This is a genomic window from Kitasatospora sp. NPDC018058 (genome assembly GCF_044327205.1).
Taxonomy (GTDB): Bacteria; Actinomycetota; Actinomycetes; order Streptomycetales; family Streptomycetaceae; genus Kitasatospora.
On record NZ_JBIRFA010000011.1, the window covers coordinates 1 to 56102 of the forward strand.

At 72.5% G+C, this 56102-nt stretch carries 54 protein-coding genes and 1 pseudogene (1 of these 55 running past the window's edge); 29 read left to right on the top strand and 26 right to left on the bottom strand.

What is annotated here, in order from left to right; genetic code table 11:
- Positions 1–719 (bottom strand): acyl-CoA dehydrogenase family protein (locus tag ACH4E7_RS17220; RefSeq protein ID WP_396249889.1); only part of this gene is annotated, 719 nt, incomplete at its 3' end.
- Between the two features lie 197 nt (positions 720–916).
- Between ACH4E7_RS17220 and ACH4E7_RS17225 the strand changes: the two genes are divergently transcribed.
- From ACH4E7_RS17225 to ACH4E7_RS17235, 3 genes are all read left to right on the top strand, one after another.
- Positions 917–2254 (top strand): UDP-glucose dehydrogenase family protein, encoded by a 1338-nt coding sequence (locus ACH4E7_RS17225; RefSeq protein ID WP_396249890.1) that lies wholly within the window; start codon positions 917–919, stop codon positions 2252–2254.
- Between the two features lie 153 nt (positions 2255–2407).
- A complete protein-coding gene (locus tag ACH4E7_RS17230; RefSeq protein ID WP_396249891.1) occupies positions 2408–2863 on the top strand; it encodes a hypothetical protein in 456 nt (151 codons plus the stop codon).
- Between the two features lie 50 nt (positions 2864–2913).
- The gene (locus tag ACH4E7_RS17235) at positions 2914–3327 is read left to right on the top strand and encodes a CoA-binding protein (protein ID WP_396249892.1); all 414 of its coding nucleotides are present in this window, start codon (positions 2914–2916) and stop codon (positions 3325–3327) included.
- Positions 3328–3337: 10 nt separating this feature from the next.
- On the opposite strand, the gene ACH4E7_RS17240 is transcribed toward ACH4E7_RS17235, so the two are convergent.
- The 3 genes from ACH4E7_RS17240 to ACH4E7_RS17250 are packed head-to-tail and all read right to left on the bottom strand — an operon-like array spanning position 3338 to position 6237.
- Positions 3338–4543, bottom strand: coding sequence for a dipeptidase (locus ACH4E7_RS17240; protein WP_396249893.1), 1206 nt, complete (start codon positions 4541–4543; stop codon positions 3338–3340).
- A 33-nt stretch (positions 4544–4576) separates the two neighbouring features.
- Positions 4577–5101: a 5-(carboxyamino)imidazole ribonucleotide mutase gene (gene purE / locus ACH4E7_RS17245; protein WP_396249894.1), complete on the bottom strand. Its 525-nt coding sequence runs from the start codon at positions 5099–5101 to the stop codon at positions 4577–4579.
- A complete protein-coding gene (locus ACH4E7_RS17250; RefSeq protein WP_396249895.1) occupies positions 5098–6237 on the bottom strand; it encodes a 5-(carboxyamino)imidazole ribonucleotide synthase in 1140 nt (379 codons plus the stop codon). The genes purE and ACH4E7_RS17250 overlap by 4 nt, the downstream gene beginning before the upstream one ends.
- A gap of 292 nt (positions 6238–6529) precedes the next feature.
- On the opposite strand from ACH4E7_RS17250, the gene ACH4E7_RS17255 reads away from it, so the two are divergent.
- Positions 6530–7045, top strand: coding sequence for a GtrA family protein (locus tag ACH4E7_RS17255; RefSeq protein WP_396249896.1), 516 nt, complete (start codon positions 6530–6532; stop codon positions 7043–7045).
- A 140-nt stretch (positions 7046–7185) separates the two neighbouring features.
- On the opposite strand, the gene ACH4E7_RS17260 is transcribed toward ACH4E7_RS17255, so the two are convergent.
- Both ACH4E7_RS17260 and ACH4E7_RS17265 read right to left on the bottom strand, forming a co-directional pair.
- Positions 7186–8436: an ATP-binding protein gene (locus tag ACH4E7_RS17260; RefSeq protein ID WP_396249897.1), complete on the bottom strand. Its 1251-nt coding sequence runs from the start codon at positions 8434–8436 to the stop codon at positions 7186–7188.
- 63 nt (positions 8437–8499) lie between these two features.
- A complete protein-coding gene (locus tag ACH4E7_RS17265) occupies positions 8500–9174 on the bottom strand; it encodes a response regulator transcription factor (RefSeq protein ID WP_030290974.1) in 675 nt (224 codons plus the stop codon).
- Positions 9175–9504: 330 nt separating this feature from the next.
- Here ACH4E7_RS17265 and ACH4E7_RS17270 point away from each other — a divergent pair, with 330 nt between their 5' ends.
- Positions 9505–11013 carry a peptide MFS transporter gene (locus ACH4E7_RS17270; RefSeq protein ID WP_396249898.1) on the top strand — a complete coding sequence of 503 codons (1509 nt, stop codon included), beginning with the start codon at positions 9505–9507 and terminating at the stop codon, positions 11011–11013.
- Positions 11014–11134: 121 nt separating this feature from the next.
- Entirely contained in the window at positions 11135–13162 is a 2028-nt protein-coding gene (locus tag ACH4E7_RS17275) for a prolyl oligopeptidase family serine peptidase (RefSeq protein ID WP_396249899.1), read from the top strand.
- A gap of 316 nt (positions 13163–13478) precedes the next feature.
- Here ACH4E7_RS17275 and ACH4E7_RS17280 read toward each other — a convergent pair whose 3' ends face one another.
- Positions 13479–13856 (bottom strand): nuclear transport factor 2 family protein, encoded by a 378-nt coding sequence (locus ACH4E7_RS17280; protein ID WP_396249900.1) that lies wholly within the window; start codon positions 13854–13856, stop codon positions 13479–13481.
- Between the two features lie 99 nt (positions 13857–13955).
- On the opposite strand from ACH4E7_RS17280, the gene ACH4E7_RS17285 reads away from it, so the two are divergent.
- The gene (locus ACH4E7_RS17285; protein ID WP_396249901.1) at positions 13956–14156 is read left to right on the top strand and encodes a DUF397 domain-containing protein; all 201 of its coding nucleotides are present in this window, start codon (positions 13956–13958) and stop codon (positions 14154–14156) included.
- A gap of 58 nt (positions 14157–14214) precedes the next feature.
- Here ACH4E7_RS17285 and hutI read toward each other — a convergent pair whose 3' ends face one another.
- From hutI to hutU, 4 genes are read right to left on the bottom strand one after another with little or no spacing between them, the layout of a single operon-like run.
- Positions 14215–15390 carry an imidazolonepropionase gene (gene hutI / locus ACH4E7_RS17290; RefSeq protein WP_396249902.1) on the bottom strand — a complete coding sequence of 392 codons (1176 nt, stop codon included), beginning with the start codon at positions 15388–15390 and terminating at the stop codon, positions 14215–14217.
- 34 nt (positions 15391–15424) lie between these two features.
- Complete coding sequence (locus ACH4E7_RS17295; protein ID WP_396249903.1) at positions 15425–16792, bottom strand: formimidoylglutamate deiminase; 1368 nt, start codon at positions 16790–16792, stop codon at positions 15425–15427.
- Positions 16783–17964, bottom strand: a complete 1182-nt coding sequence (locus ACH4E7_RS17300) for an allantoate amidohydrolase (RefSeq protein WP_396250057.1) — start codon at positions 17962–17964, stop codon at positions 16783–16785. Before ACH4E7_RS17300 ends, ACH4E7_RS17295 begins: the two co-directional genes overlap by 10 nt.
- 17 nt (positions 17965–17981) lie before the next feature.
- Positions 17982–19652, bottom strand: coding sequence for a urocanate hydratase (gene hutU / locus ACH4E7_RS17305; RefSeq protein WP_396249904.1), 1671 nt, complete (start codon positions 19650–19652; stop codon positions 17982–17984).
- Between the two features lie 181 nt (positions 19653–19833).
- Here hutU and ACH4E7_RS17310 point away from each other — a divergent pair, with 181 nt between their 5' ends.
- A complete protein-coding gene (locus ACH4E7_RS17310) occupies positions 19834–20343 on the top strand; it encodes a Uma2 family endonuclease (RefSeq protein ID WP_396249905.1) in 510 nt (169 codons plus the stop codon).
- Between the two features lies 1 nt (position 20344).
- Here the strand turns inward: ACH4E7_RS17310 and ACH4E7_RS17315 are convergent, their stop codons facing one another.
- Entirely contained in the window at positions 20345–20668 is a 324-nt protein-coding gene (locus ACH4E7_RS17315) for a hypothetical protein (RefSeq protein WP_396249906.1), read from the bottom strand.
- A 58-nt stretch (positions 20669–20726) separates the two neighbouring features.
- On the bottom strand, positions 20727–21596 hold the full coding sequence (locus tag ACH4E7_RS17320; RefSeq protein ID WP_396249907.1) for a MurR/RpiR family transcriptional regulator: 870 nt from the start codon (positions 21594–21596) through the stop codon (positions 20727–20729).
- A gap of 228 nt (positions 21597–21824) precedes the next feature.
- Between ACH4E7_RS17320 and ACH4E7_RS17325 the strand changes: the two genes are divergently transcribed.
- Positions 21825–22247 (top strand): hypothetical protein, encoded by a 423-nt coding sequence (locus ACH4E7_RS17325; protein ID WP_396249908.1) that lies wholly within the window; start codon positions 21825–21827, stop codon positions 22245–22247.
- Positions 22248–22281: 34 nt separating this feature from the next.
- On the opposite strand, the gene hutH is transcribed toward ACH4E7_RS17325, so the two are convergent.
- Complete coding sequence (gene hutH / locus ACH4E7_RS17330; protein WP_396249909.1) at positions 22282–23865, bottom strand: histidine ammonia-lyase; 1584 nt, start codon at positions 23863–23865, stop codon at positions 22282–22284.
- A gap of 114 nt (positions 23866–23979) precedes the next feature.
- Complete coding sequence (locus tag ACH4E7_RS17335; protein WP_396250058.1) at positions 23980–25146, bottom strand: macrolide family glycosyltransferase; 1167 nt, start codon at positions 25144–25146, stop codon at positions 23980–23982.
- A 124-nt stretch (positions 25147–25270) separates the two neighbouring features.
- Between ACH4E7_RS17335 and ACH4E7_RS17340 the strand changes: the two genes are divergently transcribed.
- A complete protein-coding gene (locus tag ACH4E7_RS17340; RefSeq protein WP_396249910.1) occupies positions 25271–25891 on the top strand; it encodes a TetR/AcrR family transcriptional regulator in 621 nt (206 codons plus the stop codon).
- On the opposite strand, the gene ACH4E7_RS17345 is transcribed toward ACH4E7_RS17340, so the two are convergent.
- From ACH4E7_RS17345 to ACH4E7_RS17360, 4 genes and pseudogenes are all read right to left on the bottom strand, one after another.
- Positions 25869–26246 carry a hypothetical protein gene (locus tag ACH4E7_RS17345; protein WP_396249911.1) on the bottom strand — a complete coding sequence of 126 codons (378 nt, stop codon included), beginning with the start codon at positions 26244–26246 and terminating at the stop codon, positions 25869–25871. The two genes, ACH4E7_RS17340 and ACH4E7_RS17345, sit on opposite strands and share 23 nt — an antisense overlap.
- An 837-nt stretch (positions 26247–27083) precedes the next feature.
- Positions 27084–28307 (bottom strand): annotated as a pseudogene (locus ACH4E7_RS17350) (diguanylate cyclase domain-containing protein); the annotation flags it as partial.
- Between the two features lie 211 nt (positions 28308–28518).
- Positions 28519–29640 (bottom strand): adenylate/guanylate cyclase domain-containing protein, encoded by a 1122-nt coding sequence (locus tag ACH4E7_RS17355; protein ID WP_396249912.1) that lies wholly within the window; start codon positions 29638–29640, stop codon positions 28519–28521.
- 172 nt (positions 29641–29812) lie between these two features.
- Positions 29813–30706, bottom strand: a complete 894-nt coding sequence (locus ACH4E7_RS17360; protein WP_396250059.1) for a biotin--[acetyl-CoA-carboxylase] ligase — start codon at positions 30704–30706, stop codon at positions 29813–29815.
- Positions 30707–30928: 222 nt separating this feature from the next.
- On the opposite strand from ACH4E7_RS17360, the gene ACH4E7_RS17365 reads away from it, so the two are divergent.
- From ACH4E7_RS17365 to ACH4E7_RS17390, 6 genes are all read left to right on the top strand, one after another.
- Entirely contained in the window at positions 30929–32518 is a 1590-nt protein-coding gene (locus ACH4E7_RS17365) for an acyl-CoA carboxylase subunit beta (RefSeq protein ID WP_396249913.1), read from the top strand.
- 29 nt (positions 32519–32547) lie between these two features.
- Entirely contained in the window at positions 32548–32769 is a 222-nt protein-coding gene (locus ACH4E7_RS17370) for an acyl-CoA carboxylase subunit epsilon (protein WP_355669760.1), read from the top strand.
- 197 nt (positions 32770–32966) lie between these two features.
- Complete coding sequence (gene mmpB / locus ACH4E7_RS17375; protein WP_396249914.1) at positions 32967–33107, top strand: morphogenic membrane protein MmpB; 141 nt, start codon at positions 32967–32969, stop codon at positions 33105–33107.
- A gap of 47 nt (positions 33108–33154) precedes the next feature.
- Complete coding sequence (locus ACH4E7_RS17380; protein WP_396249915.1) at positions 33155–33754, top strand: nucleoside triphosphate pyrophosphatase; 600 nt, start codon at positions 33155–33157, stop codon at positions 33752–33754.
- 92 nt (positions 33755–33846) lie between these two features.
- A complete protein-coding gene (locus ACH4E7_RS17385) occupies positions 33847–34581 on the top strand; it encodes a hypothetical protein (RefSeq protein ID WP_396249916.1) in 735 nt (244 codons plus the stop codon).
- Positions 34582–34817: 236 nt separating this feature from the next.
- A complete protein-coding gene (locus tag ACH4E7_RS17390) occupies positions 34818–36593 on the top strand; it encodes an acetyl/propionyl/methylcrotonyl-CoA carboxylase subunit alpha (protein WP_396249917.1) in 1776 nt (591 codons plus the stop codon).
- Positions 36594–36679: 86 nt separating this feature from the next.
- On the opposite strand, the gene ACH4E7_RS17395 is transcribed toward ACH4E7_RS17390, so the two are convergent.
- Together ACH4E7_RS17395 and ACH4E7_RS17400 are read right to left on the bottom strand one after the other, a co-directional pair.
- A complete protein-coding gene (locus ACH4E7_RS17395; RefSeq protein WP_396250060.1) occupies positions 36680–37636 on the bottom strand; it encodes a DeoR/GlpR family DNA-binding transcription regulator in 957 nt (318 codons plus the stop codon).
- 236 nt (positions 37637–37872) lie between these two features.
- A complete protein-coding gene (locus tag ACH4E7_RS17400) occupies positions 37873–39327 on the bottom strand; it encodes an NAD(P)H-quinone dehydrogenase (protein WP_396249918.1) in 1455 nt (484 codons plus the stop codon).
- A 111-nt stretch (positions 39328–39438) separates the two neighbouring features.
- On the opposite strand from ACH4E7_RS17400, the gene ACH4E7_RS17405 reads away from it, so the two are divergent.
- From ACH4E7_RS17405 to ACH4E7_RS17415, 3 genes are all read left to right on the top strand, one after another.
- Complete coding sequence (locus tag ACH4E7_RS17405; protein WP_355669755.1) at positions 39439–39876, top strand: gamma-glutamylcyclotransferase; 438 nt, start codon at positions 39439–39441, stop codon at positions 39874–39876.
- A 161-nt stretch (positions 39877–40037) separates the two neighbouring features.
- On the top strand, positions 40038–40859 hold the full coding sequence (locus ACH4E7_RS17410; protein ID WP_396249919.1) for a purine-nucleoside phosphorylase: 822 nt from the start codon (positions 40038–40040) through the stop codon (positions 40857–40859).
- 161 nt (positions 40860–41020) lie between these two features.
- Positions 41021–42739, top strand: a complete 1719-nt coding sequence (locus ACH4E7_RS17415) for a phospho-sugar mutase (protein WP_396249920.1) — start codon at positions 41021–41023, stop codon at positions 42737–42739.
- A gap of 63 nt (positions 42740–42802) precedes the next feature.
- Here ACH4E7_RS17415 and ACH4E7_RS17420 read toward each other — a convergent pair whose 3' ends face one another.
- The gene (locus tag ACH4E7_RS17420) at positions 42803–43477 is read right to left on the bottom strand and encodes a PH domain-containing protein (protein WP_396249921.1); all 675 of its coding nucleotides are present in this window, start codon (positions 43475–43477) and stop codon (positions 42803–42805) included.
- A 106-nt stretch (positions 43478–43583) separates the two neighbouring features.
- Here ACH4E7_RS17420 and deoC point away from each other — a divergent pair, with 106 nt between their 5' ends.
- The 4 genes from deoC (at position 43584) to ACH4E7_RS17440 (ending at position 47838) form a co-directional block, all read left to right on the top strand.
- On the top strand, positions 43584–44570 hold the full coding sequence (gene deoC, locus ACH4E7_RS17425; RefSeq protein WP_396249922.1) for a deoxyribose-phosphate aldolase: 987 nt from the start codon (positions 43584–43586) through the stop codon (positions 44568–44570).
- A gap of 5 nt (positions 44571–44575) precedes the next feature.
- Positions 44576–46051, top strand: a complete 1476-nt coding sequence (locus ACH4E7_RS17430; protein ID WP_396249923.1) for an aldehyde dehydrogenase family protein — start codon at positions 44576–44578, stop codon at positions 46049–46051.
- On the top strand, positions 46044–46949 hold the full coding sequence (locus ACH4E7_RS17435) for an aldehyde dehydrogenase family protein (protein ID WP_355669749.1): 906 nt from the start codon (positions 46044–46046) through the stop codon (positions 46947–46949). The genes ACH4E7_RS17430 and ACH4E7_RS17435 overlap by 8 nt, the downstream gene beginning before the upstream one ends.
- A gap of 250 nt (positions 46950–47199) precedes the next feature.
- Positions 47200–47838 (top strand): ATP-binding protein, encoded by a 639-nt coding sequence (locus tag ACH4E7_RS17440; protein WP_396249924.1) that lies wholly within the window; start codon positions 47200–47202, stop codon positions 47836–47838.
- A 179-nt stretch (positions 47839–48017) separates the two neighbouring features.
- Here ACH4E7_RS17440 and ACH4E7_RS17445 read toward each other — a convergent pair whose 3' ends face one another.
- Positions 48018–48680: a SigE family RNA polymerase sigma factor gene (locus ACH4E7_RS17445; RefSeq protein WP_396250061.1), complete on the bottom strand. Its 663-nt coding sequence runs from the start codon at positions 48678–48680 to the stop codon at positions 48018–48020.
- A 603-nt stretch (positions 48681–49283) separates the two neighbouring features.
- On the opposite strand from ACH4E7_RS17445, the gene ACH4E7_RS17450 reads away from it, so the two are divergent.
- From ACH4E7_RS17450 to ACH4E7_RS17465, 4 genes are all read left to right on the top strand, one after another.
- A complete protein-coding gene (locus ACH4E7_RS17450; RefSeq protein WP_355669748.1) occupies positions 49284–49964 on the top strand; it encodes a response regulator transcription factor in 681 nt (226 codons plus the stop codon).
- A 46-nt stretch (positions 49965–50010) separates the two neighbouring features.
- Entirely contained in the window at positions 50011–51555 is a 1545-nt protein-coding gene (locus ACH4E7_RS17455) for an ATP-binding protein (RefSeq protein ID WP_396249925.1), read from the top strand.
- Complete coding sequence (locus ACH4E7_RS17460) at positions 51552–51866, top strand: hypothetical protein (RefSeq protein ID WP_396249926.1); 315 nt, start codon at positions 51552–51554, stop codon at positions 51864–51866. Before ACH4E7_RS17455 ends, ACH4E7_RS17460 begins: the two co-directional genes overlap by 4 nt.
- An 82-nt stretch (positions 51867–51948) precedes the next feature.
- Positions 51949–52566 (top strand): VanZ family protein, encoded by a 618-nt coding sequence (locus tag ACH4E7_RS17465; protein WP_396249927.1) that lies wholly within the window; start codon positions 51949–51951, stop codon positions 52564–52566.
- Here the strand turns inward: ACH4E7_RS17465 and ACH4E7_RS17470 are convergent.
- Entirely contained in the window at positions 52536–53210 is a 675-nt protein-coding gene (locus ACH4E7_RS17470; RefSeq protein WP_396249928.1) for a PhzF family phenazine biosynthesis protein, read from the bottom strand. The genes ACH4E7_RS17465 and ACH4E7_RS17470 overlap by 31 nt on opposite strands.
- Before the next feature lie 145 nt (positions 53211–53355).
- Here ACH4E7_RS17470 and ACH4E7_RS17475 point away from each other — a divergent pair, with 145 nt between their 5' ends.
- On the top strand, positions 53356–53958 hold the full coding sequence (locus ACH4E7_RS17475; RefSeq protein WP_396249929.1) for a hypothetical protein: 603 nt from the start codon (positions 53356–53358) through the stop codon (positions 53956–53958).
- Between the two features lie 76 nt (positions 53959–54034).
- On the opposite strand, the gene ACH4E7_RS17480 is transcribed toward ACH4E7_RS17475, so the two are convergent.
- On the bottom strand, positions 54035–55441 hold the full coding sequence (locus ACH4E7_RS17480; protein WP_396249930.1) for an LPXTG cell wall anchor domain-containing protein: 1407 nt from the start codon (positions 55439–55441) through the stop codon (positions 54035–54037).
- Between the two features lie 348 nt (positions 55442–55789).
- Here ACH4E7_RS17480 and ACH4E7_RS17485 point away from each other — a divergent pair, with 348 nt between their 5' ends.
- Positions 55790–55975: a PspC domain-containing protein gene (locus tag ACH4E7_RS17485; RefSeq protein WP_188308551.1), complete on the top strand. Its 186-nt coding sequence runs from the start codon at positions 55790–55792 to the stop codon at positions 55973–55975.
- An 87-nt stretch (positions 55976–56062) separates the two neighbouring features.
- Here the strand turns inward: ACH4E7_RS17485 and ACH4E7_RS17490 are convergent, their stop codons facing one another.
- Positions 56063–56102, bottom strand: the 3' portion of a protein-coding gene (locus tag ACH4E7_RS17490; RefSeq protein WP_396249931.1) for an ATP-binding protein. The gene runs 326 nt beyond the window's last position; only the last 40 of its 366 coding nucleotides appear in the window; its start codon lies beyond the right edge, outside the window — the gene reads right to left on this strand; its stop codon occupies positions 56063–56065.

A 56102-nucleotide genomic window follows, 5' to 3' on the forward strand; every position in this document is an offset into this window, starting at 1 on the left:
GTCTGGAAACCGGTGCCCTCCGCACCGATCATCCGGTCCGCCGGGATCCGCACATTGTCGAAGTACACCTCACGCGTCGGCGAGCCCTTGATACCGAGCTTCTTCTCCGGCGCGCCGAAGGACACACCCTCGTCGCCCTTCTCCACCACGAACGCCGAAATGCCCTTCGAGCGCTTCTCCGGGTCGGTCACCGCCATCACGGTGTAGAACTCCGACACACCCGCGTTGGTGATCCACCGCTTCACACCGTTCAGCACCCAGAAGTCACCGTCACGCACCGCCCGGGTCTTCATCCCCGCCGCGTCCGAACCCGCCTCCGGCTCCGACAGGCAGTACGAGAACATCCCCTCACCCCGCGCCAGCGCCCCCAGGTACTTCGCCTTCAGCTCCTCCGAGCCCGACAGCTGCACCGGCAGCGAGCCCAGCTTGTTCACCGCCGGGATCAGCGAGGACGAGCCGCACACCCGCGCGACCTCCTCGATCACGATCACCGTCGCCAGCGCGTCCGCCCCCGCACCGCCGTACTCCTCCGGCACGTGCACCGCGTGCAGGTCATTGCCCCGCAGCGCGTCCAGCGCCTCCTGCGGGAACCGCCCCTGCTCGTCCACCTCCGCCGCGAACGGCGCGATCTTCGCCTCGGCCAGCGAACGCACCGCCTCGCGAAGCATCTCGTGCTCCTCGGAGATACGGAAGAGATCGAAGTCAGCGCTGCCCGCCATGATGCCTGCCTCGTGGTCCAGTGACCGAAGTCTGATCGACGTCGAATCCGGGGTTAACTACCGTTCAGTAGAGATCCTAGGGCTCCGACCTGCGGCTGCCTAGCGCCCTCCGGAGGCGGGCGATCCCTGCCGGCCCCGGCCGGGCGGATAGCATCAGGGCACCTCTACTGGTCGAACCCGCAACTCAAGGGGAACCCGTGACCCTGCGCATCTCCGTGATCGGCACCGGCTACCTCGGCGCCACGCATGCCGCCGCGATGGCGGAGTTCGGCTTCGAGGTGCTGGGCCTGGACATCGATCCCGACAAGATCGCCACGCTCACCGCCGGCCGTGTCCCGATGTACGAGCCGGGACTGTCCGAGCTGCTGCTCAAGCACGTGGCCGGGCACGAGGGCTCGACGGGGCGGCTGCGCTTCACCACCTCCGCCAAGGAGGCCGCGGAGTTCGGCGACGTGCACTTCATCTGCGTCAACACCCCGCAGCGCAAGGGCGAGTTCGCCGCCGACATGTCGTACGTGGACACCGCGATCGAGGACCTGGCGCCGCACCTGACCCGCCCGGCCCTGGTGGTCGGCAAGTCCACCGTCCCGGTCGGCTCGGCGGCCCGGCTGGCCGAGCGGCTGGCCGCGCTGGCACCGGTCGGCGAGGGCGCCGAACTCGCCTGGAACCCGGAGTTCCTGCGCGAGGGCTTCGCCGTCCAGGACACCCTGCGGCCGGACCGGATCGTGGTCGGCGCCCAGAGCGAGCGGGCCGAGCGGCTGCTGCGCGAGGTGTACGCCGAGCCGATCGCGGCCGGCGTGCCGTTCCTGGTCACCGACTTCGCGACCGCCGAGCTGGTCAAGGCCGCCGCCAACTCCTTCCTGGCCACCAAGATCTCCTTCATCAACGCGATGGCCGAGGTCTGCGAGGCGGCCGGCGCGGACGTCACCCAGCTCAGCAAGGCGCTCTCCTACGACGAGCGGATCGGCGGCAAGTTCCTCAACTCCGGTCTCGGCTTCGGCGGCGGCTGCCTGCCCAAGGACATCCGGGCGTTCATGGCCCGGGCCGGCGAACTCGGCGCCGACCAGGCGCTGACCTTCCTGCGCGAGGTCGACTCGATCAACATGCGGCGCCGCTCCCGGATGGTCGAGCTGGCCCGCGAGCAGTGCGGCGGCGGATTCCTGGGCCGCCGGGTCGCCGTCCTCGGCGCCGCCTTCAAGCCCAACTCGGACGACATCCGGGACTCCCCCGCCCTCAACGTGGCCGCCCAGATCCAGCTCCAGGGCGCCCAGGTCACCGTCTACGACCCGAAGGCCGTGGACAACGCCCGCAAGATGTTCCCCTCACTCGCCTACGCCGGCTCCGCCCTGGAGGCGGCCGAGGGCGCCCACGTCGTCCTCCACCTCACCGAGTGGGCCGAGTTCCGCGAGCTGGACCCGGCCGAGCTCGGCGCCGTCGTCGCCGAACGCCGCCTCCTCGACGGCCGCAACGTCCTGGACGCCGAAGCCTGGCGCGCCGCCGGCTGGACCTACCGCGCCCTGGGCCGCCCCAGCTGACACCCCGGCCCCGAGCCGAGCGCGCCCGCCCCCAGGACATCCCGGGGCGGGCGCTTCCGTGCCGCGAGGACAATATTTGAACCCGTTCAAGACGTGTGCGAGGATCTGCGCACGCGCTGTCCGTGCTGATCGGGAACGACCGGGGGGTCCTTCATGCACGTCGAACGTCGGGACAGATGGCTCACCCGGCTGTCCGTCTCCTTCCTGGCCGTCGCCCTGATCACGGCCGTCGCCTACTTCGGTTTCTGCGCGCTCACCTCGGGCGAGGTCGGCAAGCCCTCCGCGGTCAGCTGCTCGGACGTCATGAAGTTCGCCGGCGCCTCGATGCCCGCGCAGGCCACCGGGGCCAGCTGCACGGACACCGGCGGCTGGATGGACCGGGGGTACACGGCCGAGTTCACGATGCCCCAAACCGACCTGGCGCAGCGGCTGACGACGGCCTTCCCGCGCGTGCGGCTGACCGGGGACCGCGCCGAAGGCCTGGACTTCGCCAACAGCCAGGAGACCAACGAGGCCCGGCCGAGCGGGCAGGCCATGTTCCTGGAGTTGAAGGCCACCTACACCGCCGGGAGCACCGCTCGCGTCACGCTTGAGGCGTTCAACTCCTGAGCCCGCAGAGGCCGAGGAATCCCGGACCCGCGGTCGTCGTTGAGAGCGGCATGACGAGCTACGGCGACGAAGCGACGGTCCGCGAGATCCTCACCGGCACCGGAGACACCTGGGCCGTGGTCGGCCTCTCCACCAACACCGCCAGGGCCGCCTACAGGGTGGCCCGGGTCCTGCAGCGCTACGGCAAGCGGATCGTGCCGGTGCACCCGAAGGCCGAGACGGTGCTCGGCGAGCCCGGGTACGCCTCACTCGCCGAAATTCCGTTCCCGGTCGACGTCGTCGACGTGTTCGTGAACAGCGCGCTGGCCGGGGAGGTGGCCGACCAGGCGGTGGCGGTCGGGGCGAAGGCGGTCTGGTTCCAGCTCGGGGTGGTCGACGAGGCCGCGTACGAGCGCACTCGGGCCGCAGGGGTCTCGATGGTGATGGACAGGTGCCCGGCCATCGAGATCCCCCGGCTCGGCTAGGAACGCGGGCTCAGCCGTCCAGCTGGGCGATGGTGGCGATGGACGGGCGGCGGGTGGTGCGCAGCGTCGCGGCGACCGCTTCGGCGTCGCGCAGGACGCGGACGGCGTTGTGCCAGGTGAGCTTGGCGAGGTCCGCCTCCGACCAGTGGCGGCCGAGGAGTTCGGCGACCAGGTTGGGGTAGCCGGCCACCGAGTCGAGGCCGTCCGGCAGGAAGGCGGTGCCGTCGAAGTCGCCGCCGATGCCGATGTGGTCGATACCGGCCACCTCGCGCATGTGGTCGAGGTGGTCGGCGACGGTGGCCGGGGTGGCGATCGGGCGCGGGTTGGCGGCCTCGAAGGCGCGCTGGCGCTCCATCGCGGGCGGGGTGGTGTCCAGCGGGTGGAAGCCGTGGGCGCGCATGTTCTCGTCGGCGGCCAGGGTCCACTCGATGGCGGCGGGCAGGATGAACTTGGGGACGAAGGTCGCCATCGCCACACCGCCGTTGGCGGGCAGCTGGGCGAGCACGTCGTCCGGGATGTTGCGCGGGTGGTCGCAGACCGTCCGCGAGGAGGAGTGCGAGAAGACGACGGGCGCCTCGGTGACCCGCAGGGCGTCCCGCATGGTGTCGGCGGAGACGTGCGAGAGGTCGACCAGCATGCCGAGCCGGTTCATCTCCCGGACGACCTCCTCGCCGAACCGGGTCAGCCCGCCGGCCACCGGCTTGTCGGTCGCGGAGTCCGCCCACGGCACGTTGTCGTTGTGGGTGAGCGTCAGGTAGCGCACCCCGAGCTCGTACAGGGCGCGCAGGGTGGCCAGCGAGCAGTCGATGGAGTGGCCGCCCTCGGCGCCCATCAGCGAGGCGATCCGGCCCTCGGCGCGGGCGGCCTCCATGTCGGCGGCGGTACGGGCCAGGCGCAGCCGGTCGGGGTAGCGCTCGACCAGGGCGTGGACGAAGTCGACCTGCTCCAGGGTGGCGCTCACCGCGTGGTCGCCGGCCAGCGAGGCGGGGACGTAGACGGACCAGAACTGCGCGCCGACGCCGCCCTCCGCGAGGCGGGCGAGGTCGGTGTGCAGGCGGTCGCTCTGGTCGGCGGCGAGGTCGAGCGCGCCGAGGTCGTACCCGGCCTGCTCGCGCATCGCCCAGGGGAGGTCGTTGTGACCGTCCACCACGGGGGCGGTGCGGAGCAGGGCCCGGGCGCGGTCCAGCGGGGTGGGGGAGTCCGTCTGAGGAGTCATACGGGCTGTTCTACCCCACCCCCACCAGCGGGGTTACTTGCCGAAACCGAAGGAGGTGGATCCGGCCACCTTGGCCCGGAGCTTCTTGCCCTTCTCGGTGGCCTGGCTGTTCAGCTCGGCCTGGAAGTCGGTCATCTTCTCGGCGAGGTCGGTGTCGAAGGCGGCGAGCATCCGGACCGCGAGCAGGCCCGCGTTGCGCGCGCCGGCCACCGAGACGGTGGCCACCGGAACGCCGGCCGGCATCTGGACGATCGACAACAGGCTGTCCATGCCGTCCAGGTAGCGCAGCGGCACCGGCACGCCGATGACCGGCAGCGGGGTGACGGAGGCCAGCATGCCCGGCAGGTGGGCCGCGCCGCCGGCGCCGGCGATGATCGCCTTCAGACCGCGCTTGTGGGCGTTCTCGCCGTACGCGACCATCTCGCGGGGCATCCGGTGGGCCGAGACGACGTCCACCTCGTAGGGGATCTCGAACTCGTCCAGGGCCTGGGCGGCGGCCTCCATGACCGGCCAGTCGGAGTCCGAGCCCATCACGATGCCAACAACCGGGGATGTCATTCGGTGATCGTTCCTCGCAGGTAGGCGGCCGCATGGCGGGCGCGCTCGCGGACGTCGTCGAGGTCGTCCCCGAAGACGTTGACGTGGCCGACCTTGCGGCCGGGCTTCACGTCCTTCCCGTACATGTGGATCCGCAGCCCGGGGTCGCGGGCCATGCAGTGCAGGAAGGCGTGGTACATGTCCGGGTAGTCGCCGCCGAGGACGTTGACCATGACGGTCCACTTGGCGCGCGGCCGGGGGTCGCCGAGCGGGAGGTCGAGGACGGCCCGCAGGTGGTTCTCGAACTGCGAGGTGACCGCGCCGTCCTGGGTCCAGTGCCCGGAGTTGTGCGGGCGCATGGCCAGTTCGTTGACCAGGATGCGGCCGTCCCGGGTCTGGAACAGCTCGACGGCCAGGTGGCCGACGATGCCGAGCTCGCCGGCGATCCGCAGGGCGAGCTGCTGGGCCTCGTCGGAGAGGGCGGGGTCGAGGTCCGGCGCGGGGGCGGTGACCTCGGCGCAGACGCCGTTCTCCTGGACGCTCTCGACCACCGGGTAGGCGACGGCCTGGCCGCTGGGCGAGCGGACCACGTTGGCGGCCAGCTCGCGGACGAAGTCGACCTTCTCCTCGGCCAGCACGGGGACGCCGGCCAGGAACGGCGCCTGCGCTTCCTGCTCGTCGTCGACGACCCAGACGCCCTTGCCGTCGTAGCCGCCGCGGACGGTCTTCAGCACGACGGGGTAGCCGGAGCCCTCGTCGGCGAAGGCGGTCACGTCGGCCGGGTCGGCGACGATCCGGTGCCGGGGGCAGGGCACGTCGATGGAGTCGAGCTTGGCCCGCATCACGCCCTTGTCCTGGGCGTTGACCAGCGCGTCCGGACCGGGGCGGACGGCGGTGCCGTCGGCCTCCAGGGCCCGCAGGTGCTCGGTCGGCACGTGCTCGTGGTCGAAGGTGATGACGTCGCACCCGGCCGCGAAGCGGCGCAGGGTGTCGAGGTCGCGGTAGTCACCGAGGACGACCTCGGAGACCACCTGCGAGGCGGAGTCCTGCGGCGTGTCGGCGAGGAGCTTGAACCTGACCCCGAGCGGGATGCCCGCCTGGTGTGCCATGCGGGCCAGCTGCCCGCCACCGATCATGCCCACCACTGGAAAATTCACATTGCCCGGGGAAGTCACGCGGCCCAGGATATCCGGGCCGGTGGGGGGCCATTGAGCCGCGGTGGGGCCGTGAGTAGTGGACGCGCGTAGATGTCAACCCCCGTCCCGGACGGCTGAGCCGTTCGGTGGAAGCAGGTAGCCTGGGCGGCTAGGTCCTCGTCCGCGCGGTCGGATCATGTGCGTGCACGCAGGGCTCAAGGGGTGGTCGCGTCCCAGCGATCCGTCCTTTCGACCCACGTACACATGGAGGCCACCCGGTATGGCGACGACCGCAGCTTCGCACCCCTCGCTCATGCAGAAACTGCGTGGGCTCAGGGTTGAGGCGGTGAAGTTCGGCATCGTCGGCCTGACCGGCGTGGTCGTCAACGCCGGCGTCTTCTGGGTCTGCCTGAAGGCGACCGGTCCGGTCAACTCCCTCTCGGGCTACATCGCCACCAGCGTCGCGATCGGCACCAACTACCTCGGCTACCGCTACTGGCTCTACCGCGACCGGGACGCGGCCTCGCGCAAGCGCGAGATCACCCTCTTCCTGATCTTCAGCGCCATCGGCATGCTGATCGAGAACGGCATCAACGCCTTCTCGGTGCACGTGCTCGGCTATCACTCGGCCACCAGCCAGCTGATCGCCAAGAACGTGATCGGCCTGATCGCCGGTACGGCTTTCCGGTTCTTCTCCTACCGGACGTGGGTCTTCAAGGCGCTGCCGGAGACCGGGCAGGACGGCGACGCCGCCAGCGGCCAGGAGCTCGCCGCCCAGGCCGAGCTGATACTGGCCGCCGAGCAGGTCCGTTACGCCAAGGCCGAGTAGGCCCCCCGCCTGAAGGCCCGATGGGCCCCCGCCTGCCGGGCCCGCCTCCACCGGAGGACAGCGGCCGCCGATCACGGCCGGTGCGGACGATCGAGGCCGAGCGGGGCCCAGGAGGATCGCCACGGCTGCCCCGAGCCTGACTAGTCCTCGTGACTGCGGCCCAGGAAGAGCGCGAACACCGCGGGCTTCAGCGAGAGCAGTTCCAGCCGACCGCCGTCCGCCTCCGCGAGGTCGCGGGCGACGGCCAGGCCGATGCCGGTGGAGTTGCGGCCGCTGACCGCGCGTTCGAACACCCGGTTGCCGAGGTCGGCCGGCACCCCGGCGCCCTGGTCCTGCACCTCGACCACCACGGAGGTGCCGGAGGGCCGGACCCGCAGGGTGATCGTCCCGGCGCCGTGCATCAGCGAGTTCTCGATCAGGGTGGCGAGCACCTGGGCCACCGTCCCCGGGGTACCGACCGCGGTGACCCCGTGCAGGCCCTCCAGGGACAGCACCCGGCCCTGCTCGCGCAGTGTCGGGCCCCACTCCTCCACCTGCTGCTTGATCACCTCGTCCAGGTCGAAGGCGACGGCGGTGGGGCTGCGCGGGTCGCGCTGGGTGGTGAGCAGCCGCTGGACCACGTCGGTGAGCCGCTCGACCTGCTGGAGGGCGATGGTCGCCTCCTCCTTGACGGTCTCCGGCTCCTCGGCGAGGGCGGTGATCTCCTCCAGCCGCATGGACAGCGCGGTGAGCGGGGTGCGCAGCTGGTGCGAGGCGTCGGCGGCGAGCCGGCGCTCGGCGGTGAGCATCCGGGCGATCCGCTCGGCGCTGGTGTCCAGCACCTCGGCGACCCGGTCCAGTTCGGGCACGCCGTAGCGGCGGTCGCGCGGGCGCGGGTCGCCGGAGCCGAGCCGCTCGGCGGTCTCGGCGAGGTCGGTGAGCGGCCGGGCGAGCCGCTTGGCCTGCCAGACGGCGAGCGCGACGGCGGCCTGGACGGCGAGCAGCGCGACCACGCCGAGCAGCAGCAGCATGTTGGCGATCTCGTGGTCGACGTCCTCACGGGACTGCTCGACGGTGACGGTCTCGCCGCCGTTGATGCCGTGCTCGACGGCCTTCAGCAGGTGGTTCCCGGCCGGGCGGTCACCGGCCGAGACCACCTGCTGGCCGGGGATCTGCACCTCGACGTAGCTGCCCTCGGTGACCTGGCTCTCGAAGACGCGCCCTTCTCTGACCGACTCGCCCGCGGCGAGCCGGCTCTCCACCAGGGCGAGCACCCGGACGGCGGCCGCGTCCACCCGGTCCTGGGCCGAGCTGACGATGGTGCGCTTCTCGACCAGGGCGAGCGGCACGCAGAACACCACGACGACGACCAGGACGACGACCAGCAGCGAGTTGATCATCCGGCGTTTCACGCTGCTGCTCCCCGAGGTGTTCCGCTTCATCGGCCGACGCCCGGCCTCGATCTCCGTACGGGGCTAATTCTTCTCGAACCGGAACCCCACTCCGCGCACGGTGGCGATGTAGCGCGGGTTCGCCGCGTCGTCGCCGAGCTTCTTGCGGAGCCAGGAGATGTGCATGTCCAGGGTCTTGGTCGAGGTCCACCACGTGGTGTCCCAGACCTGTCGCATGATCTCCTCGCGGGTGACCACCCGGCCGGCGTCGCGGACCAGGACGCGCAGCAGCTCGAACTCCTTGGCGGAGAGGGTCAGCTCCTCCTCGCCGAGCCAGGCGCGGTGGGACTCGATGTCGATCTTCACCCCGTGCGCACCGGTGGTGAGCTGGTCCACGTTGCCGCGCCGGAGCAGGGCCCGGACGCGGGCGAGCAGTTCGGCCAGGCGGAAGGGCTTGGTGACGTAGTCGTCGGCACCGGCGTCCAGGCCGACCACGGTGTCCACCTCGTCCGCGCGGGCGGTGAGCACCAGGACGGGGCAGCTCTTGCCGTCGGCGCGCAGACGGCGGCAGACCTCAAGGCCGTCCATCTCGGGCAGGCCGAGGTCCAGGACGACGAGGTCGACCTCCTCGGTGAGGCCGGCGGCCAGTGCCGTCGGGCCGTCCTCGCGGACAAGCACCTCATAGCCCTCGCGTCGCAGGGCCCTGGCGAGCGGTTCGGAGATCGCCGGATCGTCCTCGGCGAGCAGCACACAGGTCATGTGGTGATGGTAGTCCGCCGGGGTATGCGCGTACGCCCTGTGAGGTAGTTCACAGAGCGTGATCGTTATACAGGGGCCATTCGGGGGTCAACGGAGCGTTGCCGACCGGCCGTTCGGCGAGAAATCCCCCTTTGGATCTTGAAACCCAAGGAAGAGATGCCTGTCTACCATGGATCAATCGGGCGGATCCGTTGCCAACTTTGTTATTAACCCGGCTGATTCACGGCGTTTGTCATCTGATAACGCCAAATATCGCCACGTAGAGTGGTTCAAGTCCACGTCCGCCGCCACCCCCCCAGGCGGACGCTGTCAGGCAAGGAACCACTACTCATGGCGTCTACGACCCTGGACTCCGGCCTCAAGTCGGCCACTCCCAGCGGCAAGACCTTCCTCGGGCACCCCCGCGGGCTCGCCACTCTCTTCATGAGCGAGATGTGGGAGCGCTTCAGCTACTACGGCATGCGCGCCCTGCTGGTGCTCTACATGACCGCCTCCCTCGCGGACGGCGGCCTCGGCATGAAGATGGCCGTCGCCACCGCCATCTACAGCGTCTACACGGCGATGGTCTACCTGCTCGCCCTCCCGGGCGGCTGGATCGCGGACCGCTTCCTCGGCGCCCGCAAGACCGTGGCGGTCGGCGGCACGATCATCATGATCGGCCACTTCCTGCTGGCCGTGCCGTTCAGCGGCTCGTTCTTCGCCGGCCTCGCCTTCATCGCGATCGGCTCCGGCCTGCTCAAGGCCAACATCTCCACGATGGTCGGCCACCTGTACGACGGCCCGAACGATCCGCGTCGCGACGGTGGCTTCACCGTCTTCTACATGGGCATCAACCTCGGCGCCTTCGCGGCCCCGCTGGTCATCGGCACCGTCGGCCAGAACGTCAGCTGGCACCTCGGCTTCGCCCTGGCCGGCGTCGGCATGGCCCTCGGCCTGGGCCAGTTCCTGCTCGGCACCCGCCACCTGAGCCCCAAGAGCGACGTCGTCGCCTCGCCGATCTCCGCGGACGAGAAGCGCTCGATCTTCATGAAGGCCGGCATCTGGCTGGGCATCGCGGCGGTCATCTACGGCGCGCTCGTCGCGAGCGGCTCCTTCACCATCGACTGGGTGCTCTGGCCGCTGTCCATCGCGGGCATCGCGATCCCGGTCTTCGTCTTCGCCAAGGTGAAGCGCGACAAGGACCTCGACGCCACCGAGCAGTCCCGGATGAGCGGCTACATCTGGTTCTTCGTCGCCGCCGCCGTGTTCTGGATGATCTACGACCAGTCCGGCTCGACGCTGAGCATCTTCGCGGACGACCACACCGCGTCCACGCTGTTCGGGTTCGACTTCCCGTCCAGCTGGTTCCAGTCGCTCAACCCGCTGTACATCATGGCGCTGGCCCCGGTCTTCGCCTGGTTCTGGGTCGCCCTGGCCCGCCGGTCGAAGAACCCCAGCACCACCACGAAGTTCGCCTTCGGTCTGCTGATGATCGGCGCCTCCTTCATCGTCATGATGCTGGCGATGGCCGCCGCCACCGGCGGCACCAAGGTCACCCCGCTGTGGCTGGCCATGGTCTACCTGGTCCAGACCGTCGGTGAGCTCACGCTCTCCCCCGTCGGCCTGTCCGTCACCACCAAGCTGGCGCCCACCAAGTACGCCAGCCAGATGATGGGTGTCTGGTTCCTCGCCGTCACCGCGGGCGACTGTGTCGCCGCCATCTTCCAGCTCGTGCTGGGTGACGACGTGGTCGGCAGCACCACGTACTTCGCCGTGCAGGGCGCCATGGCGATCGTCGCCGGTGTCGCGCTGTGGCTGTACCGCAAGCGGGTCGTCAAGCTCATGGGCGACGTGCACTGACGTCCGTCCCTCCCGCTCCGGGGCCGCCGTGGATTCCTGAGATCCACGGCGGCCCCGGTCGTTTCCCCCCTCGGATATTCCTCTCGACGGGGCCGGGCCGGGTGTGCCTAGAGTGCCCGGCATGACGACCGACTCGTTGCCCCGCCAGTTAGCCCGCACCCGGCAGTTCACCCTGGGCGTCCCCGTCCAGCCGGAGCCCACCGCCGACGGCACCACCGTGCTCTTCCTGCGCAGCCGCGGCGGCACCGACCGGCTCACCCGCCTCTGGGCGCTGGACACCGACAGCGGCGCGGAGCGGCTGATCGCCGACCCGGCCGCGCTGGGCTCCGCGACCGGCATCGCCTCGTACAGCACCGATGCCGACGGACGACTCGCCGCTTTCGCGCTGGACGGCGCACTGTGGCTCGCCGACACCTCCGACGGCACCGTCCGCACCGTCCCGACCACCGGTGAACCGGAGGAGCCGCGGCTCGACCCGACCGGCCACCGGATCGCGTACGTCAGCGGCGGCGCCCTGCGGGTGGTCGGCGTCGACGGTACGGACGACCGCGCGCTCGCCGAGCCCGAGGCCGAGGACGTCTCGTACGGCCTCGCCGAGTACGTCGCCGCCGAGGAGATGTACCGCACCCGCGGCCACTGGTGGTCCCCCGACGGCACCGCGCTGCTGGTCGCCCGGGTCGACCAGCGCCCGGTCACCCGGTTGCACCTGGCCGACCCCACCGATCCCCGGCAGCCGCCGCGCGCCATCCGCTACCCGCTGGCCGGCACCGCCAACGCCGACGTCTCACTCTGGCTGCTCGGCCTCGACGGGCGCCGCACCGAGGTCCGCTGGGACCGCGCCGCCTTCGAGTACGTCACGGCCGCCGGCTGGGACGGTCACGGCCCGTACGCCGCCGTGCAGAGCCGCGACCAGCGCACCGTCCGCACCCTGGCGATCAAACCGGACGGCGCCACCCGGGTGCTCGCCGAACGCGATGACCCGCACTGGATCGAACTGCTCCCCGGCCTGCCGGTCCGGACGGCGGGCGGCGCGCTGGTCGACACCGCCGACGACGGCGACACCCGGCATCTGACCGTCGACGGCAAGCCGGTCACGCCGGCCGGCCTGCAACTGCGGGCCGTCCTCGGGACGGAAGGCGAGCAGGTGCTGTTCACCGCCTCCGAGGAGCCCACCGAGACCCACCTCTGGCAGTACGAACCGGACACCGGCCTGCGGAAGCTGAGCGACGGGCCGGGCCTGCACGCCGGCGTGCGGCGCGGCGGGACACTGGTGCTCACCACCCGGGTCGCGGGCCACCCCGGCGGCCGCTCCACCGTCCTGCGCGAGGGCCGCCCCGCGCTGCCGCTCGAATCGCACGCCGAACCGCCCGTCCTCGCCGCCCGGCCCGAGCTCCTCCGGCTCGGCCCGCGCGAGCTGCGCGCCGCGCTCTACCTGCCCGCCGCCCACCGCCCCGGCGCGGGCCCGCTGCCCGTCCTGCTCGACCCGTACGGCGGCCCGGCCATGCAGAAGGTCACCACCGGCGGCCCCTGGCACGAGCAGGTGTCCCAGTGGTTCGCCGACCAGGGCTTCGCGGTGCTGGTGGTGGACGGGCGCGGCACCCCCGGGCGCGGGCCACGGTGGGACAAGAGGATCTGGGGCGACAAAGCCGGGCCCGCGTTGGAGGACCAGATCGAGGCCCTGCACGAGACCGACCGACTGCGGCCCGGACTGCTCGACCTCGACCAGGTCGGCATCCGCGGCTGGTCCTACGGCGGCTTCCTCGCCGCCCTCGCGGTGCTGCGGCGCCCGGACGTCTTCCACGCCGCTTCGGCCGGGGCCGCGCCCACCGACCACAGGATGTACGACACCCACTGGCAGGAACGCTTCCTCGGCCACCCCGACGAGCACCCCGAGCACTACGACTCCTGCGACCTGATCGCCGACGCACCGAAGCTCAGCCGCCCGCTGCTGCTGATCCAGGGCCTCGCGGACGACAACGTCTTCCCCGCCCACACCCTGCGGCTCTCCAGTGCCCTCCTCGCCGCCGGCCGCCCCCACGAGGTCCTGCCGCTGCGCGGCGCCGGACACCGACCCACCGACGAGGCGGCGGTGGAGAACCTGCTGCGGCACGAACTGTACTTCCTGCGCAGGTCGTTGGGCATGGAATGAGCAGGTGGGCCACCGGTCGCTTCGCCCCGTTGAGCCGACGGGGCGAAGCGACGGAACGACTCAGCCTCGGAGTGACACCGGGTTCTCCGGACTTTCCAGCCACACGGTGTGGCCCTCGGGCCCGGCCGTGAGGCCAAAGCGGCCCACCGCCTGGGTTGGCGGTCGTGGCGGTTGGATGGGCGGCGACGTCCGATCCGATCAGGGCATCCGCTGGGGCGGACGCCCCCTCAACACCGCAGCCTGACCAACCGCGAACCGCAGCCCCCGAGCGCCGAAGGGGGCAAGTTCAGGAGAAGGACAGCGACAGAAGGATGACTCAGGAGGCGGACGGTTCGATCTCCCCCGCAAAGACGATGACCTGGTCGATGAGGCTCCGCCGCAGATGGACGACGTCCGTTCCCGCCAGGCGGGGACCTCCATCCGGCGTGGTAAAGACCCACTGGTACCGGGCCCACTCGTCAGGCATGTCCACCTCCGAGCAGCGCGCCATCGTGCCGGTCCCCGCCGGGTGGCGCCGGATGTCCAGCACGAACCGCTCGACCGCCGCGATTCCTTCGCTGCGACCCAACGGCCCCCAGAAGACCACGTCTGAGGTCAGAGCCTGGGAGAGCAGGGCAGTCACATAGCTGTCGTCCGAGGCGTTGAACGCGGAGATGAACGTGTCGATCGCGGAGCGTGCAATCTCTTCCTGCATGCCCTAGTAATACCAGCCGTTTCGCGTGCGCTCGTCCCGCGAGCCGCCTTCCGATCACGGTGAACCATCCCGGTCACAGCACTAACCAGCCTGGCTCTCATGACCAGTTCTGTGTGGCAGAAATCCAGCTTCAGCGAAGCAGCCAGCAACTGCGTCGAGGTGCGCGCACGTGAAGGGGTGATCGGGCTCCGGAAGTTCGACGAGGGTGATGTCATCGTCCGCACCATGCGCCTCAAGTTCGCCAACTTCCTTCAGGGCGCCAAGGCCGGCGAGTTCGACCACCTGATCGCCGACGCCTGAGCGCAAAGCCCCCGCGCCCGCCACCCCGGGGGCGCGGGGGCCTTCCGCCGTCCGGGCCTCAGACCTCCCGGACGCCTGCCCGCCAGACCGCCGCCGTGAGCGGAACGCCCGGGCGGTAGGCCAGGTGGACGTGCGAGGGGGCGTCCAGCAGCAGCAGGTCCGCCCGCGAGCCGACCGCGATCGTGCCCACGTCGCTGCGCCGCAGCGCGTGCGCGCCGCCCGCCGTCGCCGCCCAGATCGCCTCGTCCGGCGTCATCCCCATCTCCCGCACCGCCACCGCGATGCAGAAGGCCATCGAACTCGTGAAGCTGGAGCCCGGGTTGCAGTCGGTGGACAGCGCCACCACCGCGCCCGCGTCCAGCAGCCGACGGCCGCTCGGGTACTCGGCGCGGGTGGAGAACTCCGCCCCCGGCAGCAGGGTCGCGACCGTCCCCGAGCCGGCCAGCGCCGCCACGTCCTCGTCCGTCAGGTGGGTGCAGTGGTCCGCCGAGGCGGCCCCCAGCTCGACGGCGAGCTGCACGCCCGGCCCGTAGGTGAGCTGGTTGGCGTGCACCCGGGGGGTGAGGCCGCGCTCGATGCCGGCGGTGAGGACCGCCCGCGCCTGGTCGCCGTCGAAGGCGCCCTTCTCGCAGAACACGTCCACCCATCGGGCGTGCGGGGCGCAGGCGTCCAGCATCTCGCCGGTGACCAGGTCGACGTAGCCGGCCGGGTCCTCGGCGTACTCGGGGGCCACGATGTGCGCACCCAGGTAGGTGGTCTCCGGGGTGTGCTTCGCGGCGATCCGCAGCGCCCGGGCCTCGTCCTCGACCGTCAGTCCGTAGCCGGACTTGCACTCGATGGTGGTGGTGCCCTGGCGCAGCGCCTCCCGGACGAACCCGGCCAGGTTCGCCTCCAGTTCGGCATCACTCGCCGCCCGGGTGGCCGCCACCGTGGTGCGGATGCCGCCCGCCGAGTAGGACTGCCCGGACATCCGGGCGTTGAACTCGGCGGTGCGGTCGCCCGCGAACACCAGGTGGGCGTGCGAGTCGACGAAGCCGGGCAGCAGCGCCCGGCCCTCGGCGTCGAACCGCTCGTCCGCCGCCGGGGCCTGCGCCGCCGGGCCGACCCAGGCGACGGTGTCGCCGTCGACCACCACGGCCGCGTCGGTCAGCAGACCGAGCGGCCCGGTGCCGTGCCCGGGGTCGTTGGTGACCAGGCTGCCGATGCCCGTGATCAAGGTGGTCCTGGAGCTCAAGACAACGCCTTCCGAAGGGAGTTGAACAGGGATTTCAGCAGCTGAGCGCGCCGATCGCGGAGCGCAGCGCCCCCGGCACGTCGGCCACCAGCTGGTGCACGCCGTCCCGGACGACGTGCCGCCCGCCGACCACCACGTGCCGCACGTCCGCCGCCGAGGCCGCGAAGACCGCGGTCTCCGCGCCGAGCCGCGGCGGCGGGCCCGCCGTACGGACGGTGTCCAGCGCGATCGCCGTGAAGTCGGCGAGCGCCCCGGCCTCGATCCGCCCGGCCTCGGGCCAGCCGAGCGAGGCGTGCCCGTCCTCCCCGCCGGCCCGCAGCAGCGCGTTGGCCGTCCAGTGGCCGCGGGTCCGGGTGCGCAGCCGCTCGTCCAGCTCCAGCGCGCGGGCTTCCTCGAACGGGTCGATCACCGCGTGGCTGTCGCTGCCCAGGGTGATCGGGCTGCCCGCCGAGGCGAGCCGGCGGGCCGGGCCGATGCCGTCCGCGAGGTCCCGTTCGGTGGTGGGGCACATGCAGACGGTGGTGGAGGAGTCGGCGAGGAGCTTGACGTCCTCGTCGGTGAGGTGGGTGGCGTGCACGGCCGAGGTGCGCGGGCCGAGCGCGCCGTGGTCGGCGAGCAGCCGGGTCGGGGTGACGCCGTGCGCGGCGAGGCAGGCGTCGTTCTCGGCGGTCTGCTCGGACAGGTGGACGTGCAGCGGCGCCTTGCGCATCGCCGCCCAGTGCGCGACGGTGCCCAGCTGCTCGGCCGGGACGGCCCGGACCGAGTGGATGGCGGCGCCGATCCGGGCGTGCTCGCGCGGCTTGAGCGCGTCCGCCCGGACCGCCCAGGCCTCGGCGTCGCCGTCGCTGAACCGCAGCTGCGGCTGCGTCGGCTCGGCGCCGAAGCCGGAGGACAGGTAGCAGGTGTCCAGCAGGGTGATCCGGATGCCGGCCCGGGCGGCGGCCTCGATCAGCGCCTCGCCCATCGCGTTGGGGTCGGTGTAGCGGGCGCCGCCGGGCGCGTGGTGCAGGTAGTGGAACTCGCCGACGGCGGTGATCCCGGCGAGCGCCATCTCGGCGTAGACGGCGGTGGCGAGCTCCAGGTAGCTGTCCGGGTCGAGCGCGCCGGCGAACCGGTACATGGTGTCGCGCCAGGTCCAGAAGGTACCGGAGCCGACCTGGACGTGCCCGCGCAACGCCCGGTGGAAGGCGTGCGAGTGGGCATTCGCCTGGCCGGGCAGCAACAGCCCGTCGAGGCGGACGGCGCCGGGCGGGCAGGGCCCGCTCTCCGGGGTCACGGCGGTGATCCGGCCGTCGGGGCCGGTGGCGATCAGCACGTTCCGCTCGACCACCGGCCCGTCGGGGTGCGGCAGCCAGGCGTACTGCGCCCAGTAGGTCACCGGGGTCGGTGCGGTCAGCGACACGCCAGGTCCTCCAGTACGTCGGCGAGAGCGGTGACCCCGGCCAGGCAGTCGGCCTCCTCGGCGTGTTCGGCCGGGGAGTGCGAGACACCGGTGGGGTTGCGCACGAACAGCATGGCGGTCGGGATGACGGACGCCAGGATGCCGGCGTCGTGTCCCGCGCCGGTCGGCAGCACCGGGGCGTCGAGCAGCTTGGCGAGCCGGTCGCGCAGCGGGCCGTCGAAGTCCACCACCGGGGTGTAGGACTCGCGGGTCAGCTCGACCCGGACGCCGTCGCGCTCGCCGCGCTCGGCGGCGGCCCGCTCGATCTCACCGACCAGTTCGGTGAGGGTGCGCTCGTCGGCGGCCCGGGAGTCCAGCCAGCCGCGCACCAGCGAGGCGATCGCGTTGGTGCCGTTGGGCTCGACCGCGACCTTGCCGAAGGTGGCCAGCGCGCCCGCCAGCTTCGCCTTCTTGCGGGCGGCGAGCACGGTGTTGGCGAAGGTCAGCATCGGGTCGCGGCGGTCCTCGATCCGGGTGGTGCCGGCGTGGTTGGCCTCACCGTGGAAGTCGAACCGCCAACGGCCGTGCGGCCAGATCGCGCTGGCCACGCCGACCGGCTGCCCCTCGGTGAGGTGGCGGCCCTGCTCGACGTGGAGTTCGACGAAGGCGCCGATCCGGGCCAGCCGCTCGTCGTCCGCGCCGATCGCGGTCGGGTCGTAGCCGGCCTTCTCCATCGCGTCGGGCAGCCGGCGGCCGTCGGCGTCGCGCAGCTCGTACGCGGCCTCACGGGAGAGCACCCCGGAGGTCAGCCGCGAGCCGATGCAGGCCACGCCGAACCGGGCGCCCTCCTCGTCACCGAAGTTGACGATCGCCAGGGGGCGGGTGAAGTCCGCCCCCCGGCCGCGGAGTTCGTCCAGCGCGGCGAAGGAGGAGACCACCCCGAGCGGGCCGTCGAAGGCGCCGCCGTCCGGGACGGAGTCCAGGTGCGAGCCGGTGACGATCGCCCCCGGGGCGGTCGGGTCGCCCAGCCAGGCCCACTGGTTGCCGTTGCGGTCCAGCTCGTACGTCAGGCCGCGGCTGCGGGCCTGCTGCTCGAACCAGGCGCGGCACTCGGCGTCGGCGGAGTTCCAGGCGAAGCGGCGGTAGCCGCCGGAGGAGGCGGAGCGGCCCACGGGGAGCAGCTCCGCCCACATCTCCTCGAACGACGAGGTCACAGCTCACCCATCGGGACGCGGACCCCGCGCTCGGCGGCGACCTCGGTGGCGCGGTCGTAGCCGGCGTCCACGTGCCGGATGACGCCCATGCCCGGGTCGTTGGTGAGCACCCGGCGGATCTTCTCCCCGGCCAGCGCGGTGCCGTCGGCGACGGTGACCTGGCCGGCGTGGATCGAGCGGCCGATGCCGACGCCGCCGCCGTGGTGGATGGAGACCCAGGAGGCGCCGGAGGCCACGTTGACCATGGCGTTGAGCAGCGGCCAGTCGGCGATCGCGTCCGAGCCGTCCAGCATCGCCTCGGTCTCGCGGTACGGGGAGGCCACCGAGCCGCAGTCCAGGTGGTCGCGGCCGATCACGATCGGGGCGGACAGCTCGCCGGAGGCGACCATGTCGTTGAAGCGCTCACCGGCCTTGTCGCGCTCGCCGTAGCCGAGCCAGCAGATGCGCGCGGGCAGGCCCTGGAAGTGCACCTTCTCCTGGGCCATCTTGATCCAGCGGTGCAGCGACTCGTTCTCCGGGAAGAGGTCGAGCACGGCCTTGTCGGTCTTGTGGATGTCCTGCGGGTCGCCGGACAGGGCCGCCCAGCGGAACGGGCCCTTGCCCTCGCAGAACAGCGGGCGGATGTACGCGGGGACGAAGCCGGGGAAGGCGAAGGCGCGGTCGTAGCCGGCCAGCTGGGCCTCGCCGCGGATCGAGTTGCCGTAGTCGAAGACCTCGGCGCCGCGGTCCTGGAAGCCGACCATGGCCTCGACGTGCTTGGCCATCGACTCGCGCGAGCGTTGGGTGAAATCGGCCGGCTTCTCGGCCGCGTAGGAGGCCATGTCGTCGAAGTCGACGCCGATCGGCAGGTAGCTCAGCGGGTCGTGGGCGCTGGTCTGGTCGGTGACGATGTCGATCGGCGCGTCCATCGCGAGCAGCTGCGGGAACAGCTCGGCGGCGTTGCCCAGCAGGCCGATGGAGAGCGGCTGCTTCTTGTCGCGGGCGGCGGTGGCCAGCTCCAGCGCGTGGGCGAGGTTCTTGGCCTCGACGTCCAGGTAGCGGTGCTCGATCCGGCGGGCGATCCGGGACGGGTCGCAGTCGATGCAGATCGCCACGCCGCCGTTCATGGTGACGGCCAGCGGCTGGGCGCCGCCCATCCCGCCGAGGCCGGCGGTGAGGGTAATGGTGCCCTCCAGCGTGCCGTTGAAGCGCTTGTTGGCGACGGCGGCGAAGGTCTCGTAGGTGCCCTGGAGGATGCCCTGGGTGCCGATGTAGATCCAGGAACCGGCGGTCATCTGGCCGTACATGGTGAGCCCGAGGCTCTCCAAGCGGCGGAACTCCTCCCAGTTGGCCCAGTCGCCGACCAGGTTGGAGTTGGCGATGAGCACGCGCGGCGCCCACTCGTGGGTCTGCATCACGCCGACCGGCCGGCCGGACTGGACCAGCATGGTCTCGTCCTGCTTCAGGCCCTGCAGCGTCTTCACCATGGCGTCGAAGGAGCGCCAGTCACGCGCCGCCTTGCCGGTGCCGCCGTAGACCACCAGCTTCGACGGGTGCTCGGCCACCTCCGGATCGAGGTTGTTCATCAGCATCCGCAGGGCGGCCTCCTGCTGCCACCCCTGCGTCGTGAGTCCCGTTCCGCGCGCCGCGCGCACCTCTCGCGGTCCGCTCGTCTGCTGCTGCACCATGTCCCGGCCTCCCTGCGGATGGATTCATTCAAACTCGGTCCAGCTGAATATATCTAAACAACCAGCTTTCGACCAGACCCTGGAACCATCCGATCAGCCACGGCACCGGCCGACTTGGCGCGCTGGCCTGAACCCGGCGAACACCAGCCACTCGGCCCAGTACCAGGGAGCGGAGGACACGATGACGGCCATCACCGTGCGGCCCGGCAGACTCCGGGATGCGGCGGAGGAGATCGAGCGGAGCACCGGACTTCGTGTCCAGGAGCTGCGCGACCAGCTCATCCCGCAGCTCCCCAAGGACCTCCGCGCCTATGAGGTCTCGTCGATCTGCATGCCTGACGACGAGGACGACTATGCGACCCCCGACCTGGTCGTCCTGCCGAAGGACTGGGGCCGCGACGACGAGTGGCTCGCCGATCCGCATGACGTCGTCTTCGCGCTGGAGGTGATCTCCAGCGCGGAGCGCGCCCGCGACATCGCGACCAAGACTGACTGGTACGCCACCGCCGGCGTGGCCGCCCTCCTCGCGGTCGACCCCCGCGACGGCACCTGGACGCTCTACACCCACCCCCGCGACGGCGCCTACCAGGGCGTCCTGCACGGCAAGTACGGCGAGCCCGTTCCGTTGCCCTCGCCGCTGCCCGCCGAGCTGGACACCTCCGGTCTTCCGCTGTACGCCCCCCGCGGCTGAGTCACGCCGCCGCGTCACCGCCGTCCCAGTCGATGCCGATCTCGGCCAGCCAGCGGCGGTCGGCGGCGTCGGGGGCGGGCGGGGACGGCGGGCGGGGGATGTTCTGGACGGGGCCGAGGCCGTACTTCTCGGCTGCGGCGGCCGCGCGGGCGTCGGGCTCGATGACGCCGACGTGGACGGCGGACTCGTCGCCCGGGTCGAGGACGGTCAGTTCGGGTTCGGGCAGGCGCCGCAGGGTGACGCGGCGTCCGCAGGTGGGGCAGGACCATTCGTCGACGCCCGAGACCAGGCGGGCGACGAACTTCATCTCGTGGATCACGCGCATGGGCGGCACCCCCTGCGGTAGGGGATGCCCGGGTTTGTGACGGCTATTCCAGGCCGTGTCACTCCAAGAAGAGACCGCGGGCCGCCGCGGACTGCTCGATCGCCTCCAACCGGGCCTCCGCGCCCGGGAGTTCGTCACACATGGTCTGCAGCAACACCCGGCCGAGCATCATCGGCGCGCAGGCGGTGTCGAAGACCAGCCCGGTGCCGACGGCCGCGGGCAGCATCAGATCGGAGAGCTTGGCGACCGGCGAGAAGGCGCTGTCGGCCACGGTGAGCACGGTCAGCCCGCACTCGCGGGCCACCGCCAGCGCGTCCATCAGCTCCCGCGGGTAGCGCGGCAGCGCGAAGCAGAGCAGCGCGGTGGCCCCGGCCGCGGTGGCCTGTTCCAGTCGGTCGGCGAGCATGCTGCCGCCCTCGTCCAGCAGCCGGATGTCCGGGTGCACCTTGGAGGCGAAGTACGCGAAGCCGCGGGCCTGCGCCGAGGCGGCCCGCAGGCCGAGCACCGGCAGCGGGCGGGAGGCGGCGAGCAGCCGGGCGGCCCGGGTGATCGGCTCGGGGTCGGCGAGCAGCTCGGCAAGGTGGCGCAGGTGCTCTATCTCGGCGAGCACGGCCTGCTGGTGCTCGTTGCGCACCGCGTCGGCCGGGGTCTCCGGCGCGGCCGGCTCGCCCACGCCGAGTTCGCGCAGCTGCCTGCGCAGCGCCGGGTAGCCGTCGTACCCGAGCGCGACCGCGAAGCGGGTGACGGAGGGCTGGCTCACCCCGGCGAGTTCGGCCACCTCGACGCTGGAGAGGAACGGCGCCTCGGTGGCGTGCCGGACCAGCGAGTGCGCGATCCGCCGCTGGGTGGGCGTCAGCCGGCGGCCTTCGAACAGCTGCAGCAGCCGGGCGGAGGGACCGACGGTGCCGGCCTCGTCGATGGCGGTCATCTGGTACCTCCGGATGCAAGCGGTTCGGACGACGACTGTGCAGCAGCGCGACGCGCCTGGCAAAGACGTCTCGCACGACGGGACGCCCCGTGAGACGTCCCGGATGTCGGGCAGCGGGCCGACCCGGGACCGGCAGCTCTCGGGGTAACCCTGATTTCTCCCTGAGCCCGCCCGGATTCCCCCCGCGAACGGATGGACCGGGATCCGCGCCGGCACCACGCTAAGGGCATGGACACTCGCCAGGACGATCTGCGGCACGACCTCGACGCCACCCTGCAGGCCCGCAAGGAACTCGGCAAAGAGTACGAGAACGAACTCGTGGACTCCTTCATGAAGCGTCTCGACGCCCGCCTGGACGCCCGGGTCGAGCGCTCGGTCGCCGAGCGGATGGACGACTACGCGCCCTCCTACCGGGACCGGGACCGGGACCGGGGCCGCGACCGCCGCGGCTGGGCCCCCGTCCGGTCCGGCAACCGCCTGGCGGTGGTCTCGCTGGCCCTCGGCATCCCGCTGACCGCCATCGCCGCCAGCCCCGAAAGCGGCGGCTTCGCCGGCCTGCTGGCCTGCTGGGCGGGCATCGTCGGGGTCAACTTCGCGGCCGCGCTGGGCAGCCGCCGCGACCGCCGGGACCAGCGGCCGCGGGGCGACTGAGACTGAGCCCCCGTCACCCCGCGCCCACGGCACCTCAGGCCAGCGGCCCGGTGACCCGCTCCACGGCCCGCACCAGGTCACCGGAGGCGACCAGCGCGGCGGCGGCCTCCAGGTCCGGCGAGAGGAAGCGGTCCCGGCCGGCGCCGCCGATCCCCGCCTCGCGGGCGGCGGCCAGCGCGGCCGCGGTGGCCGGGGCCGGTCGGCCGGCCGATTCGGCCTGCTGGCGGATCTCCAGCGCGCGGGCCGCGGCGGTCAGTTCGACGGCCAGGATCCGGCCGAGGTTCTCCACCGCCTGACGCAGCTTGCGGGCGGCCGACCAACCCATCGACACGTGGTCCTCCTGCATCGCGGAGGACGGGATCGAGTCGACCGAGGCCGGGACGGCGAGCCGCTTGTTCTCGCTGACCAGCGCCGCCTGGGTGTACTGGGCGATCATCAGGCCGGAGTCCACGCCCGGGTCGTCGGCCAGGAAGGCCGGCAGGCCGTGCGAGCGGGCCTTGTCGAGCAGCCGGTCGGTGCGGCGCTCGGAGATCGAGCCGAGGTCGGCGGCCGCGATGGCGAGGAAGTCCAGCACGTACGCGACCGGCGCACCGTGGAAGTTGCCGTTGGACTCCACCCGGCCGTCCGGCAGCACCACCGGGTTGTCCACCGAGGCGGCCAGCTCGCGCGAGGCGACCAGCTGGGCGTGCGCCAGGGTGTCCCGGCCGGCCCCGGCCACCTGCGGGGCGCAGCGGATCGAGTAGGCGTCCTGGACCCGCGGCGCGTCGTCCTGGTGGTGGCCGGTGAGGCCGGAGCCCTTGAGCACGGCCAGCATGTTGGCGGCGCTCAGCGCCTGGCCGGGGTGCGGGCGGATCGGGGCGTGCAGCTCGGGGGCGAGCACCTTGTCGGTGCCGAGCAGCGCCTCCAGGGTCATCGCGGCGGTGATGTCGGCGGTGGTGAACAGGCGGCTGAGGTCGGCGATGGCCATCACCAGCATGCCGAGCATGCCGTCGGTGCCGTTGATGAGGGCCAGGCCCTCCTTCTCCAGCAGCTCGACCGGCTCGATGCCGGCGGCGGCGAGCAGCTCGGCGACGGGCTTCTCCACCCCGTCCGGGCCGGTGGCGGTGCCCTCGCCCATCAGCACCAGCGCGCAGTGCGACAGCGGCGCGAGGTCGCCGGAGCAGCCGAGCGAGCCGAACTCCCGGACCACCGGGGTGATGCCGGCGTTGAGCAGGGCGGCCATGGTCTGCGCGACCAGCGGCCGTACGCCGGTACGGCCGGAGGCCAGCGTCTTCATCCGCAGGAACATCAGCGCGCGGACCACCTCGCGCTCGACCGCCGGGCCCATGCCGGCCGCGTGCGAGCGCACCAGCGAGCGCTGGAGCTGGGCGCGCAGCTCGGGGCTGATGTGTCGGACGGCGAGCGCGCCGAAGCCGGTCGACACGCCGTAGACGGGGCGCGGCTCGGCCGCGAGGGCGTCGATCCGCGCGCGGGCGGCCGCCATCTCGGCGAGCGCGTCGGGTCCGATCTCGACCCGGGCATTGCCCCGGGCGACGGCCAGCACGTCCTCCGCACTGACGTCGGCCTTGCCGACCTGGACCAGCGGAGCGTCGGGGGCCACAGCACTGTGCATATCCATATACACAATCAGAGCAGGTGAATGAAGATATGACAACAGCTGCCCGCCATCCGGATTCTCCGTCTTCCGGACCGGCGCCGCACGCCGCGGCCCCCGACCGCCCCTTCCGTACGCCTACCGCCCGAGTTCGGCCTCGATCAGGTCGGCCGCCCGAGTGGTGCCGCCCTCGGCCCGGCCGGCGGCGGACAGCTCCTCCAGCCGCTCGGCCACCGCCGGGTCGCCGACCAGGTCCAGCAGGGCGACGCGCAGCGCCTCCGCGGTGGCCTGCTCGGTGTCCAGCCGGCGGGCGACGCCGAGGCCCACCAGGGCGTCCGCGTTGGCGAACTGGTCGGCGGCCTGCGGCACCGCGATCATCGGCACGGCGTGGAACAGCCCCTCGCTGGAGCCGCCCATGCCCGCGTGGGTGACGAAGGCGTCCGCCTGGGAGAGCACCGACAGCTGCGGCACCCACCGGTGCACCTCGACGGCGTCCGGCACCTCACCCAGCTCGGCCGGGTCGGTGTGCTTGCCGATCTGGAGCACGACGTGCCAGCCCGGCAGGTCGCCGAAGGCCCGCACGCAGGCCCGGTAGAAGGCGGGCCGGTGGGTGAAGGCCGAGCCCAGCGAGACCAGCAGCACCTTCTCGGCGCCGGCCGGCCGCTGCCACCGCCCCTGGTGGGCGCGGTCGCCGAAGCAGGGCCCGACGAAGCTGAAGCGCCGCTCGTCGACCCGGTCCGCGTGGGGCTGGAGCGCGCGCGGGACGAGCGCGATGCACCGGGCGGGGCGGTTCTTGAAGGCCTCCACGTCGCGCTCCACCGCGCCGGCCTCGGCCAGCCAGTCGGCGAACCGGCGGTAGTGCTCGGGGCCGCCGGGGCCGTTGCGGATCGCCTCGAAGACCGCGGCCATGTCCTCCTCGACGCCGTCCCAGCCGACGAAGCTGGAGGACAGCTGCACCACCGGCACGCCCAGCCGTTCGCCGAGCGCCCGTCCGGCGAAGCCCGCGATGTCGTAGAGCACCAAGTCGGGACGGTCACCCTCGAAGGCCTCCAGCAGGGCGGACCACATCGACAGCGTGTCGTCCAGGAACACGTCCTGGATCGCCACCGGGTCCTCCGGCCAGCCGGCGGGGTCGTCGGCGAGCGGCAGCTTGGTTGGGTACGGGACGAAGGCCGCGCCGGTGGACTCGACGATCCCACGGAAGGACGGGTCGTTGATGTAGCTGACCCGGTGGCCCCGGGCGACCAGCTCGGCGATCACGGCGAGGCTGGGGTTGACGTGCCCATGGGCCGGAACGGAGACCATCAGGATGTGTGCGGGGCGGTTCACGGGCACCTCCGGGGATAGCGGTTGAGACGAGACGTACCGTCTCGTTGTGTCTTGAGAAGACAATACGTCTCGTCTCGCCACTTCGCATAGAATTTCCTCCATGGCTTCCAGAAGCGCCCCCGACCCCGCCCGCCGCAGCGAGCGCGCACGCGCCGCCGTCCTCGCCGCCGCCACCGAACTCGTCGCCGAAGTCGGCTACGGCAAGCTGACCATCGAGGCGATCGCCGCCCGGGCCGGCGTCGGCAAGCAGACCATCTACCGGTGGTGGCCCTCGAAGGGCGCCGTCGTCTTCGACGCCTTCCTCGCCGTCAACGAGCGCGAGGGCGGCCTCGCGCTCCCCGACACCGGCGACCTCGCCGCCGACCTGCGGGCCGTCCTGCGCCCCACCAGCGACGAGCTCACCGACCCGGGCGCCGACCGCACCTACCGCGCCATCATGGCCGAGATCCTCAACGACCCCGCGCTGCACGCCGAGTACCGCACCCGCCTGCTGGACCCGCTGCTGGAGGTCACCCGCGACCGCCTCCGCACCGCCCGCGAGGCCGGCCAACTCGCCCCCGACACCGACCTCGACCTAGCCGTCGAAATGGTCTACGGCCCGCTCCACTACCGCTGGCAGTACCGGCTCGGCCCGCTCACCCACGAGCACGCCGACCGCCTGATCGACGCCGCACTGCGGGCCCTCAACCCGCCTGCGGCTAGCGGACGTTCCGACGCCTGAGCGCGTACACCAGCAACACGACGACCAGCAGGACCACCAACACCGCGACGGCGAACCAGCCGAACACCGCGTCCAGCGCCCGCCCGACGACGCTGCGGCGGACCTTCCGGGTGCGCCGCGACGCGGCATGGCCCGTGATCCGGTGCGCCCGCAGGCCCACCCGCAGCTGCGGCGCCCGCTCGGGCGCCGTCCGCACGGGCGTCGCCCGTGCCGGCGTCGGACCCGTCCGGCCGTCCTGGACCGCCTGACCCGCCGACAGCACCACCGACGACGCCGCCGCCGGGGCGGCCGTCGCCACCCCGCCGCCGAGCAGCAGCACCCCGGCCACCGCCGCACCCACCAGCCGTCCGCCCACCGCCGACCCCCGCTCCCGGATCCACCCCCGTCACCTTCCCACCGGCCCGGCCACCGACGGCAGGCCTCACCCCGAACCGCGACCCACCCGCGACACCCCGGTCACCGAACCGGCACATCCCCGCGCCGACCCGCCGTCGCCACGGCAACCGGGAGGCCGCGCCCGGTGCGGGAACCGGTCGTCAAGGAACAGGGGGAACAGTCGGAGCGGGCGGGTCACCCGACGCCCTGCCCCCCGGGGCCCTCACATCACCGGCGGCGAGGCCGCACCCGCCAGCGCCACCGCGACCAACGCCCGCATCGTGCAGGAGACCTGCCCCAGCGGCAGGGTCGCATCGTCGGCGAACAGCTCCACCAGCCAGCCCCCGGCCGCGTTCTGCCCGCCGGCCGCGACCATCCCCCGGTAGCCGGAGACGACCAGCATCGCCTCCTCCGCCGGGTCGTTGCCCGCCGCACCCGCGCGCAGCGCGAAGGCACCGCCCCGGACGGCGCGGCGGGTCATCGGGTAGTGGCGCAGGTCGAAGACCGCGTCCGGGGCCTCGATCTGGGCCCGCTGGGTCTCGGCGCGGGTGCTGCTGGGGCCCCTGGTCATCCGGTAGACGGCGTGCTGGGCGGTGCGCATCAGCTGGGAGCCGGGCGGGACGTAGGAGACCCACCAGCCGACCGCGTCGAGCAGCCGGGCGGAGGTCTCGGCGACCACGACCAACTTGCCCAGGGTGTCGGCCGGGTGGACGGCCCGGGCGGCGGCGGCATGGTCGAGGGCGGCGAGGACGGCGGTAAGCAGCTGGCCGGGGTCGGCGCTGTGGGCGGCGCCGCGGAAGCGCCGCCGGTCGGCCGTACCGACCCGCCCGCCGGGGCCGCGGCGGCCGTCGGCGCGGTGGTGGGGGTCGGCGGCGTCGGCGAGCAGCACGGTGGGGTCGGGCGAGAAGCCGGGGCCGTGGCTGCGCCCGGCGACCACGGGGTGGGCGGCGCGGGCGGCCTTGGCCCGGTACTGGGCGGCGTCGGCGAGCCGGAAGAGCCGGTCGGGGGTGGTCACCGGCCCGATGGAGTCCCCGGTGGAGGCGACACCGCAGGCGACCCCCTCACCCTCGGACAGCGCCAGCGCCCGCGCGCACAGCTCCTCGGCGACGGCGACCACCTCGTCGGCCTTCTGCCCCTCCGTCAGCAGGCAGAACTCGTCCCCGCCGAGCCGGGCGGCCAGGCTGCCGGGCAGCTTGGCGGCGGCCAGCGACAGCTGGTGGGCGAAACGCTCCAGCAGCCGGTCGCCCATCTCGTGGCCGAGCTGGTCGTTGACCCGCTTCAGCCCGTTGACGTCGCAGACCACCAGCGAGACCACGGTGTCGTCCCGGTTGTGCGCCTCCAGCGCGCTCTCCAGCCGGGCGTCGACCGCGCGCCGGTTGGCCAGGCCGGTGAGCGGGTCGGAGAAGGCGAGCTTGCGCAGGTCGGCCAGGCGCTCGGTCTGGGCGAGCCCGGCCGAGATCTGGGCGGCGAGCAGGGTCGCGTAGTCGGCGTCGGCGTCGGTGAACTCGGGCATCCCGATCGAGCGGGCGAGGTAGAGCTCGCCCCAGGCCTGCCCGTGCAGCACGATCGGTGCGACCACGCAGCAGGCCCGGCCGCGCCGGCGCAGCGCCGCGGCGCGTTCCCGGCAGTACGCGCCGGCGGTCGGGTGCGCGTGTCCGGGGTGCGGTTCGGTGTTCTCGGCGGTCTGCACCCAGGCGCGCGGCAGGCGCCCGGTGGTCCAGCGCTCCTCCAGATAGGTGACGATCTCCGGGAAGTCCGCGACCGGGTACGACTCGTCCTCCGGCAGCCCCTCCTCGCCGGGGGCGAGCTCCCCGTGGTTGACCAGCACCCGCAGTCGGCCGGACTCGCGGTCCCAGACCGAGACGGCGGTCATGGTGGCGCCGAGCGCCTCGGTGGCCCGTGCGGCCGCGGCCCGGACGGCCTCCAACGGGGTGAGCGCGCCGGCCATGTCCTGGGCGAGTTCGACCACCGACTGCAGCCTCAGGTCGGGCAGCGGGTCGGGGCGGCGCGGGCCATCGCAGTCGCAGCCGCGGTCCGTCATGATCGCCTCACTGCTCACCGGCTCGCCTCGCTCCCTGTGCTCGGTCCTGCCAGACCCCCGAAGCCGATCGCACCCGTCCGGCCGCTTGCACCAAGACTATGGCGATTTCATTCGGTTATGCCCCGTTTGCCCGGACGGACCTGCGGCGGACCGTACGACCTTCAACCGTTCGGCCACCCGGAGACCCTCGCCCGGAGGGGGCACCCGCCCGCTAGTCCGCCTTCAGCCGCCGCGACAGCAGCCACGGCTCGACCAGCCCCAGCCCCCGCACCGGCCGCCGCCACATCGGCTGCAGGTGGAACCGGGCCCCCGCGTCCGGCCCCGGCATCGGCAACCCGGAGGCCGGCATCCCGGCGGCCACCGAGAGCGCCTCCGCCAGGCCCGGCCCCTCCGAGTCGGCCGGGGCGACGCTGCCGTTCTGCTCCAGCGCGGCGGCGAACTCCCCGTCGATCAGCACCGCGTCCTTGGGCGCGATCGAGGTGAGCCGGCTGGCCAGGTTCACCGTGGTGCCGAAGACGTCGCCCATCCGCTGGGTGACCGTCCCGAAGGCCATGCCGACCCGCAGCGCCGGGATGGTGTCGTCCTCGGCCAGCGCCTCGATCAGGCTCAGCGCGATCTCGGCGGCGGTCGCCGGGTCCTCGGAGACGTAGAGGATCTCGTCGCCGAGGGTCTTGATCACCCGACCGCCCTGCCCGACGATCAGGTCGGAGCAGGTGTTCTCGAAGGTCTCGACCAGCTCGCCGAGTTCCTCCTCCTCCAGCCGCCGAGACAGCCGGGTGAAGCCGACCAGGTCCGCGAAGCCGACCGCGAGCCGGCCGCTGGTGATCTCGTGGTCCTCGGCCGCCTGCACCACCCGGCCGGTGACGGCGGCCAGCTGCCGCCGCCAGACGTACACCAGGAACTGCTCCAGCTCCGGCAGCAGCAGCTCGACCAGCGGGTACGCGACGTCGGCGCGGGTCAGCCCGGGTTCGGCGGACTGGGTGAGGTTCTCCAGGAAGGTGTCCATCTGCCAGCCGGCCAGCCGGGCCGTGGTCTGGCCGGTGGAGCGGGCCACCTGGATCGCCATCGACTCACTGAGCAGCCCGGACTCGACCAGGCCGGCGAGGCGCCGCAGCGCGATCACGTCGCCGTCGGTGAGCGCCCGGGACTGGCCGATGTCGGGGAAGCCCATGGCCCGCCAGAAGCGGGTGGCCAGCTCCATCGGGACGTCGGCGGCGCGCGCGGCCTGGTACGGGGTGTAACGGCGTGGCGCGTCCAGGATCAGGCGTTCCAGTTCGAGCGCGACCGTGGGGTCGTGGGTGCCCGCCGTCCCGCTGCTGCCGTCCTCTGCCACCGGTCCGTCCCCGTGCGGTTGCCGCACTTGCCTCGTGTCCTACCTGTCCGGCGCCCCGCCCGCCACCCGGGCGGGCAGTGGCGCGCCTCACACCGCTGCCAGGTGGAATGTTCGCACGGAATCCCGTGATCCGGGGCATCCGCCCGAGTCAAGGAGAGGTGAAGAGTGCCGTTCAGGGGGCTTCGGGGCGGACGTGGACCACGTCCCCCGCGCCGACCGCCCGGCGCGCGCCGTCGGAGGTACGGACCACCAGGCGGCCGTCCCCGTCGATCGCCACCGCCTCGCCGACCAGCTCGCGGTCGCCCGGCAGGTGCACCTTCACCTGGCGGCCGAGCGTGGTGCAGCGGTCCACGTAGGCGCGCATCAGGTCGCTCGCGTGCGGGTCCCCGGCCGCGGCCGTCCACTCGCCGTACAGCCCGGCGAACTCGCGCAGCAGGGCGCGCAGCAGGACGGAGCGGTCGGTGGTCTCGGCGCCGGCCAGCGCGAGCGAGGCGGCGGTGGGGACGGGCAGCTCCTGCTCGCGCAGCGAGACGTTCAGGCCCATCCCGCACACCACCGCGCCGCCGCTCAGCTCGGTGAGGATCCCGCCGAGCTTGCGCTCCGCGCCGTCGATCTCCACCTGCAGGTCATTGGGCCACTTCAGTCCGACCTCGACCCCGGCCACCCGGCCGAGCGTGCTCGCCGCGGCCACCCCGACCAGGATCGGCAGCCAGCCGTACCGCTCGACCGGCACCTCCTCGGGGCGCAGGAGGAAGGACAGGAACAGCCCGGAGCGGGCCGGGGCGCTCCACTGCCGGTCCAGCCGCCCGCGCGCGGCGCTCTGCGCCTCGGCGACCAGCACCGCCCCCTGCGGCGCGCCGGCCCGGGCCCGCTCGGCGAGGTCGGTGTTGGTGGAGCCGGTCTCGGCGACGACGTCCAGCGAGGTCCAGAGCCCGCCCGGGACGACCAGGTCCCGGCGCAGCGTCTCCTGGTCCAGCGGCGGCCGGTCCAGGTCGGTCCAGGGGGACGGTCCGGTACGGCCGAAGCCGCGCAGTCCGCTGCGGCGGGGGGTGTCGGGTGCGGTCATGGTCAGCACACTAGAGGCGTAGTCCGCCTCATCGTCTCGCATAACGCTCGTTAACACACTGTGTCGATGACCATAACGCCAGGACGTGACGCATAGCCCTGCGCGCTGGCTACGCTACTCAACGGTAGTTCGCAGCGCCGCCCTGCCCTCATGCGCGAGCCCCCGTCTCCGGTCCGCGCGCAATCGAACAGGTCGCGGCCCATGATCAGGGAGAGCCACCGTATGACCGAGGCGCCGTACGACCCCCACACCACCGCGGGCAAGCTCGCCGACCTGCGGCGCAGGCTGGACGAGGCGGTGCATTCCGGCTCGTCCAAGGCCGTGGAGAAGCAGCACGCCAAGGGCAAGCTGACGGCCCGCGAGCGGGTCGTGGAGCTGCTGGACGAGGACTCCTTCGTCGAGTTCGACGAGTTCGCCCGGCACCGCTCGACCAACTTCGGCCAGGAGCGCAACCGCCCCTACGGCGACGGCGTGGTGACCGGCTACGGCACCATCGACGGCCGTCAGGTCGCGGTCTTCGCCCAGGACTTCACCGTCTTCGGCGGCTCGCTCGGCGAGGTGTTCGGCGAGAAGATCGTCAAGGTGATGGACTTCGCACTGAAGACCGGCTGCCCGGTCATCGGCATCAACGACTCCGGCGGCGCCCGGATCCAGGAGGGCGTGGTCTCGCTCGGCCTCTACGGCGAGATCTTCCGCCGCAACGTGCACGCCTCGGGTGTCATCCCGCAGATCTCGCTGATCATGGGCCCCTGCGCCGGCGGCGCGGTCTACTCCCCCGCGATCACCGACTTCGTGGTGATGGCCGACCAGACCTCGCACATGTTCATCACCGGCCCGGACGTGATCAAGACCGTGACCGGCGAGGACGTCGGCATGGAGGAGCTGGGCGGCGCGCGCACCCACAACACCAAGTCCGGCAACGCCCACTACCTGGCGACGGACGAGAAGGAGGCGATCGAGTACGTCAAGAGCCTGCTCTCGTACCTGCCCTCCAACAACCTGAGCGACCCGCCGTCCTACCCCGAGCAGGCCGACCTGTCGGTCACCGACGAGGACCTCGAACTCGACACGATCGTGCCGGACTCGGCGAACCAGCCGTACGACATGCACAAGGTGATCGAGCACATCGTCGACGACGGCGAGTTCCTGGAGACCCAGCCGCTGTACGCGGGCAACATCATCACCGGCTTCGGCCGGGTCGAGGGCCACGCGGTCGGCATCGTCGGCAACCAGCCGATGGACCTGGCCGGCTGCCTGGACATCAACGCCAGCGAGAAGGCCGCGCGCTTCATCCGCACCTGCGACTCCTTCAACATCCCGGTGCTGACCTTCGTCGACGTGCCCGGCTTCCTGCCCGGCACCGAGCAGGAGTGGGACGGCATCATCCGCCGCGGCGCCAAGCTGATCTACGCCTACGCCGAGGCCACCGTCCCGCTGATCACCGTGATCACCCGCAAGGCCTTCGGCGGCGCGTACGACGTCATGGGCTCCAAGCACCTGGGCGCCGACCTCAACCTGGCCTGGCCGACCGCGCAGATCGCGGTGATGGGCGCGCAGGGCGCCGTCAACATCCTGCACCGCCGGGAGATCGCCGAGGCCGAGGCGGCCGGCAACGTCGAGGAGAAGCGGGCCGAGCTGATCGCCTCGTACGAGGACACCCTGCTGAACCCGTACCTGGCGGCCGAGCGCGGCTACGTCGATGCGGTGATCGCCCCGAGCGAGACCCGTCGGCACATCGTCCGGGGCCTGCGGGCACTGCGGGGCAAGCGCGAGGTGCTGCCGCCCAAGAAGCACGGCAACATCCCCCTGTAGGCCCCATCCCTGTCGGGAGAGAACCAGCCATGTCCCCGATCCACGTGCTGCACGGGCAGCCGACCCCCGAGGAGCTCGCCACCGTCCTGGCGGTGGTCCAGGCCCGGGCCGCCGCCGCGCAGGCCGCCGCCGAGGCGGCGCGTCTGGCCGGCGTCGGCCCGGCCTCCCCCTGGAGCGACCGCTCCCGCCTGCTCCGCCCCGCCGTCCGCCCGGGCGTCAACGCCTGGCGGACCTCGGGCTGGGCGCACTGATCCACCGGGAGTGGGAAGTCGGCCGGTCCGACTTCCCACTCCGCCACTCGCCCGCTCGCCTCCGGGGCGCTCCGGCCCGGTGCCGACGGTCCGCACCGGCGCGCCCGTTCGGCTCGGGGCGGGCGGCGCCCGCTGTGCCCGAAACCTGAGTACGGATACTCAGGCGCCCGCGCCCCGGCGCGGCGCACTCTGGACGGGTGCTCTGGTCAGACCCTCGCGATGAGCCCTCGCCCGAGGCCCGCCGCATGCAGGAACGGATGCAGCGGGCCGGCAAAGTGCTCGCCACCCTGGTGCTGGTGGGCGCCGTCCTGATCATGCTCGCCCGGTCGTTCACCTGAGCCGTTCACCCGAACGGCGGACACCGGCACCCCCTACCCTGGTGGGCATGACCGACCCGCGCCCCCTCGTCCTCGCCTCCGCCTCCCCCGCCCGCCTCGGACTGCTGCGCCAGGCGGGCCTCGACCCGCGCGTGGTGGTCAGCGGCGTCGACGAGGACGCGATCAGCGCCGCCACCCCCGCCGAGCTCGCCCTCGTCCTCGCCGAGGCCAAGGCGAAGGCCGTCGCCGCCGAACTGACCGGCGGCGAGCTGGTGATCGGCTGCGACTCCGTCCTGGAGCTGGACGGCGAGGCCCTCGGCAAGCCCGCCGACGCCGCCGAGGCGCTGACCCGCTGGCAGTCGATGCGCGGCCGCGCCGGCGTGCTGCGCACCGGCCACTGCGTGATCGACACCGTGACCGGCCGGCAGTCCTCGGCCACCGCCTCCACCACGGTCCGCTTCGGCACCCCGGACGACGAGGAGATCGCCGCCTACGTGGCCTCCGGCGAACCGCTGTACGTGGCCGGGGCGTTCACCCTGGACGGCCGCTCGGCGCCGTTCATCGACGGCATCGACGGCGACCCGGGCAACGTCATCGGCCTGTCCCTGCCGCTGCTCCGCCGCCTGCTCGCCGACCTCGGCGTCCGGCTGGTCGATCTCTGGGCCTGACGCCCGGGCCGATCCGTGGAGCGAGCACCCTGCCGCACCCGGCGGTCGCACCTCTAAGCTGACCGGCGTTCGATCGGGGAGGGGACGCGGCGATGACCGACAACGTGCTCAACGTGGTGCTCGGCCTGGTGGCCAGCGCCATCAGCGCCGGCCTGGGCTGGCTCGCCCAGGCCCTGCGGCGGCGGCGCAGGGTCGAACGGGTGCGGGCCTTCCTCGGACTGCCGTCCGGCAGCGAGTGCCTGATCGTGGTGCCCCGCAGCGTAGGGACGGGCTCGCACGCGAACACCGTGACCCGCCGGGACGCGTACGCGCTGATGTGGCTGGCCGGGCTGGTCGAGGAGTGCGGCGCCCGGCCCGAACTGGTCGCCCACGACGCCGCGCACCGCGGTCTGGGCGCCAAGACCGAGCTGTGCCTGGGCGGTCCGGTCAGCAACGACCGGATGGCCGCCCACGTGGCCTGGGGCCTGCCGGGCGTGACCGTCACCTCCGGCCCCGGGCCGGGCAGCAACGTGATCGCGGTGGGCGACCACGACTACACCGCCGACCAGGACCAGGCGCACACCCTGCTGGCCCGGATCGCCACCCCGGACGGCGGCCGCCCGGTGTTCCTGATCTCCGGCCAGACCGGCACCGCCAACCAGGCCGGGGTGCGCTACCTGGTCTCCCACCACCGCGAACTCGCCCGCGAGTACGGGCAGAATGGGACGTTCGCGCTCATCCTGAAGGTGGTCAACCCGAACGCGTACGGGCCGGACATGGTGGAGCTCGCCGCCGACGTGACCGACGAGGCGCTGCGGCGCCCCGCCCCCGCCTCGACCGCGGCTTAAGCGGGCTGAGGGAAGGTGTGTCCCATGACACCGTCCCGCCACGCCGCCGCCCGGTCACCCGACGTCGACCACAGCGGTCCCACCGCATCGGCCGCGACCTGCGCAGTCGCCGAAAGGGCGGCATCGGGGGCCGCGATTCCCATCACCGAGCGTGTGGGATAGTTCACAACCTGGGGCTACTCGCCGGTACTGCCCAGGAATCCATAAACTCATCGAGGTTCAAGAAGGGAGCCACAGTGCGCAAGGTGCTCATCGCCAACCGCGGGGAAATCGCCGTCCGCGTCGCCCGGGCCTGCTCGGACGCCGGTATCGCCAGCGTCGCCGTCTACGCCGAGCCGGACCGGGATGCGCTGCACGTCCGCGCGGCCGACGAGGCTTACGCGCTGGGCGGTGACACCCCCGGCACCAGTTACCTGGACATCGCCAAGGTCCTCAAGGCCGCCGAGGACGCCGGCGCCGACGCCGTCCACCCCGGCTACGGGTTCCTGTCGGAGAACGCCGACTTCGCCCAGGCCGTCATCGACGCGGGTCTGACCTGGATCGGCCCGCCGCCGCAGGCCATCCGCGACCTCGGTGACAAGGTCACCGCCCGCCACGTCGCCCAGCGCGCCGGTGCCCCGCTGGTGGCCGGTACGCCGGACCCGGTCTCGGGCGCCGACGAGGTGGTCACGTTCGCGCAGGAGCACGGCCTGCCGGTCGCCATCAAGGCGGCGTTCGGCGGCGGTGGCCGCGGCCTGAAGGTCGCCCGCACCCTGGAGGAGATCCCGGAGCTGTACGAGTCCGCGGTGCGCGAGGCGGTCGCCGCCTTCGGCCGCGGTGAGTGCTTCGTCGAGCGCTACCTGGACAACCCGCGACACGTGGAGACCCAGTGCCTCGCGGACAAGCACGGCAACGTGGTGGTCGTCTCCACCCGTGACTGCTCGCTGCAGCGCCGGCACCAGAAGCTGGTCGAGGAGGCGCCCGCGCCGTTCCTGACCCCGGAGCAGAACGCCGAGCTGTACCGCGCGTCCAAGGCCATCCTGAAGGAGGCCGGCTACGAGGGCGCCGGGACCTGCGAGTTCCTGGTGGCGATGGACGGCACGATCTCCTTCCTGGAGGTCAACACCCGTCTGCAGGTGGAGCACCCGGTCACCGAGGAGGTCACCGGGATCGACCTGGTCCGCGAGATGTTCCGGATCGCCGACGGCGAGGAGCTCGGCTACGGCGACCCGGAGGTGCGCGGCCACTCCTTCGAGTTCCGCATCAACGGCGAGGACCCGGGCCGTAACTTCCTGCCCGCGCCCGGCACCGTGACGCTGTTCGCCCCGCCGTCCGGCCCGGGCGTGCGCCTGGACTCCGGCGTGGAGACCGGCTCGGTCATCGGCCCCGCCTGGGACTCGCTGCTGGCCAAGCTGATCGTCTCCGGCCGCGACCGCAAGCAGGCCCTGGAGCGCGCCAAGCGCGCGCTGAACGAGTTCAAGGTCGAGGGCATGGCCACCGCCATCCCGTTCCACCAGGCGGTCGTCACCGACCCGGCGTTCGCGCCCGAGGTGCACGGCAGCGACGAGCCGTTCACGGTCTACACCCGCTGGATCGAGACCGAGTTCGACAACACCATCCCGGCGTTCGCGGGCACGGCCGGCGAGGCCGAGGAGGCCGAGACCCGGGAGACCGTGGTCGTCGAGGTCGGCGGCAAGCGGATCGAGGTCTCGCTGCCGTCCTCCCTGGGCGTCGCGGCGGCCCCGGCGGCCGGTGCCGCGGGTGCGGCCAAGGCCAAGCGCCGGGTGGGCGCCAAGAAGGCCGGTTCGGCCGTCAGCGGTGACACCCTGGCCTCGCCGATGCAGGGCACCATCGTCAAGGTCGCCGTTGAGGAGGGCCAGGTCGTCGCCGAGGGCGAGCTGATCGTGGTCCTGGAGGCGATGAAGATGGAGCAGCCGCTGAACGCCCACAAGTCGGGCACCATCGTCGGCCTCAAGGCCGAGGTGGGCGCGAGCGTCAGCAGCGGCGCCGCGCTGTGCGAGATCAAGGACTGACGCGAGCCCCGTCAACCACCGACCGGTCCGTACGCCCTTCGGGGTGTGCGGACCGGTCGCGTTCTCCGCTCGTACGGGGGACGGGCTCAGCGCCCACGCGGCAGACCCAACTCGGCCAGCCGGACCGGCATCCCGCCCGAGCCGACCGGCCCGCCGTGCGTGCCGGGGCGGCGCTGGGCGGGCAGCGGGGCGCCGCCGGGGGCCGGGGCGGGGCGGCGGCCCATCGGGCCGGGCTGGGTCTGGTGGACCGGGCCGCTGCCGGTGCCGTGCACCGGGGCGTCGCCGCCGGGGCCCGCGCCGAAGGGCGCCAGGTCGATCTGCACCCCGCAGTCGGCCAGCGCGTCCAGCTCGCGGACGGTGGCGTCGTCGGCGGTGGCCTGCTCGTCGGTGACCAGCCGGGTGATGGTCTCGGTGGCGACGGTCTGGAACATGCCGGCCGCGCCGAGCTTGGTGTGGTCGGCGAGGACGATGACCTCGGCGGCCGCCAGCACCATGGCCCGGTCCACGCTCGCGGACAGCATGTTCGCGGTCGACAGCCCGCGCTCGGCGGTCAGCCCGCTGCCGGAGATGAAGGCCTTGGTGACCCGCAGCCCCTGCAGCGACTGCTCGGCGCCGCTGCCCACCAGGGCGTAGTTGGAGCCGCGCAGGGTGCCGCCGGTCATCACCACCTCGACCCGGTTGGCGTGCGCCAGCGCCTGGGCGACCAGCAGCGAGTTGGTGACCACGGTCAGGCCGGGCACCCGGGCCAGCCGGCGGGCCAGCTCCTGGGTGGTGGTGCCGGCGCCGACCACCACCGCGTCGCCCTCCTCCACCAGCCCGGCGGCGAGGTCCGCGATGGCGCTCTTCTCCGCCGCGGACAGGTGGGTCTTCTGCGGGTAGCCGGGTTCGCGGCTGAAGCCGCCGGGGAGCACCGCGCCGCCGTGCCGGCGGTCGAGGAGCCCTTCTGCCTCCAGCGCCCGCACGTCGCGGCGCACGGTCACTTCGGAGGTCTGGACGACGCGGGCCAACTCCCGGAGCGAGACGGCTCCGTTGGCGCGCACCATTTCGAGGATCAACTGGCGACGTTCTGCTGCAAACACAGAACCGACGGTAACCTGCGTGACCGTCTGCTTTCAGGCGTTTGCAGCTAGTAGCTGGAATTGCTCACGCACGAGCGGCGCGTGACCGTACAATACGCGCCGTCAATAGCCCGGGACCGCGCCCGCCGTCCGGGTGACGATCACCCCTGCGCGAAGGGCGGCCACCGATCGGCAGCCGCCCTCAACTTCACGCCTTGAGCTCAGGATTCGCCGTCGGCCCGCTTGCGGATGTGCAGCTGCCGGGCGGCCTCGGCGGTCGAGCCGGAGACGGACGGGTAGACGGTGAAGCCGCTGGCCACCTGTTCGACGGTCAGATTGGCGTCCACCGCGAGCGAGATCGGGTGGATCAGCTCGCTGGCACGCGGGGCGACGACCACGCCGCCGACCACGATGCCGGTGCCCGGGCGGCAGAACAGCTTCACGAAGCCGTCCCGGATGCCCTGCATCTTCGCCCGCGGGTTGCCGCGCAGCGGCAGCTTGACCACGACGGCGTCCATCTTGCCGCACTCCACGTCGGCGGCGGTGTAGCCGACGGTGGCGATCTCCGGGTCGGTGAAGACGTTGGAGGCCACGGTCTTGAGGTTCAGCGGCTGCACCGCGTCGCCGAGCGCGTGGTACATCGCGATCCGGCCCTGCATGGCCGCCACCGAGGCGAGCATGAAGACGCCGGTGCAGTCACCGGCCGCGTACACGCCCGGGGCGCTGGTGCGGGAGACCCGGTCGACCCGGATCTGGCCCCAGTCGTTGAGCTTGACCCCGGCCCCCTCCAGGCCCATGTCGGCCGTGTTGGGGATCGAACCGACCGCCATCAGGCAGTGGGTGCCCTCGATCACCTGGCCGTCGGAGAGGGTCACCTCGACCCGGTCGCCGATCCGCTTGGCGCTCTCGGCGCGCGAGCGGCTCATCACGTTCATGCCGCGGCGCCGGAAGACGTCCTCCAGCACCTCGGCGGCATCCGGGTCCTCACCCGGCAGCACCCGGTCGCGGCTGGACACCAGGGTGACCTTGGACCCGAGCGCCTGGTAGGCGCCGGCGAACTCGGCGCCGGTCACACCGGAGCCGACCACGATCAGCTCGCGGGGCAGCTCCTCCAGGTCGTACACCTGGGTCCAGGTGAGGATCCGCTCGCCGTCCGGCTGGGCGTCCGGCAGCTCGCGCGGGTGGGCGCCGGTGGCGATCAGCACGGCGTCGGCGCGCAGCGACTGGACGCTGCCGTCGGGCGCGTCCACCAGCACCTCGCGGGAGCCGTCCACGGCCTGCCCGCCGGCGCCGAGCCGGCCGCGGCCGCGCAGCACGGTGACCCCGGCGCGGGTGACGGACTGGGTGATGTCGTGGGACTGCGCGATCGCCAGGCGCTTCACACGGCGGTTGACCTTGCCCAGGTCCACGCCGATGACCTTGGCCGGCCGGCCCTCGCCGTCGCCGTCGCGGGCGACCGTGATGCCCAGCTCCTCGTACGAGCTGTCGAAGGTGGTCATCACCTCCGCGGTCGCGATCAGGGTCTTCGACGGCACGCAGTCCGTGAGCACCGCCGATCCGCCCAGACCGTCGCGGTCGACGACGGTCACCTCCGCGCCGAGCTGAGCGGCGACCAGCGCCGCCTCGTAGCCGCCGGGTCCGCCACCGATGATCACGATCCGAGTCACGCTCACCATTGTCCCGCACGCCGAGAGTGCCGCCACAACGGGGTCCTGGCTCCGTACGAACCCCGGGGGCTCGTCCCCAGTCGCCCCGCTGCGTGCGCCGACCGGGCTACGCTGGCCCCCATGCCCCTTTACGCCGCGTATGCCACCAACCTCGATGCCCGGCAGATGACCCGCCGAGCCCCGCACTCCCCGCTGCGCGGCACGGGGTGGCTGGACGGCTGGCGGCTCACCTTCGGCGGCGAGCAGCTCGGCTGGGAGGGCTCGCTGGCCACCGTGGTCGAGGACGGGAAGGACCAGGTCTTCGTCTCGCTCTACGACATCGCGCCGATGGACGAGGAGGGCCTGGACCGCTGGGAGGGCGTCCAGCTCGGCATCTACCGCAAGATCAAGCTGCGCGCGCACACCCTGGACGGCGACATCCCGGTCTGGACGTACGTGCTCAACGACTACGAGGGCGGTCTGCCCGCGGCCCGCTACCTCGGCCTGATCGCCGACGCCGCGGAGAGCGCCGGCGCCCCGCACGACTACGTGATGGACCTGCGCCGCCGGCCGTGCTGACGCCGGCCTCCTCCCGGCCGGTCTTCTTTCTGTACGTACCGACAAGCCCGGTCACCCGAAAAGCGCCACCGAGCTGTGTTTTCGGGTCAACCGGGTAACGATCCGGCAAGCCGCGCCAGAATTTCTACGCGCGTAGCCGATTCCCGTCTATCCTCGGACCCGTGAACGCTTCTCCTCAGTCGGTCGTCTCCACCGACCCCTACGCCGCCGCCCAGGCCGCCGCCGAGCGCCTGCGCGAGCTGACCGGTGCCGAGCGGCACGACGTCGCCCTGGTGATGGGCTCCGGCTGGGTGCCGGCCGCCGACGCCCTGGGCGAGACCGTGGCCGAGTTCCCGGTCACCGAGCTCCCGGGCTTCCCCGCCCCCGCCGTCGCCGGCCACGCCGGCAAGATCCGCTCGGTGAAGATCGGCGACAAGCGCGCCCTGATCTTCCTCGGCCGCAACCACTACTACGAGGGCCACGGCGTGGCCACCGTCGTCCACGGCGTGCGCACCGCCGCCGCGGCCGGCTGCGGCATCATCGTCCTCACCAACGGCTGTGGCGGCCTGCGCGAGGGCTGGGTGCCCGGCCAGCCGGTGCTGATCCGCGACCACATCAACCTGACCGCGGACTCCCCGATCGTCGGCGCCAACTTCGTCGACCTCACCGACCTGTACTCCAAGCGCCTGCGCGCCCTGTGCCACGAGGTCGACCCGTCCCTGGACGAGGCCGTCTACGTCCAGTTCCGCGGCCCGCACTACGAGACCCCGGCCGAGGTCAACATGGCCCGGGTGATCGGCGGCGAGCTGGTCGGCATGTCCACCACCCTGGAGGCCATCGCCGCCCGCGAGGCCGGCGCCGAGGTGCTCGGCATCTCCCTGGTCACCAACCTGGCCGCCGGCATGACCGGCGAGCCGCTCAACCACGAAGAGGTGCTGGAGGCCGGCAAGGCCTCCGCCGAGCGCATGGGCGAGCTGCTGGCGAAGGTCCTGGAGCGGATCTGACGCCTGCCGGGCGCAGAATCATGAGTGACGGGGCCCACGGGCGGCGTGATCCGCTGATCACGCCTTCCCGCGGGCCCCGTCCGCATGTGCACACCTCTTCCCTTCTCGCGCGGAACCCTCCGGCCGACACACCGACGCACTTCCCGATGGAGCAGGCAACCATGACGCAGGCACTCAACCCCGACCTCCTCACCCGGGCCCGGACCTGGCTGGCCGAGGACCCCGACCCGCAGACCCGCGAGGAGCTGACCTCCCTGCTGGCCCGGGCCGAGGCCCCGGAGGCCGAGACGGACAGCAAGCTCGCCTGGTCCGAGCTCACCGAGCGCTTCGCCGACCGCCTTCAGTTCGGCACCGCCGGCCTGCGCGGCGAACTCGGCGCCGGCCCGATGCGGATGAACCGCGCCGTGGTGATCCGGGCCGCCGCCGGCCTGGTCGCGTACGTCAAGAAGGAGAACCTGGGCGACCTGGTCGTCATCGGCTACGACGCCCGGTACAAGTCGTACGACTTCGCCCGCGACACCGCCGCCGTGGTGGTCGCCGCCGGCCTGCGCGCCGCGCTGCTGCCGCGCCCGCTGCCGACCCCGGTGCTCGCCTTCGCCGTCCGTCATCTGGGTGCGGCCGCCGGAGTGACCGTCACCGCCAGCCACAACCCGCCGCAGGACAACGGCTACAAGGTCTACCTGGGCGACGGCTCGCAGATCGTCCCGCCGGCCGACGCCGGGATCGCCGCCGAGATCGACGCGATCGGCTCGCTGAACGACGTCCCGCGCGCCGAGGAGGGCTGGGAGGTGCTCGGCGAGGACGTCATCGAGGCCTACCTGACCCGGGCCGTCTCCATCGTCGACGAGCACAGCCCGCGCGAGCTGGACGTGGTCTACACCCCGATGCACGGCGTCGGCCGCGACACCCTGGTCGCCGCCTTCCGCCGGGCCGGCTTCCCGGCGCCCACCGTGGTCGCCGAGCAGGCCGAGCCCGACCCGGACTTCCCGACCGTGGCCTTCCCCAACCCGGAGGAGCCGGGGGCGATGGACCTCGCCTTCCGCACCGCGGCCGAGGTCGGCCCGGACATCGTGATCGCCAACGACCCGGATGCGGACCGCTGCGCGGTGGCCGTCCCCACCAACGCCAACGTGGCCGGCAGCGGCAACGGCACCTCCGGCTGGCGGATGCTGCGCGGCGACGAGGTCGGCGCGCTGCTCGGCTCCGCCCTGGTCGCCAAGAAGGCCGAGGGCACCTTCGCCACCACCATCGTCTCCGCCACCCTGCTCGGGCGGATCGCCGAGGCGGCGGGCCTGGGCTACACCGAGACGCTGACCGGCTTCAAGTGGATCTCCCGCGCCGAGGGCCTGCGCTACGGCTACGAGGAGGCGCTCGGCTACTGCGTGGACCCGGAGGGCGTCCGGGACAAGGACGGCATCACCGCCGCCCTGCTGGTCGCCGAGCTCGCCGCGACCCTCAAGAAGTCCGGCCGCACCCTGACCGACCTGCTGGACGACCTGGCGCTGGAGCACGGCCTGCACGCCACCGACCAGCTCTCCGTCCGGGTCCAGAACCTCTCGCTGATCGCCGACGCCATGCGCCGCCTGCGCGAGCAGCCCCCGACCGTCCTGGCCGGCCTGACCGTCACCCGTGCCGACGACCTCTCGGCCGGCTCCGCCGACCTGCCCCCGACCGACGGCCTGCGCTACTACCTCGCCGGCGAGGCCGTCCGCTCCGCCCGCATCGTGGTGCGTCCCTCCGGCACCGAGCCCAAGCTCAAGTGCTACCTGGAGGTCGTCCTCCCGGTCGCCAGCGCGGCCGACCTCACCGCCACCCGCACCCGCGCCGACGAGCTCCTCGCCACCGTCAAGCAGGACCTCGCCCGGGCCGCAGGCATCTGACCCACCCGTGTGAAAGGACCCGCCGGTACGCGACCGGCGGGCCCTTCCCGTGCGTTCGTCGGGTCAGACCGTGATCACCGTGATCAGGGCGACCAGGCCGGCCAGGGTGGGGGCGATGATCCACCAGCACCACTGGACGACCACGGGCCCGGCGGCGTCGGGGCGGGTGGCGTTGCGCTCGGCCATCTCCTGGAGGACGTCGGTGATCTGGTCGGACCAGGCGCGGGTGGGGTCCGGGGAGCCCTGGACCACCGGGTTGGTCTGACGGCCGAAGACCATGCCCATCCGGGAGGCGTGCTCGGCGGCGCCGCGGGTCTGGGCGCGGGTGGCGCGCTTGCGCTGGCGCAGGGAGACCGGGACGGCCCAGACCTGGTACTTCTTGCCGCCGGCGAGGAGCTCGACCGAGTAGCCCGCGCGCAGGGCGTCCACCGAGGCCCAGGGGGCGGTGATGGTCCGCCACGGGTTGCGGACGAGCAGGCGGCGCCTGTCGGCCAGCACCGCCGGGCGCAGCGTGTAGGCGATCACCGGGAAGGCGAACACCGGTACGGCCGCGAGGGCGACGTACGGGGTCTTCCCGGTGCCGGTCACCACCGCGTCGCCGATCAGCCAGGCGGCGACGGCCAACAGGAACACACCGGAGATGACGCCGGGGACGGAGCGGTACACGCGGTCCGCGTACTCGGGCTCCCCGTCGGGGGCGGCCGGGCCCTGGTGGGGCTTGCCGTCGGATTCGGTCATGGCGTCGATTCTGCCCCATACCCCTCACCAGCAGGTCTCGGTCCGGCCACGAATGGCAGGCGCCCTAGCGGTCGACTACGCGCGTAGATATGCTGCTCTGGTGACTATGTCCACTGTTGCAGCCAATGCCCCCGGCGTTGCGGGCAGCGGCCTCGCGGACGTTGCGGCGTCCGAGGCCTCACTCCGCCGCTTCCTGCACGGCCTGCCCGGCGTCGACCAGGTCGGCCTTGAGGCGCGCGCCGCCACCCTCGGTACCCGCTCGATCAAGACCACGGCGAAGGCCAATGCCATCGACCTGGCGATCTCCATGATCGACCTGACCACGCTGGAGGGCGCGGACACGGTCGGCAAGGTGCGCGCGCTGTGCGCGAAGGGCAGGACCCCCGACCCGACCGACCCGACCACCCCGCGCGTCGCCGCCATCTGTGTCTACCCCGACATGGTCGCCACCGCGAAGGACGCCCTGCGCGGCACCGACATCCAGGTCGCCTCCGTGGCCACCGCCTTCCCGGCCGGCCGCGCCGCCCTCCCGGTCAAGCTCGCCGACACCGCCGACGCGGTGGCCGCGGGTGCCGACGAGATCGACATGGTGATCGACCGTGGCGCCTTCCTCTCCGGCCGCTACCTCGACGTCTTCAACGAGATCGTCGCCGTCAAGGAGGCGTGCAAGCGCGCCGACGGCAGCTACGCCCACCTCAAGGTGATCTTCGAGACCGGCGAGCTGCAGACGTACGACAACGTGCGTCGCGTCTCCTGGCTGGCGATGCTGGCCGGTGCCGACTTCATCAAGACCTCCACCGGCAAGGTCGCCGTCAACGCGACCCCGCCGGTCACCCTGCTGATGCTGGAGGCGGTCCGCGACTTCCGCGCGCAGACCGGCGTCCAGGTCGGCGTGAAGCCCGCCGGCGGCATCAAGACCACCAAGGACGCGATGAAGTACCTGGTGATGGTCAACGAGACCCTCGGCGACGACTGGCTGACCCCGCACTGGTTCCGCTTCGGCGCCTCCAGCCTGCTCAACGACCTGCTGATGCAGCGCCAGAAGCTCGCCACCGGACGCTACTCCGGCCCCGACTACGTGACGGTGGACTGATCACCATGGCCAAGAAGAAGAACATCGAGGAGCCCGTGCGCAAGGCCGGCCTCTTCGAGTACGCACCGGCCCCCGAGTCCCCCGCCGCCGCGGGTGACATCGCCACCTCGTACGGCCACTTCATCGGCGGCGAGTTCGTCGACTCCTCCGGCAGCGAGGCCCTGAAGACGGTCAACCCGGCCACCGAGCAGGTGCTCGCCGAGTTCGCCCAGGGCACCGACGAGGACGTGGACCGTGCCGTCGCCGCCGCCCGCAAGGCCTTCGCGGACTGGTCGGCGCTGCCCGGCAGCGAGCGCGCCAAGTACCTGTTCCGGATCGCCCGGATCGTCCAGGAGCGCAGCCGCGAGCTGGCGGTGCTGGAGTCGATCGACAACGGCAAGCCGATCCGCGAGACCCGCGACGTCGACCTGCCGCTGGTCGCCGCGCACTTCTTCTACTACGCGGGCTGGGCGGACAAGCTGGACTACGCCGGCTTCGGTCCGAACCCGAAGCCGCTGGGCGTGGCCGGCCAGGTCATCCCGTGGAACTTCCCGCTGCTGATGCTGGCGTGGAAGATCGCGCCCGCCCTGGCGACCGGCAACACGGTCGTCCTGAAGCCGGCCGAGACCACCCCGCTGACCGCGCTGCGCTTCGCCGAGATCTGCCGCCAGGCCGGTCTGCCGAAGGGCGTCGTCAACATCGTCACCGGTGACGGCCGTACGGGCGCCGCGCTGACCGCGCACCCGGACGTCAACAAGGTCGCCTTCACCGGCTCCACCCCGGTCGGCCGGGCCATCGCCAAGCAGCTGGCCGGCACCCGCAAGAAGCTCTCGCTGGAGCTGGGCGGCAAGGCCGCGAACATCGTCTTCGACGACGCGCCGATCGACCAGGCGGTCGAGGGCATCGTCAACGGCATCTTCTTCAACCAGGGCCACGTCTGCTGCGCGGGCTCGCGCCTGCTGGTCCAGGAGTCGATCCAGGACGAGCTGCTGGAGGCCCTGAAACGCCGGATGGGCACCCTGCGGGTCGGCGACCCGCTGGACAAGAACACCGACATCGGCGCCATCAACTCGGCCGAGCAGCTGGCCCGGATCACCGCGCTGACCGAGGCCGGCGAGGCCGAGGGCGCCGAGCGCTGGTCGCCGGCCTGCGAGCTGCCGGGCACCGGCTTCTGGTTCAAGCCGACCCTGTTCACCGGCGTCAGCCAGGCCCACCGGATCGCCCAGGAGGAGATCTTCGGCCCGGTCCTGTCGGTGCTGACCTTCCGCACCCCCGACGAGGCGGTCGCGAAGGCCAACAACACCCCGTACGGCCTCTCCGCCGGCATCTGGACGGAGAAGGGCTCGCGCATCCTCTGGATGGCCAACAAGCTCAAGGCCGGTGTGGTCTGGGCCAACACCTTCAACAAGTTCGACCCGACCTCGCCGTTCGGCGGCTACAAGGAGTCGGGCTACGGCCGCGAGGGTGGCCGCCACGGTCTGGAGGCCTACCTCGATGTCTGACACGACCTTCGCGCGTCTTGACGTCCTCAAGACCTACAAGCTGTACGTCGGCGGGAAGTTCCCGCGCTCCGAGAGCGGGCGGGTGTACGAGGTGACCGACGCAAAGGGCGAGTGGCTCGCCAACGCCCCGCTGGGCACCCGCAAGGACGCCCGCGACGCCGTCGTGGCCGCCCGCGCGGCGGTCAAGGGCTGGGCCGGCACCACCGCGTACAACCGCGGCCAGGTGCTGTACCGGGTGGCCGAGATGCTGCAGGGCCGGCGCGAGCAGTTCGCCGCCGAGGTGGCCGTCTCCGAGGGCATCGGTCCCAAGAAGGCCGCCGCGCTGGTGGACGCCGCGATCGACCGCTGGGTCTGGTACGCGGGTTGGACGGACAAGGTCGCCCAGATCGCGGGCGGCGCCAACCCGGTGGCCGGGCCGTACTTCAATCTGTCCACCCCGGAGCCGACCGGCGTGGTCGGGATCGTCGCGCCGCAGGCCGGGTACGGGCACTCGCTGCTCGGCCTGGTCTCGGTGATCGCCCCGGCGATCGCCACCGGCAACACGGTCGTGGTCGCGGCCGCCGCGGACGCCCCACTGCCCGCGCTGTCGCTGGGCGAGGTGCTGGCCACCTCGGACGTCCCGGGCGGCGTGGTCAACATCATCTCGGGCCGGACCGCGGACATCGCCCCCACGCTGGCCTCGCACCAGGACGTCAACGCGCTGGACCTCACCGGGGCCATCGCTTCCGACGGCCCCGGCGCGGCGCCCGCCCTGGAGGCCGCCGCCGCGGATACCCTGAAGCGGGTGGTCCGTCCGGAGCTGGACCCGTTCGCCCAGGACTGGACGAATGCGCCCGGTACGGACCGGCTACTCTCGTTCCTGGAGACGAAGACGGTCTGGCACCCGATGGGGATCTGACCCTCCGTCGCCAACAGGTAACAACTCCACAGACTGGCCGTCCCCAGTGCCCTCCCCCCCCGGGGCCCGGACGGTCATTGGACGGACCCGCGCCTCTCCCCCCCTGGCGCGGGTCCGTCGGTGTTCCGGCGACTTTCGGCGACAGCCGCTACCCGCCGATGATCCACCGCGCCCTGGCCACCCCGGCGGCCCGGAAGTTCTGAGCACACCGGTTTCGGCAACCGGCCGGGATGCGTCAGACTGGTGTCCCGTGAGTGACTCCCCCATGAATCCCGCCCCGCCGGCCCATGCCCGGGTGATCCTGCTCTCCGGACCCTCCGGATCGGGGAAGTCCTCGCTCGCCGAGCGCAGCGGCCTGCCGGTGCTCCAGCTGGACGACTTCTACAAGGACGGGGACGACCCGACCCTGCCCCGGCTGCCGGACGGCGCCGTGGACTGGGACTCCCCGCTCGCCTGGCACCGTGACCAGGCCGTCGCCGCGATCCGCGCGCTGTACGAGCACGGCCGCGCGGACGTACCGGTGTACTCGATCCCGGACAACGGCCGGATCGCCACCCGCGGCCTGGACCTGGGCGGCGCGACCGCATTCATCGCGGAGGGCATCTTCGCCGCCGAGATCGTGACGGAGTGCGCCGCCGAGGGCCTGTTGGGCGACGCCCTGTGCCTGCGCAACGGCGCGCTCACCACGGCCTGGCGCCGGCTGCGCCGGGACGTCCGCGAGGGCCGCAAGTCGCTGCCGGTGCTGCTGCGCCGGGGCTTCCGGCTGATGCGGGCCGAGCGCTCCATCGTCGGGCGGCAGGTCTCGCTGGGCTCGTACCCGTGCGCCGGGCCGGAGGCCTACCGCCGGGTCCGCGCGGCGGCCGGGCGGCGCGAGCTCTCGGCGGTCTGAGGCCCCGGGGCGCATCCCCCGAACAGCGACGACGACGGGCCCGGTGCGTCTCCCCCGCACCGGGCCCGTCGCCTTCCCGAACGGCTCTCGGCTCCCCACTGGCACCCGCTCCCCCGAGTCGGTGCCCCCGAACCGCGACCGTCCGTTCCCCGTCCCCCGACGGGAGTCCTCTGTGAGTCCTACGCGACCAGCTCGCCGAACGCCCGGACGGTGTCGCCCGACTTGTTCAGGTGCTCGTCGTCGCGCAGCCGGCGCAGGGCGCGCCAGATGCTGCTCTTGACCGTGCCGACGCTGATCCCCAGCACGTCGGCGATCTCCGGGTCGGTCTTGCCCTCGTAGTACCGCAGCACCAGCATGGTCCGCTGGTTCTCCGGCAGCTTCGCCAGCGCCTGCCAGAGCACGGTGCGCAGCTCGGTGCCGCCCATCGCGTCGGTGTCGCCGGCCGTCTCCGGCAGCTCCTCGGTCGGGTACTCGTTGACCTTGCGGCGCCGCCAGGCGGAGATGTGCAGGTTGGTCATGGTGCGGCGGAGGTACCCGCCGACCGCGGCCTTGTCGGTGATCCGGCCCCAGGCCCGGTAGGTGCTGAAGAGCGCGCTCTGCAGCAGGTCCTCGGCCTCGTAGCGGTCACCGGTCAGGTGGTACGCCGTGGCGTACAGGGAGGCGCGGCGCTCGCGCACGTACGCGGTGAACTCCGTGATGTGGTCCTCCGCGACGGCCGAGTGCTCCCCCTGCGCGTCTCCCTGTCCCGCCTCGGTGGTGCGGGCCGGTGCGGGGTTCAGCCGCAGCAGCGTCGCACCGGCGGCCTCGCGGCTGGTCGGCTCCCCCGAACCGACCGTCCGCAGGCCGTTGTTCCCCCCGGTTCCCCTGGTTCCCCCATGAACCCCCGGGGCGTCCTTGCCCTCGACGCGGACGGGGAGGATCCCCCGCAGCGTGAGGGTGTTGGCGGAGTCGACCGCACTCCCCAGTCGGCCGATCCCGTACAGCTCCCCCGTCCTGCCGCCGCCGCTCACCCGGCGTGCGACAGGGTTTCCACCGGTGCTGTGCGCGCACCCCCGTACGGTTACGGCACCGGAGTTCTCGTCGGTCCTGACCTCGTACCGGGTCCGATGGGTGGTCGCTGAGGAACGCGCGGTGCGGAGAGCCGGGTTGGTCCGGGTCTGAAGCGTGGCGTTCATCGTGCGCCCCCTGGGTCGGTACGAGCGGTTCCTGTTGCCGCCCTCCAGCCGGCCCTTGCGGCCCGCTGTCCTGCGGCGACATGGAAAATCCTGCCCGCCGGTTGTGATGGCGCTGTCCGCCGACTGTCACAGGGGTGTCACAGGGGCGGGCCCTTCGTCCCGGTCCGCCTCCCTTCCTACCGGACGCCGGTAGCCGTCCTTCCGGTTCCCATACGGGCGGTGACCGGTCCGGGGGGTGATTCGCCGCCTCCGGTGGGCCAAAATGGGGCCGTGCCTTTCCTCCTACTGATCGAGGACGACGACGCCATCCGGACCGGCCTCGAACTCGCCCTCACCCGCCAGGGCCACCGCGTGGCCACCGCCGCCTCCGGTGAGGACGGTCTGAAGCTCTTCAAGGAGCAGCGACCCGACCTGATCGTGCTGGACGTGATGCTGCCCGGGATCGACGGCTTCGAGGTGTGCCGCCGGATCCGCCGCACCGACCAGCTGCCGATCATCCTGCTCACCGCGCGCTCGGACGACATCGACGTGGTCGTGGGCCTGGAGTCCGGCGCGGACGACTACGTGGTGAAGCCGGTGCAGCCGCGCGTCCTGGACGCCCGGATCCGGGCGGTGCTGCGGCGCGGGGAGCGGGAGAGCTCGGACTCCTCCGCGTACGGCAGCGTGGTGATCGACCGGGCGGCGATGACCGTCACCAAGGACGGGCAGGACCTCCAGCTCACCCCGACCGAGCTGCGGCTGCTGCTGGAGCTCAGCCGCCGGCCCGGTCAGGCGCTCTCCCGCCAGCAGCTGCTGCGGCTGGTCTGGGAGCACGACTACCTCGGCGACTCGCGCCTGGTGGACGCCTGTGTGCAGCGGCTGCGGGCGAAGGTCGAGGACGTACCGTCCGCTCCGACACTGATCCGCACCGTGCGCGGCGTCGGTTACCGACTGGACCCGCCGACGGTCTGACCACACACTCCAGGCATTCTGAACTCCCGTACGACGACAGGCTCTTGTGACTGACCATCAGCAGACTGCCCGGCGGTTCTCCGCGGGCCGGTGGCGGAAGCTGCGCTCCCTGCGGGTGCGGCTGATCGCGGTGTTCGCGGCGGTCGCGCTGCTCGCCGCCGTCTCGGCCTCCGGCATCGCGTACTGGCTGAACCGCGACGCGGTGCTCAAGCGTGCCCAGGACACCGCGCTGAACGACTTCCGGGTCTCGCTCAGCCGCAACGTCTCCGACCTGCCGCTGAACGCCAGTTGCCCGGACCTCGCCACGCTGGCCTCCAACGTGGCGAGCTCCGGCCTGAGTTACGACGTGGTGGTGGTCGACCCGGCGCACCCGGAGTGCCCGGCCTCCTCCGACCCGCAGCACTACACGCTGGCCGACGTGCCGACGGCGCTGCAGTCCACCGTCGCCAAGCCGCGCGAGGTCAGCGAGAGCAACCCGTACCCGTACCACCTGTACTGGCAGCGGCAGAACCTGGAGGGCCGCCCGTTCGTGATCGGCGGCACCAAGGTGGTGCCGAACGGCCCGACGGCGTACGTCTTCAAGTCGCTGGAGAACGAGCGGGCCGACCTCAACACCCTGGGCTGGTCGCTGGCCATCGCGACACTGCTCGCGCTGATCGGCTCGGCGCTGCTCGCCCAGGCCGCCTCGGCGACCGTGCTGCGGCCGGTCAAGCGGCTCGGCGAGGCCGCCCGGCGGCTCGGCCAGGGGCACCTGGACACCCGGCTGGAGGTCGAGGGCTCCGACGAGCTCGCCGACCTAGCGCGGACGTTCAATCGGGCCGCGGAGTCACTGCACGAGCAGGTCGAGGAGCTGAGCGCGCGCGAGGCGCAGAGCCGGCGGTTCGTCGCCGACATGTCCCACGAGCTGCGCACCCCGCTGACCGCGATGACCGCGGTGACGGACATCCTGGAGGACGAGGCCGAGTCGCTGGACCCGATGATCGAGCCGGCCGTCCGGCTCGTGGTGAGCGAGACCCGGCGGCTGTCCGACCTGGTGGAGAACCTGATGGAGGTGACCCGCTTCGACGCCGGCACCGCCAAGCTGGTCGCCGACGAGGTGGACATCGCCGACCTGATCATGTCCTGCATCGACGGCCGGGCCTGGTACGACGCGGTCGAACTGGACGCCCCGCGCGGCATCCTGGCCGTGGTCGACCCGCGCCGACTGGACGTGGTCTTCGCCAACCTGATCGGCAACGCGCTCAAGCACGGCGGCTCACCGGTGCGGGTCAAGGTCCGGCAGACCGAGGACTCGGTCGTGATCGAGGTCTCCGACAGCGGCCCCGGCATCCCGGAGGACGTGCTGCCGCTGGTCTTCGACCGCTTCTACAAGGCCGACCGGGGGCGGGCCCGCTCGGAGGGCAGCGGTCTGGGCCTGTCCATCGCGATGGCCAACGCACAGATCCACGGGGGGACGATCACGGCGGCCAACGGGGAGGTCGGTGCGGTGTTCACCCTGACGCTGCCGCTGACCCCGCCGCCTCCGCCGTCCGCGGGCGAGGCCGAGGGCCGCCCCGCCGGCGACGCCGCCGAGGACAAGGACGCCACGTGACCGCCCCCACCCGCACCACCGTGCGCCGCACCGCCGGCGTACTGCTCCTGCTCGCGCTGGCCTCCGGCTGCGGCATCCGGCCGACCGCCGTACCGGTGGACGCCGGCGCGCCCGCCAGCCGGACCGCCTGCCCGACCGCGCCGCACATACCGACCGCCCTGGCCACTCCGTCCGGCCCGGCGCCGGTCTCGACCCCGGCCCGCGCCAAGGCGAGCGCCGGCCCGAGCCCGTCGCCCACCCTGGTGACGCCCGGTTCGCCGCCGCCGGACAACGTGTTCAGCGCGGTGCCGACGGCCTCGCCGTGTAAGTGAGGAGGCGGTGCGAAGGGGCGCGTCCGGGAATGTTCACGCCCGGTGTGGAACCGCCGCGCCACCGGTTCACGTCCTTCCCCCCGTGCAGCGAGATGGCACCAGGACACGCGACGAGCGTTCCGGCGCGCGGACCGAGACGAGGCCGGCGGCGGCCGTCCACCGTTCCCTCCGACTGGCGGGGCTGGCGGGCCTGGCCCTCCACCTGACGCTGGCGCTCTGGCTGGTGCTGAGACCCCTGCCGGTGGCCTGGGTGTACGACGCCAACCTGACGCCGCTCGCCTCGCTCCGCTCCTCCACCACCTGGCAGGTGGTCGGCGAGTTCCTGCTGCTCGCCCCGCTCGGGGTCCTGCTCCCGTTGGCCGGCGGCCGGATCCGGGCCCCCTGGCTGCCGTCCTTCCTGCGCACCACCGGCGTGTCCGCCCTGCTGGCGACCGGCCTGGAGTTCCTCTCCTCCTGGACACCCGGGCACGTCCTCAACGTGGACCACATACTGTTCGCCGTGATCGGCGTGGTGATCGCCCACCTCGCCCTCGTCCCCGGCCTGCGCCACCTGCTGCGGGACCGCCGGCCGAGTCCGCGGGCACCGCGGGTCGCCGTCCTGACCGGCGCGCCGATGACCGCCACCGTCGCCCCGACGATGGCGGTCGCGCCCGCGGCCCGTCCGCGCGCCTACGCGGAGCCGACGCCGCCGGTGGGCTGAGGTTCCGCCCTCACCACCCGGCCGCCGACCTCGATCAGCCCGTCCGGACGCGGCCCGGTCAGCAGCTGCGAGCCCCGACCCTGGGTGATGGTCAGCTCCCGTCCGAGCCGGGCGGTCAGCAGCAGGGCGGCCGCGCCGGTCGCCTCGTCCTCGTCGATCCCGTCGCCCCGGCCGGGGAAGGCCCGCGCCCGGATCGTCCCGGCCGCCTCGTCCTGCCAGGCCCAGGCGTAGATCCACTCCCCCGGCGGCGGCACCCGGAGCGCGTCCACCTCGGCCGCCGAGCCGTACTGCCGCAGGGTGCGCCCCGGGGCCCACTCGGGCCGGGCCCCGATCCGGGTGAGCGCGTCCTCGTGCCGGACGGCGACCGGGCCGGCCGCGGTGACCAGCCGGTCCACGCCGAGCAGCCAGGCCGTGCCGACGCAGGGGTGACCGGCGAAGGGCAGCCGCACACTCGGGGTGTAGATGTCGATCTCCCCGCGCTCCGGGTCGTCGACGAACACCGTCTCGCTGAAGCCGAGTTCGCGCGCGAAGGCCTGCCGCTCCGCCCGCTCCGGCACGGCGGCGCCGTCGCGCACCACACCGAGTTCGTTGCCGTGCTGTCCGTCGGGCCCGCAAAAGACCCGCAGCACCTCATGGCCAGTCATTTCCCACCTCGTCAACTGCCGTGCCGGCGCAGCGCAACGACACCGTGATGAAAAGGCGACGACGGATGTCGGCCGCCTCCAGTACTGTGCGCTCTCGTCCCCGAACGGTTTCCGCCGTTTCTCTTCCTCCCACAGGAAACCCCCCTTGAACAATCTCGACTTCAGCGCCGAGCCGCTGTTCTCCTGGTACGTCGTCGCGCTGGCGTTCAGCGGCGTCTCCATACTGGTCTTCGGGGCGTTGCCCATCGCCGGCCTGAAGGTCGTCCTGCGGATCGTCAGCATCCTCGCCGGCCTCGGACTCCTGGGGTACGCCTACTACCTCGCGTTCGTGTTCGAGGGCGGCACGTACACCCTCTACTACAAGATATTCGTCGTGCCGATCGCGGTGATCGCCCTCCTGGTGAAGGAGATCGTCGATCGCGGCAAGGCCACGAAGCGGCCGCAGACCCCGCCGGTCGGGATGTACGACCCCAACGCGCAGCAGGCCCCGTTCAACCCGAACGCGCAGCAGGCCCCGTTCAACCCGAACGCGCAGCAGGCCCCGTCCGACCCGAACGCGCCTCAGCCCCGCCAGCCGGTGCCGCCGCAGGGCGCCGTGCCGGTGCCGCCCGTGCCGGTGCCGCCCGTTCCGGCACAGGGCGCCGTGCCCGGATCGCCGTACCAGCCGGGTGTCCCGGCGCAGCCGGTGGCCGACAACCCGTACGCCCAGCCCACCCAGCCACAGCCGCCGCAGCACCCGGCCGGCTGACCCGCCGTCCGTAGGCCGAAGGCCCGTCCGTCCCCGCTTCGCAGCGGGTGACGGGCGGGCCTTCGGTCATACGGGATCAGTTCCCGGCGCCCTGCGCGCCCCTGCGGCGGCGCGCCACCACCAGGGTGCCGACGCCGAGGGCGATCGCCGTCGCGCCGGTGATCGCCGTCGGGGCGGAGGAGGAGCCGCCGGTGGAGGCCAGCTGGGCGCCGGTCCCGGCGGCCGGGGCAGCCGGGGCCGCGGCGGCCCGCGCGGTGTCGCCGGTCTGCTCGACGGCGGCCGCCGGGCTCGGCGCACCGGTGGTGGCCTGCGCGGCCGGGACGACCGGGGCGGTGGACGGGTCGGCGGTGGCGGCCGGGGTGGTCGGCGCCGCACTGGTGGCCGGGGAGGTGGGGGCCGGGATGCCGGTGGGGCCCGCCGCGGCCTCGATCGTGAAGTCGACCTTCGGGCTGAACGCCTCGGCCGCGCTCTCATCGGTGCCGGGCAGGCTACCGGCGATCGCGACCAGGGAATCGGAGAGGACCGGAGTGTCCTTCGTGAAGGCCAGTCGGACGTTGATCGTCCGGGTCCCGCCCTTCGGCAGGGTGATGACGGCGGCGTCCTTGCTGCCGGCCCGCAGCGCTATGTAGAGCCAGGCCGGGTGGTCCGAGTCGCCTCCGGGGGCGCCCTCCGCCCACTCGCCGTTCGGCCCCTGGAACTCGAACGTGACCGTCCCGGAGGGGAGTACGGCCTGCCCCTGGAACACGACCGCGGGCACGAGACGGATGTCCTTGCCGCTGTTGTTGGTGAGGACCAGCTTGAACGGCTTCGCCTCGCCGCCCGCCGTGAACGTGGCGGGCATCCCGTCGAGCCTGACGTCCGCCGTGGCGGCGGGCGTGGACGCCGGGGTGGTCGGCGTGACCGCCGGGACGATCACGAGGCCCGGGTAGCCGCTCATCGCGTTCGAGATGCGCTGCTCGGGCGGCAGGGTGGGGTCCGAGACGATGGCGTTGAAACCCGCCCCCACCCGGCCGGCCGGGGCGTCGGCGGTGACGGTGAGCCGCAGTCGGTAGGCGGCCTCGGAGCCGGCCGCCAGGTGCGGCCCGACGTTCCGGTCGATGTCCCAGACTCCGCCGTTGATCCCGCCCCGTGCCTCCGCGTCCCGCCACTGGGTGCCGCCGGGGGCCTGGTACTCCAGCTTGAACTGGCTCGGCTTGCTGCCGATGGTGTCCGCGATGGTGAAGACCGACCCCAGCACGTCCATCTGGTGGTCGGCGGTGTTCTTGAGAATCGCGGTGAACTCGGTCGGCGCTCCACCCGCCTTGACCGTGCTCGGCATACCGCTGAAGGCAACGGTGACCGGCGAGAACTGGACCTGGGGGCCCTGGGTCTCGGTGCCGGCCGTCGGGGCCGCGTGGACGGCCGGGGCCGAGGCCAGGGTGAGACCGGAGACCAGGGTGGCGGTGGCGGCTGCGGCGAGGAGTCTGCGGGACTGACTGCGCAATGGAACCTCACGGAAGAATTCGGGTGGACACCCGAGAAGAATGCGAAATCGCAGGCGTGAGGGGCCGTTTGAGGCCGTGCAGGCGCCGCCGATCCGCCCCCCACCATCCGCGACCGCGGAATCATATCCCCCCGGTCGTACAGTTTTGCGAACGGGTTTTCCGCGCCCCGCGGGACCTTGCCTCAGGGGAATCCCTGAGGCGGACCCCGACTCCGGCCTACGCCTCCCCGGTGACCTGTCGGGGTGGGGAATCGCCTGGTGGGCGGAGGTTTTCGGGCCGGCGGACGCCGAGTATGGAGATACGCCCGCCGGACCAGCCGGACCGGGCCGCCAGCCCGAGGAGCCGACATGAGTGCCCGTCTCGCCCGCCCCCGTCACAACCGCGTCATCGCCGGCGTCTGCGCCGGGATCGCCGAGCGCTTCGGCCTGACCCCGTGGACCGTCCGCCTGATCTTCCTGCTCTCCTGCCTGCTGCCCGGCCCGCAGTTCCTGGTCTACCTCGCCCTGTGGGTGCTGCTCCCCCAGGAGCCGTGACGCCGTACGGGCGGGCACGACGACGGGCCGCCCGCTCCCGGGTTCTCCGGGGGCGGGCGGCCCATCGTCGTACGGGGCTCGGGCGGATCAGCCCAGCGGCAGGCCCGGCAGGGTGTTGGCCAGCCCA

Bases quoted from the DNA above. Each gene is read 5' to 3' on its own strand.
- ACH4E7_RS17275 (WP_396249899.1), top strand. From the start codon at position 11,135: ATGACGACCGACTCGTTGCCCCGCCAGTTAGCCCGCACCCGGCAGTTC.
- ACH4E7_RS17265 (WP_030290974.1), bottom strand. From the start codon at position 9,174: ATGACCTGTGTGCTGCTCGCCGAGGACGATCCGGCGATCTCCGAACCG.
- ACH4E7_RS17435 (WP_355669749.1), top strand. From the start codon at position 46,044: ATGTCTGACACGACCTTCGCGCGTCTTGACGTCCTCAAGACCTACAAG.
- ACH4E7_RS17230 (WP_396249891.1), top strand. From the start codon at position 2,408: ATGCACGTCGAACGTCGGGACAGATGGCTCACCCGGCTGTCCGTCTCC.
- ACH4E7_RS17320 (WP_396249907.1), bottom strand. From the start codon at position 21,596: ATGACCGCCATCGACGAGGCCGGCACCGTCGGTCCCTCCGCCCGGCTG.
- deoC (WP_396249922.1), top strand. From the start codon at position 43,584: ATGTCCACTGTTGCAGCCAATGCCCCCGGCGTTGCGGGCAGCGGCCTC.
- ACH4E7_RS17400 (WP_396249918.1), bottom strand. From the start codon at position 39,327: ATGGTGAGCGTGACTCGGATCGTGATCATCGGTGGCGGACCCGGCGGC.
- ACH4E7_RS17235 (WP_396249892.1), top strand. From the start codon at position 2,914: ATGACGAGCTACGGCGACGAAGCGACGGTCCGCGAGATCCTCACCGGC.
- ACH4E7_RS17405 (WP_355669755.1), top strand. From the start codon at position 39,439: ATGCCCCTTTACGCCGCGTATGCCACCAACCTCGATGCCCGGCAGATG.
- hutH (WP_396249909.1), bottom strand. From the start codon at position 23,865: ATGGATATGCACAGTGCTGTGGCCCCCGACGCTCCGCTGGTCCAGGTC.
- ACH4E7_RS17315 (WP_396249906.1), bottom strand. From the start codon at position 20,668: ATGCGCGTGATCCACGAGATGAAGTTCGTCGCCCGCCTGGTCTCGGGC.
- ACH4E7_RS17430 (WP_396249923.1), top strand. From the start codon at position 44,576: ATGGCCAAGAAGAAGAACATCGAGGAGCCCGTGCGCAAGGCCGGCCTC.
- ACH4E7_RS17335 (WP_396250058.1), bottom strand. From the start codon at position 25,146: ATGGTCTCCGTTCCGGCCCATGGGCACGTCAACCCCAGCCTCGCCGTG.
- purE (WP_396249894.1), bottom strand. From the start codon at position 5,101: ATGACATCCCCGGTTGTTGGCATCGTGATGGGCTCGGACTCCGACTGG.
- ACH4E7_RS17255 (WP_396249896.1), top strand. From the start codon at position 6,530: ATGCAGAAACTGCGTGGGCTCAGGGTTGAGGCGGTGAAGTTCGGCATC.
- ACH4E7_RS17300 (WP_396250057.1), bottom strand. From the start codon at position 17,964: ATGTGGGCGGAGCTGCTCCCCGTGGGCCGCTCCGCCTCCTCCGGCGGC.
- ACH4E7_RS17470 (WP_396249928.1), bottom strand. From the start codon at position 53,210: ATGACTGGCCATGAGGTGCTGCGGGTCTTTTGCGGGCCCGACGGACAG.
- ACH4E7_RS17395 (WP_396250060.1), bottom strand. From the start codon at position 37,636: ATGGTGCGCGCCAACGGAGCCGTCTCGCTCCGGGAGTTGGCCCGCGTC.
- ACH4E7_RS17485 (WP_188308551.1), top strand. From the start codon at position 55,790: ATGAGTGCCCGTCTCGCCCGCCCCCGTCACAACCGCGTCATCGCCGGC.
- ACH4E7_RS17385 (WP_396249916.1), top strand. From the start codon at position 33,847: ATGACCGACAACGTGCTCAACGTGGTGCTCGGCCTGGTGGCCAGCGCC.
- ACH4E7_RS17370 (WP_355669760.1), top strand. From the start codon at position 32,548: ATGTCCCCGATCCACGTGCTGCACGGGCAGCCGACCCCCGAGGAGCTC.
- ACH4E7_RS17280 (WP_396249900.1), bottom strand. From the start codon at position 13,856: ATGCAGGAAGAGATTGCACGCTCCGCGATCGACACGTTCATCTCCGCG.
- hutU (WP_396249904.1), bottom strand. From the start codon at position 19,652: ATGGTGCAGCAGCAGACGAGCGGACCGCGAGAGGTGCGCGCGGCGCGC.
- ACH4E7_RS17360 (WP_396250059.1), bottom strand. From the start codon at position 30,706: ATGACCGCACCCGACACCCCCCGCCGCAGCGGACTGCGCGGCTTCGGC.
- ACH4E7_RS17380 (WP_396249915.1), top strand. From the start codon at position 33,155: ATGACCGACCCGCGCCCCCTCGTCCTCGCCTCCGCCTCCCCCGCCCGC.
- ACH4E7_RS17270 (WP_396249898.1), top strand. From the start codon at position 9,505: ATGGCGTCTACGACCCTGGACTCCGGCCTCAAGTCGGCCACTCCCAGC.
- ACH4E7_RS17365 (WP_396249913.1), top strand. From the start codon at position 30,929: ATGACCGAGGCGCCGTACGACCCCCACACCACCGCGGGCAAGCTCGCC.
- ACH4E7_RS17415 (WP_396249920.1), top strand. From the start codon at position 41,021: ATGACGCAGGCACTCAACCCCGACCTCCTCACCCGGGCCCGGACCTGG.
- ACH4E7_RS17420 (WP_396249921.1), bottom strand. From the start codon at position 43,477: ATGACCGAATCCGACGGCAAGCCCCACCAGGGCCCGGCCGCCCCCGAC.
- ACH4E7_RS17325 (WP_396249908.1), top strand. From the start codon at position 21,825: ATGGACACTCGCCAGGACGATCTGCGGCACGACCTCGACGCCACCCTG.
- ACH4E7_RS17240 (WP_396249893.1), bottom strand. From the start codon at position 4,543: ATGACTCCTCAGACGGACTCCCCCACCCCGCTGGACCGCGCCCGGGCC.
- ACH4E7_RS17285 (WP_396249901.1), top strand. From the start codon at position 13,956: ATGACCAGTTCTGTGTGGCAGAAATCCAGCTTCAGCGAAGCAGCCAGC.
- ACH4E7_RS17310 (WP_396249905.1), top strand. From the start codon at position 19,834: ATGACGGCCATCACCGTGCGGCCCGGCAGACTCCGGGATGCGGCGGAG.
- ACH4E7_RS17340 (WP_396249910.1), top strand. From the start codon at position 25,271: ATGGCTTCCAGAAGCGCCCCCGACCCCGCCCGCCGCAGCGAGCGCGCA.